This window comes from Alsobacter sp., from assembly GCF_059501845.1.
In genome coordinates this window covers 1-57,156 of record NZ_JCACDK010000011.1, presented here as the reverse complement: position 1 = coordinate 57,156, position 57,156 = coordinate 1, and the positions used below count along the sequence as shown (strand labels likewise).

Below are 57,156 nucleotides of genomic sequence, written 5' to 3'. Positions count from 1 at the left end.
TCGTTGAGCACCACGCCCTTCAACACGCCCGGGCGCATCGCACCCACGGCCATGGACACGAGGCCGCCGCGCGACGTGCCGACGAAGACGGCCTCGCCGACGCCGAGCGCGGTGAGGACCGTGAGCGTGTCTTCCGCCTCGATCCGGACGTCGTAGCGCTTCCAGTCGGCGTCCCGGCCGGAGAGGCCGCGCCCGCGATAGTCGAGCGACAGCACGCGGCGGGGCCGGTCAGGATCGGTCGCGAGCGCCTTCGCGAGCGCATCGAAGTCGACCGAGTTGCGGGTCAGGCCGGCGAGGCAGACGACGGGCAGGGCACCCCACGCCCGGTCGCCATAGTCGCGCGCGTGCAGTGTCAGCCCGTCCTGGGCCGATACGAAGACGCTGCGGAAGGGTTCTGGCATGGGCGGGCTCCGGCGGTCGCGCCCGGAGAATGCGGTCTCGGCGGCGAGCCGGCAATGCCTCAGCGGCTGACGGTGGCGTCGCGTGCCGCACCGCGCTTCAGGTCGCGGTCGATCGAGACGATGTCCTGCAGCCCGAGACGGCTGCGATAGACCTGCAGGTTCTCCAGAACACGCTGCACGTAGTTGCGTGTCTCGTTGAACGGGATCCGCTCGACCCAGTCGATGGCATCGACCTCGGGACGGCGCGGGTCGCCATAGGCCGTGATCCACTTCTTCACATTGCCGGGACCGGCATTGTAGGAGGCGATCGTCAGCACGTAGGAGCCCTTCCAGGCGTCGACCAGATCGCCGAGATGGGCGGAGCCGAGGATGGCGTTGTAGGCCGCGTCACCTGTCAGCCGGTCGAGATCGTAGGCGAGGCCGGCGCGGTCGGCCGTCGCCTTGGCCGTCGCGGGCATCAGCTGCATCAGGCCGCGCGCGCCGGCGGAGGAGACGACGCGGGGATCGAAGGCGCTCTCCTGGCGGGCGATGGCGAGAACGAGGGGGCGCTCGGCTCCGCCCGGCGCGGTCACCTCGGGAACGCCGAGCAGCGGGAAGGCATGGTTGTCCAGAGCGAAGCCGCGCTGCAGGGCGGTCTTGCCGATGGTGAGCAGCGCTCGCGCGTCACCGCGGCTGGCCGCGACCTCGGCGAGCTGGTCGAGCGCGCCGGCATCGTCGATTCTCTGGGCGAGATCGGCTGCGAGCACCTGGGCGAGCTCGGGCAGGCCGGCCTCGTACAACATGCCGACCGCGGTCACGGCAGGCGGTGGCGAGGAGGGAGCCTCGGGTGACCTGAGCACCCGGCGAACCGTGTAGCTGCGCGCGTCGATCCTCGTCTTGGCGAGCTGGCCGTAATAGGTGGTCGGGTAGGTCGCGGCCTTTTCGAAGAAGGCCGTCGCCGGCTGGCCGCTCTCCTCGGCCGCACGCCCTTGCCAGTACGTCGAACGGGCAACGGAAATCGGCGTCGTCGCCGCCTCGGCGGCGCGGGCGAAGTGACCCGAGGCGGTCTTGGCGTCTTTCATCCACCGAAGCGCGATCCAGCCGGCGTGGAACTCGGCGTCGACGGAGACGGAGCTGGAACCCAGCGGATAGTCGCGCGCCACCTCATAGGCGAGCTTCGGCTCGTTCGCGTCCAGCAGGTTGCGGACGAGGGCCCTGCGCTCGTTCCACCATGGCTCGGGATTGACCATCGCGCCGAGATCGCGCGGCAGCCCGGCCAAAGTCTTCGCCGCGTCCACGCCCTTCTTCTGCTTGCGCAGGCCCTCCGCGATGGCCAGCGCCAGCACGGGTTCCTTGCGGGCCGTCAGCGGCAGCGCATCGATGAGCTTCTTCGCGTTCGGCGCACCGCGCGCGGCCGCGACGTAGGCCTTGACGAGCGGGAGCATGTCGGCGCCGGCCCTCGGCGCATTGCGCATGGCCCCGGCCCAGTCTTCCTCCAGCAAAAACAGGACGGTGCGCCGCCGATGGTCGCTCACCCCGATCGCAGCGGGGAATGCGTCGAGGATCCGCTGCTCCATGTCGGAGCCGAACGTGTCGCTGCGCCAGCGCTCCGCCAGCAGCGCGACGGCCTCCTGCGGCTTGCCCTCGTCGGAGCGAAGCTTCGCCAGCATCAGCGTGCCGCCGGGCGTCAGCGGCGGCTGCGTGGCGAAGAAGGCGCGCACCTTCTCCGGACCTGCCTTCTCGGCGACCATCGCCTCCTCGGCCCGGCGGCGGAGCCAGCCCTGCTGCGGCCAGTCCGGGGCACCGCGCATGAAGGCGTCGATGCGGGAGAAGCCGACCTGCCGAGGCGCCATGCGGATCGCCACCCAGCCCAGCAGCTGGCGCGTCGTCTCCTCACGGGCGCGGCCCGTCTCGATGTCGCCGCCGGACAGGTCGCCGAGGGCGTACTCGGCCACCGCGGCGCGCACGACGCTGAGCTCGAAGGCGCGGGGATCCTCGGCGATGGAGGGTGGCAGCGGGAATCCCGGCAGGTCCGTGACGGCGTCGGGCAGCTTCAGCTGGGGCTCGGCCGGCGCCTGCTGCGCCTCGACGCGGGCCTGTGGCTCGATCCGGCCGGTGATGTCGGGAACGAGATCCCCGGCGATTTCATGCCCGACATCGTGGGCAACGTCACGGACATAGTCGGTCGCCTGCCGCAACGCGTCCTGTGCCGGGTCCGGCAGCGAGGAGGCAAGCTCGCGCATCGCGCCGGACGGCACGAAAATCGCCACCAGCGCCAGGCCGGTGGCCGCAGCCAATGCTGCACGAAGCTTCATCCGTTCATCTGCCCCTTGCGATACATGGCGTTCGATAGATGGCATCGTCCGCCTGGAGCGTTAGCGATCTGTTAACCTCGCCGCTCGCTCCCGAGCTTTCGCTTCTTTTCTGCCGATCACAACCCGTAACCATCGCTGCTAGCTGTATTCCGTGGCAGCAACGCGGCAGGGTTGCCAAGGTCCGCGCATCCCGGCCCCTTTTCGCGCGATCCGGGAGGGTCTATGTGTGTGCCTCCGCACGACGCGGATACCGCGCGCATGGCGGCAAGGGGACGGCACGCAGGGGACTGGCATGGGCAAGAGCCGCTTTACGGGATCGATCACGGCGCTCGTGACGCCCTTCAAGGACCATGCGCTGGACGAGGACGCCTTCCGCGCGCTCGTGAACTGGCAGATCGAGAGCGGCACCAACGGCCTCGTTCCCGTGGGCACGACGGGCGAGAGCCCGACTTTGTCGCATGAGGAGCATCGCTCCGTGGTGGAATGGTGCGTGGCCGAGGCGCGCGGCCGTGTCCCGGTGATCGCCGGAGCGGGGTCCAACAACACCGCCGAGGCCATCGATCTCGCCCGCTTCGCCGAGAAGGCCGGTGCGGATGCCGTGCTCGTGGTGACGCCCTACTACAACAAGCCGACGCAGGAAGGTCTCTACCTGCACTACAAGGCGATCAACGACGCCATCGGCATTCCGATCTTCATCTACAACATCCCCGGCCGCTCCGTGATCGACATGTCGGTCGACACGATGAAGCGCCTCTACGAGCTGAAGAATATCGTCGGCGTGAAGGACGCGACCGGAAACGTCGTGCGCGTCAGCCAGCAGCGGCAGGCCATGGGCGCCGACTTCATCCAGCTCTCCGGCGAGGATGCGAGCGCGCTCGGCTTCAACGCCCATGGCGGGGTGGGCTGCATCTCGGTGTCGTCCAATGTCGCGCCGCGCCAGTGCGCGGAGTTCCAGAAGGCCAGCCTCGCGGGCGACTACTCCGGCGCGCTGGTCTGGCAGGACCGGCTGATGCCGCTCCATACCTCGTTGTTCCTGGAGACCAACCCGGCCGGACCCAAGTGGGCCCTTTCCGCGTTGGGCAAGATGAGCGCGTCCGTTCGCCTGCCGCTGGCTCCGGCGAGCGAGCCGGTACAGAAGGCGATCCGCGCCGCCATGGTACATGCCGGCGTGCTCAACGCCTGAGCCAGAGGATACGGACACAGATCAATGGCCCAGGATAGGGACGCGGCGCGCTACAAGATCGCCGCGGAGAACCGGAAGGCGCGCTACAACTACGCCATCGGCGAGACCTTCGAGGCGGGAATCGCGCTCAGCGGCACCGAGGTGAAGTCCCTGCGGGGTGGCAAGGCGACGATTGCCGAGAGCTACGCGGGCGAGAAGAACGGCGAGATCTTCCTGGTCAACGCTTATATCCCCGAGTACCTGCAGGCCAACCAGTTCAACCACGAGACGAAGCGCCCGCGTAAGCTCCTGCTGCACAGGCGGCAGATCGACCGGCTCCTCGCCGCCATCCAGCGCGAAGGGATGACGCTGGTGCCGTTGAAGATCTACTTCAACGAGAAGGGCCGCGCGAAGGTGGAGCTGGCGCTCGCCAAGGGCAAGAAACTCCACGACAAGCGCGAGACCGAGAAGGCCCGCGACTGGGATCGCGAGAAGGGCCGCCTGCTCCGCGACAAGGGCTGAACCTGCCCGGGTTCACGGAGCGGGCTTCGGACCTGCGCCGCGCCAGCGCTCCACGATCTCGTCGGCGAGCCCTTCCAGCGGGCGGAACACGAAGCGGACCTCGTGCCGGCCGGCCGGCACCTGAACCGCCCGCATGATGCCGTTGGCCCGCCGCACGGGCTCGGCCTGGCCGTCCACGGTCGCATACCACCACGGGTGCCAGGAATCGTTCAGGACCAGCCAGCCACCCTGCGCCGAGTCGACGGCGGCGACGACCTCGGTGTTGGCGTAGCGCAGCAGCCTTGCCGATCCGGCCGGCCGTGGTCCGTTCTCGGCGGCGGGAAAGCCGTCGGCGGGGTCGAGCAGCACCGTCCGGCGGGGGTCGAAGCCCTCGGGCCATTTGCCGTCGTCCAGAAGAGTGTCGAAGTTCGCCGGCCTGGCGTCCCCCGCGAGGATCACGCGCGGCAAGGCGCGGGGGTTCTCGAACAGGCGCGCGTGCGGGGCCCGCGCGAGTTCAATGAGGTCGCCCTCGTGCAGCGCCTTGTCGACGTCCTCGGCCGGCCCTCGGGTGACGACGTAGCGAAGGCCCAGCATGTCGGCGAGAAGCGAGCTCCAGCCGGGCATCAGCGGCGAGAAGGTACGCTGTTCCGGCAGCGCCACCGTATCCTGGGCTCCCGTCGCCCTGGTGTAGATGCGCAGGCGGATCGGGTTGTAGCCGAGCGTGTTGTCGAGCCCGTGGACCATGCTGGCATTCGGCCAGTGGAAGTCGACACCGGCGAGCTCGACGCGGTCCCGGCGGTCGGGCGCGGCTTCCGCCGCGAGCCGGCGCTTCAGCTCCGCCACGATCGGGTCGGTGCTGTCCGGGCGCAGGACGTCGAAGAGCTCTGAGGGGAGGGCGGTCGACTCGTTCGGACCGTTGTTCCAGCGCAGATCGGCCGTCAGCAGCAGTGCCAGCACCAGCGACGCCAGCCACGCCGCCGGGCGTCGTGATCCCATCCAGGCGAGCACGACGGCGGAGACGGCTGCAAAGGCGAGCGCCGTGGCGATGGCCGGCGTGGCGTGCCCGAGCTGGCCTTTCCAGGCGGCCACACCCACGCAGGCCGCGAAACTGGCCACAATCAGGGCAGCGGCCAGAGCAAGCCTGGCGCGTGTCATGTCCAGCGTGCCGGCGCAGAGGCGATGCACTGCGTAGCCCGCCAGGATCGCTGCCAGCCCACCGAGCAGGAACGTCGCATCGGCCGGCCGGCGGAACAGGTCGATGCCGGGTAGGACGTGCCAGTAAAGGGTGAAGACCGGCGTGTACCACCCCAGGGCATAAAGGAGAACGAGGGTCGCCGCCGCGACGACCCAGCGGATTTCGCGGGCCCGGAACGCACCTCCGGCGATGCCGAGGCCGAGACCTGCGATCATCGGCAGGGCGCCGATATAGACGTCGCTCATGTTGCGGGCGAGGAAGAGGTCGGTCGGGCCCCAGGTGAAGCTCGGCTGCCCCCAGAACTCCGAAAGCGGTCCGTCCGTGCCGTAGAGGTTTGCGGCGAAGGCGGTCAGCAGTCCGGCCGGGTGGAGGGAGCCGCGGCCCGCGCCGATGAAGTCGATGGCTGGGCGGTTGGAGTCTCCCGCCAGCATGATCGTCATGGCGATGGGCAGGCCGGCGACCAAAATCGCTGCAAGAGCGCCCGCCACCAGCGGCAGGATCACCCCGCGCAGGGTCTCGATGCGGCGCGGACCCTGCAGAACGAACCAGAGCGTCTGGAAGACGAGCAAGAAGATCCCGAGCAGCGCGACCTGGTCACGGCCGATCACCATGCATCCACCGGCCACGCCTGCCGCAATGCCCCAGCCGATCGAGCGCCGCTCCAGCGCACGTGCGAGGAGCCAGAGCGTGATCGCCCACCAGGACAGGCTCAGCACCTGCCCGGTGTGCTGGATGCGCCAGGCGGCGGAGGCTCCGAAGGCGAAGACGAAGGCCGCGATGAGCGCTCCCTCCGGCCGCCACCCCCGGTCGCGGAAGAACGCCATGAGCGCCACGCCGCCGAAGCCCAGCATCGCGAAAGCGATGCCGTCCGACACCACGAAGGATGGCGCGGGGTCGACGAGTGCGACGAGCAGGTGTGGAAGGGAGAAGATCAGCGACTGGGGGTCGGCGACCTGCGGTGAGCCGGCGAAGACAAAGGGGTTCCAGAACGGCCATTCGCCGCGATGGATCGATCCGGCGAGGAACTGCAGCTGCGCCTGGAAATGCGCCTTGGCATCCCAGGGAACGGTGAGCCGGCCCGAAAGCCACGGCCAGCACAGGACGAGCCACGCCAGCGCAAACAGGAGAACGGCGACCCGGTACGCCCCATTGGCGGCCTGCGGGGTGATGCCCTCCGCGGCCGTGGCTCTGCCCTGCATGGCGAAACGGGTCCCGACCGGGGTGGTATGTCAGTCCTGTGCGGGAAGCCGTGCGAGACCCTCGTCGAGGTCGATGAAGTGACCCGCGCGGTCCCGCTTGGAGGACAGGTAGTGGACGTTCTCGGTCGTGGTGCGTCCAACGACGCGGCGATGCTCGACGACGTCCAGTCCGGCATCTTCGAGCGCCGCGATCTTGACCGGGTTGTTGGTCAGCAGGGCAACCTTCTGCACGCCGAGCTTCTTCAGCATCTCCGCAGCGAAGCCGAACCGGCGCTGGTCGAGGTCGAAGCCGAGGATCTCGTCGGCATCGTAGGTGTCGTAGCCGTCGGCCTGCAGGCGGTAGGCGCGCATCTTGTTGGCAATGCCGTTGCCGCGGCCTTCCTGGTCCAGGTAAAGGACGATCCCGCCGCCACCTTCGGCCATCGACTTCACCGTGCCGCGCAGCTGGTCTCCGCAGTCGCATTTGAGGCTGCCGAAGAGGTCCCCGGTCAGGCAGGCGGAATGCAGGCGGACGGGTACGACCCCGCCGAGGTCGGGCTTGCCGACAATGACGGCGACCTGGTCGCGAAGGCCCTCGCCGCCGCGGAAGACCACGAACTCGGTGTCCCTGGCGCCGTCCAGCGGAACGGGAGCCCGGCCGACGATGCGCAGGGCCCGTGCCTCGGCCTGCCGCTGCCGCCCGATGGCGTCGGCCTCGACGCTCAGCAGCGCGACGGGAAGACTGGCGGGGTCGACGGGGACCACGACGACGGCCGGGAGAACGAGCGCGAGGCGCGCCAGCTCGAGGGCGGCGAGGTCGAGGGTGCCCGCCGCGTGCACGGGTGCGTCGAGTTTCGGCGCGATCCGAAGCGCGAGCGCCTCGATGCGCTCGACGTCGATGCGGGGGAGGGCGATGAAGCCGGGCTGCATCCGCTCCAGCCCCAGCCGGCGCAGCCGTGCCGCGGGCAGCACCAGCCGGGCCGATCCCGTGGCGAGTGAATCCAGGCCTTTGGCGATGTCGGGGTCGAGCGCCTCCACGCCGATCACCAGCACGGCCTCGCCCCCGTCACGGATGGCGACGGGGCGGCCGGAGCGGGCTTCCGAAAGCGCGCGCTCGACGGTGATATGGTCCGCTGCCGCAACCGACCGTAGAAGGGAGGAGTCAGACATTCACGCCTCGAAAGCAGCGCCCACGCTGGGCACGAAGTAGGGTTGACCCGATGAGCTTCAAGGCACCGGATGAGCATGACAGCCGGCGGACCCAAGGCGCGAACACCGCTCCAGCCTCAGCCGATTCACACCTTGCAGGCGAAAAAGGCAAGAGCTTGCCACGCCAGGAGGCATTTGCACCCGTGCCCGTTCACCACCTCGTGCACGGCGGGCCGGAGTGCGACCCAGTGACGCCGGTGCGCGAAGCCGATCCTTCGCGGCCGTTCGTCGTCGCGCAGCTCGGCCAGTCGCTTGACGGACGCATCGCCACCGTCAGCGGCGAATCGCGCTGGATCAACGGCGCCGGGGCGCTCGATCACCTGCATGCCCTGCGTGCGGCCGTGGACGCCGTCGTCGTGGGTGTCGGCACGGTTCTCGCCGACGACCCGCGCCTGGACGTGAGGCGGACTGAAGGGCGCAGTCCCGCCAGGGTGATTATCGATCCCCGCAATCGGATGCCGGCGGGGTGCAGGTGCCTGCGCGATGATGGAGTGCGCCGCTTCGTCATACGCGGCGAGCCTTCGGATGCGATCGTTGGCGTGGAGGAGGTCATCGTTTCCCAACAGGACGGGTCGCTTGCGCCCGCCGCTGTCGTCGCGGCCCTGTTCGAGCGCGGGATGCGGCGCATCCTGGTGGAAGGCGGCGCCGCCACCATATCGCGCTTTATGGACGCAGGCTGCGTCGACAGGCTCCACGTGCTCGTGGCTCCGCTTATCCTCGGGTCGGGAAAGCCGGGGCTGGACATGCGTCCCGTGGAGGCGCTGGGCATGGCCAGGCGGCCAGCCACGCGGATCCACGTGCTGGGCGGCAGCGACGTGCTGTTCGATTGCGACATGCGGCAGGGGCACTAGGCCCGGTCCGGGAGGAGTTCGGTTTCGAGGAGGGAGGCCACCATGGTCGAGGGCGTTTCGCAGGCCTATCGCAATCCGTCCGGCGGCCCTGCCGCGCGGACCGAGTACTCGGCGGCGTTGAGAATCATCCACTGGCTCACGGCGCTCGCCGTGTTCATCCTCGTCCCGGTCGCCGTGGCGATGAGCAACCTCCCGGACAGCGCCTTCAAGAACGCGCTCTACGAGGTGCACAAGTCCGTCGGCATCATCGCCTTCGTCCTGGTCGTGCTGCGCATCGTCGTGCGGCTGGCGGGGGGTGCCCCGCCGCCCGATCCGTCGCTGGCGCCGTTCCAGCGTACCGCCTCGGCGACCGTGCACGGGCTCATCTATGCGCTGCTGCTCGCGATGCCGGTGCTCGGCTACTCCGCCACCAACATGTGCTGCAAGCCGGTGAACCTGTTCTGGGTGTGGCCGGTGCCGATCAATCTGGAGGGCAGCGAGGCGACGGTGAAGACCATCTTCGCCGCGCACTACTATCTCGGCTGGCTGCTCGTCGCGCTCGTCGCCATCCACATCTCGGCTGCTCTTTACCACCACTTCGCGCTGAAGGACGGCGTGCTCAGGCGCATGCTGCCGCAGCGCTAGGTCGGCATGGCCAGCAGGTCGACATGGCCGATGCGGGCCGAGGTCGCGTCACGGCGCTCCCCGGCCCAGCGCCTCGCGTCCTGCTCCGGCACGCCCGCCTCGGCCGCGGCAGAGGCGATGCCGGACGTCAGCTCAGTGATGAGCGCCGTGTCGCGCGGCGCATCGAGAAGCCACGGGCTCGGCGCCGTCCGGACGGTGTAGCCGCACGCGGCGAAACTGGCGTCCAGGGCGGCCGGCGCGTTGCGCCCCGCGGCCGGTCCGAACCCCTTGTCTATGGCCTGGTGCCGGTGGAAGGCATCGAGAACGGTGCCGTCCAACGGGTGCGCGGGCGCGAACTCGTCCTTCCCGTCATAGGTGAGAACGGTGTAGAGCGGCAGGCGCGCGGCCGCGAGGGTTTGCGCGAAGTGTTCGATCCAGGCCGCTGAAACCAGATCGAAAAGAGCGGCGGCCGTGACCAGCGTGGGCAGCTCGGCGAAGATCGTGCCGGGATCGCCCGACAGGTCCGCCTCGGTGAAGGTCACGCGGATCTCGCGACCGCCGGAATGGAGCACCAGACCACCTGCCACACGCTCGGACCGGTCAGACCAGCCGCGCAGCGCGTCGGCTGCGGCTTCCAGGAGGGCGGGGTCATGGTCGACGAGCCGCCAGGATTGCCGGTCCGGCAGCAGGGGCGCGAGCGCGCGCAGGTTCGAGCCCGTCCCGCATCCGAGATCGACGAGACGGGCCGTGCCGCTCGACGATGCCAGCCGCGCGGCTTCGACGGCCAGTCCGGCGTCGCGGGCGCGGCGGTCGGCGGGTTCACGCAGGGCGAGCCAGTCCGGGCTGAAGCCGCTCATGCCGGCGATGGCTCCCGCCGCAGCGCCACCTCCCTCAAGGCGCCAGCGATCAATTCGGCGGTGTCGGTCCAGCGCGGCAAGGCAGTGCCTGCGGCCCAGGATGCGTCCGACAGCCGGCCGCGCAGCTCCGGGTCCGAGATCATGCGGGCGAGAGCGGCCCGCAGCGACGCGACATCGCCCGGCGGGACCTTGATGGCCGCCGCGTCCGGGGCCGTGTCGGCCATGGCACCGCCGGTCGTGCACACGACGGGAAGTCCGCGCGCCATGGCCTCGGCGAGTGCCATGCCGTAGCCCTCGAAGAGCGAGGGCATCACGAAGACGTCCGCCGCGTGATAGTAGCCGGCCAGCTCGTCCTCGCTTGTCGCCCCGGCGAGATGGACGCGGTCTGCCAGACCTGCATCTGCAATGGCCGCGCGCACTGCATCGGCCTCCTCCCCGTCGCGGTCCGTCGCGCCGACGATGGTGCAGGACCATGGCCCGGGAAGGCCCGCCAGCGCCTCGACGAGAACCCGGTATCCCTTCCTCGGCAGCACCGAGCCGACGCACAGCAGCTGGACGGTGTCGCCGGCGCTTCCCGAGCCTGTGGCGCGCTCCGACGGGTCGGTGCCTGGCTCGGCGATGGTGATCTTCTCGCGGGGTACGCCATAGTCGGCGACGAGCATTATGGCGGTCGAGGGGCTGGTGACGATGACATGCGCGGCCCGCGCCAGCGCCGACGCCTCGCTCGCGTGGAAGGCCCGGCGCCGCCGTTCGGGCAGCCCGGTCTCCGCCGCCAGGGGGTGGTGGACCAGCGCCACGAAAGTCCGCTCGATGTCCTTCAGGACGAGATCGGTGAGCGCGCCGAAAGCGAGCCCGTCGACCATGATCACGGCGTCGTCCGGCGTGGTCTTGAGCAGGTATCCCGCCTCGCCGAGGTCGGGGACCGTGGCGAGCGGAAACGACCCCGGCAGCTTCAGGTAGTGGACGGGAAGTCCCAGTTCCTCCAGTTCCGCCAGCACCCGGCGGTCATAGGCGTAGCCGCCGGTCGGCGCGTCGAGGTCGCCCGGGATGGCAAAGACGAACGGGGTCACGTCAGACGGCACCTTCAAACCAGGCCCGGGCTACGTGGGATTCGTGCAGCATGACGCGAATCTTGGTGATCCCGTCAGAGCCGGGACCGAGATCGCCGTTGCGGGCGGCGGTGGCCATGCGCTCGAAGATGTGCCGCGACAGGAACTCGGTGGTGGTCTGCCGGCCCGCGAACTCCGGCACCTCGTCGAGGTTGCGGTAGTTCAGGGGCGACAGCGTCGCCTTCAGCGCATCATGGGCGCGGCCGATGTCCACGACCACTTCGTCGGAGGTCAGCGTCTCGCGGAAGAACGCGACGTCGACGACGAAGGTCGCGCCATGCAGGCGCTGGGCGGGGCCGAACAGCTCTCCCTTGAAGCTGTGGGCGATCATGATGTGGTCGCGAACCTCGACGGCGTACATGGGGGACCCTCCCTGGCCTGCTTGTCAGTATCGTATGACGGTGACGAGGCCGGGTGCCCCGGCTGCCAGAATACGCGGTATCGCCTGCGGCAGATCGCTGAAAGCGACTTCTTCGGTCAGCAGGATGTCCAACGCGGGATCGGACAGCAGCGCGAGAGCCGCCTGCAGCCGGCGCGCATGCGTCCATCGCGGCCGGCGCGAGGGCGACACTTCGCCCACCTGCGAGGAAATCAGCCGCAGGCGCCGGCTGTGGAAGGCTCCGCCCAGCGGTGCCGGGACGGCGCCCTCGCCATACCAGGAGGCCTCGACGACGGTCGCCTCCCTGCCGGCACAGTCGATGGCCGTCGCCAGCCCGGCGGCAGTCGCCGAGGCGTGGAACACGACGTCCGCATCGGCAGGAGGCCCCGATTCGCGCCACGCGATGCCGAGCGCTGCCGCGATGTCACGCCGGCCCGAATCGGGATCGACGAGCGTGACGTCGGCTCCCGGCAGGCGCGCCGACAGCCATGCGATCAGCAGGCCCACCACGCCGCCCCCGATGACGACGACCCTGTCGGCCGGTCCGGCGCCGGAGTCCCAGATCGCGTTGAGGGCGGTTTCCATGTTGGCGGCCAGAACGGCGCGCCGGGCAGGCACCGTGTCGGGGACCAGCGAAACGAATCCGGGCGGAGCGACGAACACGTCCTGATGCGGATGCAGTGCAAACACCGTGCGGCCGAGCAGCCCGGGCGGGCCTTCCTCCACCCGGCCGGTGCAGCAGTAGCCGTACTTGACGGGAAACGGGAACTCGCCTTCCTGCAGCGGGGCGCGCATCCGGGCGTGCTCGCTTTCGGGCACGCGCCCTGCGCTCACCAGCCGCTCCGTGCCCCTGCTGATGGCCGACCATTGGGTCCGAACAAGAACATGCCCGTCCTTCGCCGCTGCCATATCGAGGGCGCCCCGGCGCAGATCTGCGCGCCCGGGCGCGACGTACCAGAGGGCCGTAGCCTCTCGGACGGCTGTGGGCTTGTTCTCGGCGTCATTGCCCAACACACTGCCTCCGCTATGTGCATCCGGCGCGCCGGTACGCGCCATCGTCACCGCCATCATCCTCAGGGCATCCGATCGTGTTGACCAGCCCCGCTCCCGACGCTGCCGCCGGCCAGGGGCTGACGCCCGCCGGGCTCCAGAGCCTGCGCACGCTTCGCAACCGGCGCCTCCTGATGGCCGTCCTCAATCTCGGGACGTTCATCGCCCTGGCCGCCTTGATGGCCCATGTGGCCGGCGCGGGGGGCTGGACGGTTGTCGACGCGGCGATGATGGCCTGCTTCCTCTTCGCCGCGCCCTGGAGCGTGCTGGGGTTCTGGAACGCCCTTGCCGGCCTGTGGCTGCTGCACGGTGTCCGTGACGGCCTGCGCAGCACGGTGCCCTTCGCGGACCGCATGGAGCGCCATCCGATCGCACCCCTGCGCATTCGCACGGCCGTCCTGCTGACGCTGCGCAACGAGGATGCCGCCCGCGCGATGGCGCGGCTGCGCGTGATGAAGGACAGCGTCGACGCGACGGGGCAGGGCGCCCATTTCGACTGGTTCGTGCTCAGCGACAGTGACCGCGACGACGCAGCCGCTGCCGAGGAAGCCGAGTTTGGGGCGTGGCGTGCCCTCGATGCCAGTCCGCAGCGGCTGCACTACCGGCGGCGCGAGCACAATACCGGCTTCAAGGCCGGCAATCTCCGGGACTTCTGCGCCCGCTGGGGTGCCGATTTCGAGATCATGCTGCCGCTCGACGCCGACAGCCTGATGGACGGCCCGACCATCGTGCGCATGGCCGGGATCATGCAGGACCACCCGAAGCTGGGCATCCTGCAGAGCCTCGTGGTCGGCATGCCGTCGCAGAGTGGTTTCGGTCGCCTGTTCCAGTTCGGTATGCGCCAGGGGATGCGGCCCTACACCATGGGCAGTGCCTGGTGGGCTGGCGATTGCGGGCCGTTCTGGGGCCATAACGGCATGGTCCGGATCGCTCCCTTCGTCGCGCATTGCGACCTGCCGATCCTGCCGGGCGGCCCGCCGCTGGGCGGCCACATCATGTCGCACGACCAGGTCGAAGCCGCGCTGATGCGCCGTGGGGGCTACGAGGTGCGCGTGCTGCCGGTGGAGTGCGGCAGCTTCGAGGAGAATCCGCCGACGGTCCTCGAATTCACCCGCCGCGATCTGCGCTGGTGCCAGGGCAACATGCAGTACTGGCGCCTGCTCGGGCTGCCAGGCCTGCGGCCGATGAGCCGGTTCCAGCTGCTCTGGGCCATCCTGATGTTCCTCGGCATCCCTGCCTGGACGGCGCTGATCGGCCTCGCCGCAATCAAGCCCTTCGAGACGCAGGACCTCGCCGGAGGCTTTCCGGCGGGCGCTGCGATCGCCGTCTATGCGTCGATCCTCGTCATGTTCCTCGCCCCCAAGATCGCCGGTGTCCTCGACGTGCTCCTGACGCCGGGAGGTGCACGGCGTTACGGCGGGACGCGCCTCTTCCTGGCGGGCTTTGCCTCCGAGCTGCTCTTCTCGTTCCTGCTGGGCGCCGTGACGACGCTGCGGATGACGCTGTTCATGATCGGGCTCGCCTTCGGCAAGGCCGTCACCTGGAACGGCCAGGCGCGAGACGCGCACGCGCTGTCCTGGTCGACCGCGCTGCGCGGGTTGTGGCCGCAGACGCTGTTCGGCTGCGCGGTGATTGCCGCCATGGCGTGGAAGGCGCCGGCCGTCCTCGCCTGGGCGGCGCCGCTCGTGGCGGGGTTCCCGCTGGCCATTCCGTTTGCGGTTCTCACCGCCCATCCCGCCTTCGGCAGGGCGCTGGCGCGTCGTGGTCTTGCCGCGACACCGGAGGAGCTCGATCCTCCACCGGAGTTCCGCGCACTCGAGACCCGCCCCGCGCCGCGGGGCGAGGCAGTCGTAGAGGCGGCCTGAGATCTTCGCCAGTTGTTCCCAGCCTGCGGGACCCGGAGTTTCCGAATGGCCTTTGCCGCTCCCAAGACAATTGTCCTGATCGCGCTCGCGCTCTGGGCAGGCGCACTGGCCGGCGGCACCGCACGAGCGGACGACGACATGGCCGTTTCCGTCGAGAACAGCAGCCAGCCGGAGATCTGCGCGGAAAAGGACAACGTCGCCCTCGATTTTCGCGGCGCCGGCGTAAAAAGCTTCCGCATCCAGGCGGTGCACCCCGCCTTCATCGGCACCATCGTCGCCGACCGCTGGGCACCCGACTTCACCAAGTGCGACATGCGCCACGACACGGCCTTCGGCGCCAAGGCACGGCGGGTCACCTTCTACGAGACCCCGGATTTCTGGCTGACCGGCTACACCTATCCGTCGTTCTGGCGCCCTGGCAGCGTTCCCGTGAAGGTCGGCGATAGGGTGGAGGAAGGCCTCCACATCATCCAGGTGTGGGTCCGCTTCCAGGAACGCGCGGAGGAAGTGCTCGTCCTCTATCCGCCCGACGGCTACTGGCGCGCCCGCCCTCTGCCGCCGCCGCACATGCGCTGGTCGGCCTATGGCAGTTCGTTTCTCGTCGGCCCCGTGACCGTGAAGGAGCGGCCACTGGTCGAGCTGAAGCAGATCACCTTCGAGCCGGAGACCAAGACCTTCGTCCTCGAATTCCTCGAAGGCGGGTCGGCGCGGGTGACCCTGTCGGCGCTGGACCAGGACAGGATCGTGCTCGACACGACCTTCGACACGCCGACGACCGGCAAGGCGCCGTTCCTGGCCATGCGCTCGATGTATGTGACGGAGTACAATGCCGACGTCGCCCGCGTCGCCTGGCGCGCGCCGGGCGACAAGGGCTGGGGCGAGTCGCCCGTCATGAGCTTCCCGGGAGCCCAGGCGAGCGAACTCTGGGCCGGGCGCCTGCTGCCATCACGGCACAACACCAGCGCGCCCGACATGGTGTTCAACCGCTTCTCGGATCAGCTCCCCAGGCCGGAGAACGCGCCCCCGGTCGAGATGCTGACGCCCAAGGTGATCCAGTAGTCCTGTCTGTCCGGTCCGGCGAACCGGCGGGGTTGTCCGTTTTTGGGGACCTTTGCGGGTGCCCGGCGGTAGCCTAGCCCCCCCGGCCGATATGGGCCCGGACCGCGGCGAAGACGGCCTGGAACATCTCCGGCGTCAGCCGGCCCGTGTTCGTGTTGTAGCGGGAGCAGTGATAACTGTCGAAGAGCGCGATGCCCTTCACGTCGTGCCGCGCCGCGTGCCCAAATGGGTATTTCGACAGCGGAACGCCGAGCGCGCGCAAGGTCGATTCGTGGGCGATACGCCCGAGCGCGACGATCGCGGAAAGGCGTGGCAGCCCTTCGATGGTGGCGGAGAGAAACGGCCGGCAGGACGCAATCTCCTGCCCGACGGGTTTGTTTTCCGGGGGCACGCAACGAACGGCGTTGGTGATCAGGCAGTCGACGAGTTCAAGGCCGTCGTCGGGCCTGGCGCGGAAGTCGCCACGGGCGAAGCCGTAGGTGCCCAGCGTCTCGTAGAGCAGGTCGCCGGCATAGTCGCCCGTGAAAGGCCGGCCGGTGCGGTTGGCGCCGCGCAGGCCCGGTGCCAGGCCCACCACCAGCAGCCGCGCCGCCCGCGTTCCGAAGGAGGGAACCGGCGCGTTGTGCCAGGCCGGCTCGGCCTGTCGCGCGCGTTCGCGGAAGGCGACCAGCCGGGGGCAGAGCGGGCAATCGCGGCCAGGCTCGCGAGCCGCTTCCTGCAAAGAGAAGCCCCCGGGGCCGACGGCTCCGGAGGCTGGAGGATTGCCGTTCATCAGGCTTGCTTAGAGGTCGTCGCCCGAATCGTCCACGGGGGCCGGACTGTGCTGCGTGGCCGGACGCCGCTCGTAGTTGCGCGGCGGGCGCTCCGCCCGTTCCGCCGGATCGCGGCCGATCTTGGCGGCCAGGTGCAGGATGTCGATGAACTCGTCGGCCTGACGGCGAAGCTCGTCCGCCACCATCGGGGGCTGGGAGCTGATGGTCGAGACGACCGACACGCGGACACCGCGGCGCTGCATGGCCTCGACGAGGGACCGGAAGTCGCCGTCGCCGGAGAAGAGCACCATGTGGTTGATGTGCGGCGCGAGCTCCAGCGCATCGATGGCGAGCTCGATGTCCATGTTGCCCTTCACCTTGCGGCGGCCGGTGGAGTCGACGAACTCCTTGGTCGGCTTCGTCACCACGCGGTAGCCGTTATAGTCCAGCCAGTCGATCAGCGGACGGATGGAGGAATACTCCTGATCTTCGATCAGCGCAGTATAGTAGAAGGCGCGCACGAGATAACCGCGCTGCTGAAACTCCTTCAGGAGCCTCTTGTAGTCGATGTCAAAGCCGAGTGCCTTGGCGGTAGCGTAGAGATTAGCACCGTCTATGAAGAGCGCGGTACGTTCGACTGTCTGCATGTGTATGGTCCTGGTCGCCGGAAGCGATACTAGGGTGCCGGGGATGCGCGATGCTGGGTAGGATAGATCAGGCGTCGCGCGGGGGATAATGAACTGGAGATCGGAAAAACGTCGTGGAGCGAGCCTTGCCTAAGTTGCGTTCCTCAATTCACGAGGTAGTGCAACCTTTAGTTGCTGAATGAACCGGCGAATTGCGGCGGTGTCAAGACGAAGCCTGACTTGGTGCGGGGCCGCGCATGGCTGACATGCAACTGTCATGAATGCTTCCCGAACACGCACGTTGCATTTCGGGGCGTACGGGTGTAACGGGTCGCGCTTACGCCCGGAAACGTCAGACGAGGTCGCGCCGCATGGCTCGCGTCACAGTTGAAGACTGCATCGACAAGGTCGACAACCGGTTCGAGCTTGTGCTGCTCGCCAGCCACCGCGCCCGCATGATCTCCTCCGGCGCGCCGCTCACCATCGACCGCGACCGTGACAAGAACCCGGTCGTCGCCCTGCGCGAGATTGCCGACACGACCGTGTCGCCCGAGGATCTGAAGGAAGACCTCATCCACTCGCTGCAGAAGCACGTCGACGTGGACGAGCCCGAGCCCGAGTCCGTGCCGATGATCGGCGCTCCCCAGGCCGCGGGGTCGACGGACGACAACGCTGTCGAGTTCGACCGCATGACCGAGGAAGACCTCCTGCGCGGCCTCGAGGGGCTTGTGCCTCCGGCCGAGACGGACGACGAGGGCGAGTGACGCCTCCGGCCCGGATCCCCGGCCACCTGAATGACCAAGCCCGGCCCCTCGGCCGGGCTTTTTCGTTCCGGTTCGGCGTTCCGCGCGTGACGCCGCGCGAAGGTGCGCGCACGGGGCACTTGCGGCGCGCGCGCCGCCTCCCGATACTCCGGGCAGGATGATTTTCCCTGGCGGGATGGGCGAGAGGTCAACGCCGCCATGATGCGGCAGTACGAACTGGTCGAGCGGGTCAAGCGCTACAATCCCAATGCGGACGAGGCGCTGCTGAACCGGGCATACGTGTACGCCATGCGCGCGCACGGCTCGCAGAAGCGTTCGTCAGGCGACCCCTACATGTCGCACCCGCTCGAGGTGGCCGCGATCCTCACCGAGCTGCGGCTGGACGATGCCACCATCGTCGCCGCCGTCCTGCACGACACGATCGAGGACACCGCGGCGACGCGCGAGGAGATCGACCACCTCTTCGGCCACGAGATCGGCGCCCTCGTCGAGGGCCTCACCAAGATCAAGAAGCTCGACCTCGTCTCCAAGAAGGCGGCGCAGGCGGAGAATCTCCGCAAGCTGCTGCTGGCGATCGCCGATGATGTCCGCGTGCTGCTGGTGAAGCTCGCCGACCGCCTGCACAACATGCGCACCCTGCATTACGTGCCGCCGGAGAAGCGCACCCGCATTGCCGAGGAGACGCTCGACATCTACGCGCCGCTCGCCGGGCGCATGGGCATGCAGGAGCTGCGCGAGGAGCTGGAGGATCTCGCCTTCCGGCATTTCTCCCCCGACGCGCACGCCATGGTGCAGGCGCGGCTCGACGAGATCGGCGCGCGCAGCGGGCCCGTGATCGACGAGATCGAGCGTGAGCTGCATGCCAAGCTCGTCGCGGCCGGCATCAAGGCGGTGGTGAAGGGGCGACGCAAGCGGGCCTACTCCATCTGGAAGAAAATGGAGAGGAAGTCGGTCTCCTTCGAACAGCTCTCCGACATCTTCGGCTTCCGCATCATGGTCGACGACGTGGCGGGCTGCTACGCCGTGCTGGGCGTCGTGCATACGACGTGGCCGAGCGTTCCCGGCCGGTTCAAGGACTACATCTCGACGCCAAAGCAGAACGACTACCGTTCGCTGCACACCACGGTGGTCGGGCCCGGCCGCCAGCGCGCCGAACTGCAGATCCGGACCGAGCAGATGGACCGGATCGCTGAATACGGCATTGCGGCGCATGCGCTCTACAAGGACGGGCGCGCAACCGACAAGGATGCGCTGGCGCTGGAAAGCCGGGCCTATGAATGGCTGCGCCGCACGATCCAGACGCTGGCGGAGGGCGACAGCCCAGAGGAGTTCCTGGAGCACACCAAGCTCGAGCTCTTCCACGACCAGGTCTTCTGCTTCACGCCCAAGGGCCGCCTGATCGCCTTGCCGAGAGGCGCGACACCCATCGACTTTGCCTATGCCGTGCACACCGATGTCGGCAACACGGCCGTGGGCTGCAAGGTCAACGGCCGGATCGTCCCGCTGATCTCCGAGCTGCACAATGGCGACGAGGTCGAGGTCATGCGGGCCCAGGGCCAGGTGCCGCCGGCGGCCTGGGAATCGATCGTCGTGACGGGCAAGGCCCGCGCGGCGATCCGCCGGGCCACCCGCGCCGCCGTCCGCCGGCAGTATGCCGGCCTCGGCCGCCAGATCGTCGAACGGGCCTTCGAGCGCGGCAAGAAAGCGTATTCCGAGGAGAAGGTGAAGGCGGCGTTGCCGCGCCTCGCGCGTTCCTCGCTGGAGGACGTGATGGCCGCAGTCGGGCGCGGCGAGATCTTCTCTGGCGACGTCGTGAAGGCCGTCTATCCCGACTACAAGGAGGAGCGCGTCACCGGGCCGGAAGCCGACAAGAGCGAGGGTGGCTGGTTCGGCCTGAAAAAGGCTGGCGGGCTCGTCTTCAAGGTGCCGGGCAAGCAGGAGGAGGCGGACCAGCTGCGCTCAATCCCGATCCGCGGGCTCAATGGCGACCTGCCCGTGCAATTCGCCCCGGACGGCGGCGCGGTGCCGGGCGATCGCATCGTCGGCATCCTCACCCCGGGGGAGGGGATCACCATCTACCCGATCCAGTCGCCGGCCCTTACAGCCTTCGACGACCAGCCCGACCGGTGGCTCGACGTCCGCTGGGACATCGACGACAGCGCGCCCCAGCGCTTCCCCGCGCAGATCGAGATCACGGCACTCAACGAGCCGGGAACGCTGGCCCAGGTCGCCCAGATCATCGGCGACAACGATGGCAACATCGACAGCATCGCCGTCAACGGCCGGGCTTCGGCCGACTTCCGCGAGATCCTCATCGACCTCGAGGTCTACAACCTCAAGCACCTCACCTCTATCATCAACCAGCTCAAGGCGCGCTCGGTGGTGAGTTCGGTGCGGCGAATGAACGGGTAGAAGGCTGTCATCCCCGGCCGGAGCCGCGCAGCGGCGGAGGGAGGGGCTCCGGGACCGTCGGCAAATAGCCCTGGATCCCCTTCCCGCGCCTCTGGCGCGCCGGGGATGACAACGGGAGAGTCTTGTGAGCGAGGCGGAAGCCTGAAGCCTCGCGGTCCGGAGCGCGGGCCTCCAGGCCCGCTCTTTCTGCGCTGAACCGTATCGCAGCTGCCCCGGCCAGCCTCACCCCAGCTGCTTGCCCAACCGGCCGGCGAGATCCTGGATGAACTGCCAGGCCGTCCGTCCGGAGCGGGAACCCCGCGTGGTGGACCATTCCAGCGCGTCGTGGTGCATGGCTTCGCGTTCCTCGACTGGCAAGCCGAAATGCGTCGCGTAGCCGTCGACCATGGCCAGGAACTCGTCCTGGCTGCACTTGTGGAAGCCGAGCCAGAGGCCGAAGCGGTCGGAGAGCGACACCTTCTCCTCTACGGCTTCGCCGGGGTTGATGGCGGTGGAGCGCTCGTTTTCCATCATGTCGCGCGGCAGCAGGTGCCGCCGGTTGGACGTGGCGTAGAACAGGATGTTCTCGGGCCGCCCCTCGATGCCGCCCTCCAGCACCGCCTTCAGCGACTTGTAGGACGTGTCGTCCCCGTCGAAGGAAAGGTCGTCGCAGAAGACCACGAAACGGAACGGAGCGGCCCGCACGAGTGCCATCAGCAGCGGTAGGCTCTCGATGTCCTCGCGGTGGATCTCCACCAGCTTCAGCGCAGGCCGCCCCGACGAGGCGCCGCGGACATTCACCTCCGCATGGGCAGCCTTGACCAGCGAAGACTTGCCCATCCCCCGTGCGCCCCACAGCAGGGCGTTGTTGGCCGGCAGGCCCTGCGCGAAGCGCTCGGTGTTCTCCATCAGCGTGTCGCGGGCGCGGTCGATGCCCCTGAGCAGCGGCAGGTCGACCCGGTTCACCCGCGGCACGGGTACGAGGCGCGGCGGATCGGGGTGCCAGACGAACGCGTCCGCCTCGTCGAAGCGCGGCACCTCCGCCCGTGGAGGCGCGATGCGCTCCAGCGCGTCGGCGATGCGGGCGAGAAGGACGGGGAGGGCGGGATCGTCGGTGGGCATGCGAGGTCCGGGTGCGAGGAGCCGGGTGGTGCTCTCCCACATCGGCGGAACGCTGTCATCCCCGGCGGGCCGGGGATGACGAGCTGCTCCCGGCGGTTCAGCTTGCGGCCAGCGCCTCGTCGAGGTCGCCGATCAAATCGTCGGGGTCCTCGAGACCGATGGAGAGGCGGACGACCTCCGGCCCCGCGCCGGCCTGCGTCTGCTGGTCGGCGGTGAGCTGGCGGTGCGTCGTTGAGGCGGGGTGGATGACCAGCGAGCGCGTGTCGCCGATATTGGCGAGATGCGAGAAGAGCTTGAGGTTGGACACGAGCTTCACGCCCGCGTCGTAGCCGCCCTTCAGGCCGAAGGTAAAGACGGCGCCGGATCCCTTCGGCGTGTAGCGCTTGGCGAGCGCGTAGTACTTGTCGCCTTCCAGGCCGGGATAGCTGACCCACGACACGGCAGGGTGTGAGGCGAGATGGCGTGCCACGGTCAGCGTGGTGTCGGACTGGCGCTGCATGCGCAGCGGCAGCGTCTCGATGCCGGTCAGGATCATGAAGGCGTTGAAGGGTGAGAGCGCCGGGCCGAGGTCGCGCAGGCCGAGCACGCGGCAGGCGATGGCGAAGCCGAAATTGCCGAACGTCTCGCCCAGCACCATGCCGCCATATTCCGGTCGCGGCTGCGAGAGCATCGGGTAGCGGCCCGAGCGCATGAAGTCGAACGAGCCGCCGTCGACGATCAGACCGCCGATGGAGTTGCCGTGGCCGCCGAGAAACTTCGTCGCGGAGTGCACGATGATGTCGGCGCCGTGCTCGAACGGCCTGATGAGGTAAGGCGTCGCCATCGTGTTGTCGACGATGAGCGGCACGCCCGCCTTTTTGGCGATCGCGGCGATCGCGGCGATGTCGGTGATGACGCCGCCGGGGTTGGCGATAGACTCGATGAAGATCGCCTTGGTCTTGTCGGAGAGGGCCGCCTCGAAGGTCGAGAGGTCGTCGGGATCGGCCCACTTCACCCGCCAGTCGAAGTTCTTGTAGCTGTGGTTGAACTGGTTGATCGAGCCGCCATAGAGCTTCTTGGAGGCGATGAACTCGTCGCCCGGCTGCAGCAGCGTGTGGAAGACGAGGAACTCAGCCGCGTGGCCCGAAGCCACGGCGAGCGCGGCCGTGCCGCCCTCCAGCGCCGCGACGCGCTCCTCCAGCACCGCGCAGGTGGGGTTGCCGATGCGGGTGTAGATGTTGCCGAAGGCCTGCAGCCCGAACAGGGAGGCGGCATGGTCGACGTCGTCGAACACGAAGGACGTCGTCTGGTAGATCGGGGTCGCCCGCGCACCGGTCGCCGGGTCGGGCTGCGCGCCCGCATGGACGGAGAGGGTGGCAAAGCCGGGGGCCTTGGTTTCGGACATCACGCGTCTCCCTGCTGCTCGATCGTTCGTCTTTCCGAACGTTTGTTCCAGATTAAGAACGGAGTGCGGCTCGCGTCAATGTCTGGTCACCGCCGCGTCCCGAAAGGATTCACCCCCGGCGTGATCCCCAAAGTGCGCTTTTGCACGCCCTTGTCGGACATGACCGGCTTTTTCGACGACAGGACGCGCGAGTTGATGCCCTGCCAACCGATCTCGCCGGACAGCCGGCCGAACTCGATCTTGGGGCAGCGGTTCATGATCACCGTCACGCCCCTGGCTTCCGCCCGTGCGGCCGCCTCGTCATTGCGGACCGAGAGCTGCATCCAGATCACCTTCGGCAGGGGATCGAGCGCCAGGGCCTCGTCGGTGATCGGGCCGGCCGCCTCGGAATTGCGGAAGATCTCGACCATGTCGATGGGGCCGGGAATGTCGGCAAGCCGCGCATAGACCTTGCAGCCGACGATCTCCTTGCCGGCAAGGCCGGGGTTGACGGGGTACATGGTGAAGCCCCGTTCCGAGAGGTACTTGGTGACGATCCAGCTCGGCCTTGCCGGGTTCGCGGATGCACCGACGAGCGCGATCGTCTTCACGCCGGTCAGGATGGAGCGGATGAGCGTGTCGGGATAGCTGTCGTGGTCCATGGCGGGTCCGGTCGGAGGGGAGCACAGCAGGTAGACCCGCGGCCCGCCCGGCGCAATGGCCGGCAAAACGAAAGGGCCCCGCCTCGCGGCGGAGCCCCTCCATCAGCGCGGGCGCCCGCGTCAGTCGTTGGCGTAGATGTCGCGGTCCTTCGTCTCCGGCACGAAGATCAGGCCGATGACGAAGGTCGCGAGGGCTATGATGATGGGGTACCAGAGCCCGTAATAGATGTCGCCGGTCTGTGCCACCATGGCGAAGGCCGTTGCGGGCAGCAGACCGCCGAACCAGCCATTGCCGATGTGATAGGGCAGCGACATGGAGGTGTAGCGGATGCGCGTCGGGAAGAGCTCGACCAGCGCCGCCGCGATAGGCCCGTAGACCATGGTCACGTAGATGACCAGGATCAGCAGGATGCCGACGACCTTGAGGTTGTTGCCCGTGAGGTCGAACGGGTGGGCCATCTTGACGATGCCGGGGTCGCCGGCCTTCGGATAGCCCGCTGCCGCCACGGCTGCCGCGAGGTTCTTGGCGAAGTCGGGGCTGGTCTTGCCGTCGGCGAAGACCGGCACCTCCGTGCCGTTGACGACGATCTTGGCAGGCTCGCCGGCGGTTCCGGGCACGGTGGTGTAGCGGACCGCTCCCTTGGCCAGCGCGTCACGCGCGACGTCGCAGGACGTCGTGAATTTGCGCGTGCCGACGGGGTTGAAGAGGTTGCCGCAGTCGGCGGGATCCGCCACCACCTCCACCTTCGCCGTCTCGATGGCCTTCTCCAGGGCCGGGTTCGCGGCCGCGGTGAGCATGTTGAACAGCGGGAAGTAGGTGAGCGCCGCCAGGAGGCAGCCCGCCAGGATGATCGGCTTGCGGCCGATCTTGTCGGACAGCCAGCCGAAGATCAGGAATCCCACGGTGCCGATGAGCAGCGACCACGCGATCAGCAGGTTGGCGGTGTAGCCGTCGACCTTCAGGATCGATTGCAGGAAGAACAGCGCGTAGAACTGGCCCGTGTACCACACGACGCCCTGGCCGGCGACGAGGCCGAAAAGGGCGATGATCACGAACTTCAGATTGCCCCACTGCCCGAAAGCCTCGGAGATCGGCGCCTTGGAGTGGGTGCCTTCCTCCTTCATGCGCTGGAACGCCGGAGATTCGTTGAGCTGAAGCCGGATCCAGACCGAGATGCCCAGCAGCACGACGGAGAGCAGGAAGGGCACGCGCCAGCCCCAGGCCGCGAAAGCCTCCTCGCCCAGGATCGTCCTTGTGGCCAGGATGATCAGCAGCGACAGGAACAGGCCCATCGTCGCCGTCGTCTGGATCCACGAGGTGTAGAAGCCGCGGCGGCCGTGCGGGGCGTGCTCGGCGACGTAGGTCGCCGCACCGCCATACTCGCCGCCGAGCGCCAGGCCCTGCAGCAGGCGCAGGCCGATCAGGATCACCGGGGCGAGGATGCCGATCTGGGCCGAGCCCGGGAGCAGGCCGACGATGAACGTCGACAGGCCCATGATCAGAATGGTGACCAGGAAGGTGTATTTGCGGCCCACGAGGTCGCCGACACGCCCGAACACCAGCGCGCCGAACGGGCGCACGATGAAGCCGGCCGCGAAGGCGAGGAGGGCGAAGATGCCCTGCGTCGCGGGATCGTACTGGCTGAAGAACTGCTTGCCGATGATGACGGCCAGCGAGCCGTACAGATAGAAATCATACCATTCGAAGACTGTGCCGAGCGAGGACGCGAAAATGACGCGCTTCTCGTCGGCCGTCATCGGACGGGGTTCCGCATGCAGCGGTTGCGTCGATGCCATGGCCATTGCCGGTCTCCTCGGCGGCAGGGGGAGACCCGGGTCCCGGCAGGGCCCGGACCGATACCGCCAGCGTTTCCCCGGCCCGCCGGGACTGACGGGCCGCCCTTGTCCCTGTCCAGCGCTCAGGCGCCTTCGTCCTTCAGGCCCCGATCTTGTCGTCGAGAGCCATCCAGCCTCGGCAGACGTACAGGATTCGGCGAATTGGACGTATTGGACCTTGGTCGGAGGCAGCAGAGGTGCAGCTCTCACGGGTCAGGCCTGGAGCGCGGGTCTCCAGACCCGCTGTCGGCCTGCAAAAAGCGCGTCTGAAGAGGCGCGGTCCGGGGAGGTCCGCTGTGCGGAGCGCGGGTCTCCAGACCCGTTGTCGTTCGGCAAAAAGCGCGTCTGAAGACGCGCGGTCCGGGGAGGTCCGCGGTTCGGAGCGCGGGTCTCCAGACCCGCTCTTTCCCAAGGACAATGCTCATCCGAAGACGGGGTCCTAGAACGTCGGCCCGTACGTCGCCTGGCCGATGGGCGGACGCCTGATGCGGATCCCGCGCTGCTTCATGTCGACGAGGCGCAGATAGGCCATCGCGGTCATCAGGGCGTCGTTGAGGGCGTCGTGCTGCTCGAGCATGGGCACGCCGAGGTCGGCCAGCATGGCCCGGAAGGTGAGGTCGATGACCGTGCCGGGAGGCGCGTCGCCATATTTGCGCTCGTGATACAGGCGCGAGACCTCGATGCGCCTGTTTGGAAGTTCGATGCCGATGAAGCGGAGAACCGACTTGTCGAGCATGGCCACGTCGAAGTCGAGGTAGTAGCCGAGAAGCGGCCGTCCGCCGATGAACCGCAGCAGCGACGGCAGCACTTTTATGATCCGGCTGCCGCCCTCGACGTCGGCCTCGCGCAGCCTGTGCACCTTGATCGCCTCGCCGCGCATGCGCGCCTCCGGCCGGACCACGACCTCGAAGCGCTCGCTGGTGAGGATGCGGTTGCCGCGGACAATGACGGCGGCGATGGCGATCACGTCGTCCTTCGCAACGTCCAGTCCCGTCGTCTCGCAGTCGATCGAGACGACTTCTCCCGGTGGCCCCGGCCGGAACATGAAGCGGTAGGACTGGTCTCCGATCGAGGCCTGGTGGAACAGCCGCTTCGCCGCGCGCCACATCGCGATGCCTCAGAACAGGCCGAGATTGAAGTGCCGCCGCACGATCTCGCGGAACTGCTTCACCAGGACGAAGGCGTCGCGCAGGAGGTCCCGCTCCATCGACGTCAGGGCCGAGGGCTTCAGCAATGCGCCCGAATCGCCGCCGGTGCGGGCGAGCTGCGCGTCGAGGCGCAACTGCAGCAGAAAGCGGAACGCCTGGGCCAGCTCGCGAGCGAAGTCCACGCGCAGCACGTTGGCCTCGCCGAGCCGCAGGATGCGCTGCACCGTGGAGGTCTCCTCCAGCCCCTTTTCCAAAGCGAAGGCGCGAGCGCCGTGCACGACCGGGAAGATGCCGCCCTTCTTCAGGTCCAGCATGTCGCCCTCTCCAGTGACGAGCGTGTTGAACAGGCCGATGGGCGTCGCAAACGCGTCGATGGCGCGGGCGAAATGGGCGAGGTAGGCCTTGTCGCCCCGCACCCGCTCCACCAGCTCCCGCTTGACGCTGGCGAGCAGCGAGGGGTCTCCGGCCACCGCCTCGGCATCGATGACGATGGCGACGTTCATGTGCGCCGTCTCGTCCGGCAGTGTCACCCAGCGGGCGATGTCGGCCGTCCAGGCCTCGAGCGGCTTCGACCAGGCGGGATTGCGAACCATCACTCCGCCGGGACAGGGCGGGAAGCCGAAGCTCTCCAGCCTGTCGCAATAGGCGGTGCGGAAGGCGGCCAGCTCCTCTTCATCGGCTGGCCCGGGCAGGATCAGGCCGTTGTCCTGGTCCGTGCGCCAGGTCTGCTCGCCGCGCCCCTCGCTGCCCATGACGACAAGGCAGGCGGACCGCCGCCACGCGGAAGGTGCCAGCATGTCGTAGAGGCGTGCCTGCAGGCGCCGGCTGAGGTCCGAGGCGATCTCGGCGACGACCTCCACCTTGACACCCTGGCGGCGGAGCAGGCGGATCTGGTCGTCGATCCCGGCTGCGGCGGCACCGAGCTCGTCCGTGCTGGTTGCCCGCTCGATGCGCCCGGCGACGAGTTGCGCATTTCCCGCGACAAAGCCGAGGAGATCGAGATCCTCGACGAGGCCGATATACGTCTCGCCCTCGCGCACCGCGATGCGGCGCTTGTTGTGCTTGCTCATGAGCAGCAGCGCCTGGAACACGAAGGCGTCCGGCGCCAGCGAGACCACGTCGTAATGGGCGAGGTCGCGGACCGGCGTCTCCAGCGGCATGCGCTTCAGGATCAGCGCCTTGGCGAGGTTCATGCCAGTGATGAGCCCCATGCGCTCGCCGTCGCGGACGAAGACAGCGTTGACGTTGGCCTGCTCCATGGCCCGGCCCGCGGTCTCGATGCTGTCCTCGGCGTCGATGAACGCCGCGCGGTGGACGAAAACGTCGGACAGGCGCGCCCGCATGAGCGCGCCCACCCGCTGGTCCTCGTCCTCGGCGGCGAGCGCGTCCAGCTTCCTTGAGATCTCGAGGTAGAAGAACGATGCGAAGCGGTCGTTGCGCCGGACGAGATTCAGCACCACGGCCCTGGGGACGAGATAGGCCAGCACCTCGTCACGCGCCGTGAAATGACGGCGGGCGACGCCCTGCACCACGGCCGGCCCGTCGAAGGAGTCCCTTGCACCCAGGAGGGAGAGCAGATCGCCGCCCTCGGTTTCTTCCACCGTGCCCTTGATGATGACGAACAGGTGGTCCGGCGCGCTGCCGGCGGCGACCAGCGTCTCGCCGGGGCGGTAGTAGCCGATGTCGACCGCGTCCTGGATCAGCGCCACCTCGGCGGCGTCGAGCCGGTCGAAGGGGGCGTAGGTGGCGTCGAAGGGTGTGCTCATGGCTGGCCCTCGCCGGATCCGGGCGCAAGGACCCGGGCATGAACGGACGGCCTCCGCGCCAGGCGCGGGGCCGTCCGGTGTCGGACAGGCGAGGGGAGGTTTCGCCTGCCCGGGACCCCTTGGTCAGTGTGCCGCCGCGCCGGATGCTCCGATGCCGGTCTGCGAACGCACATACTGGGCATCGAACGCCTTGCGGTCGATCTTGCCGCGCTGGCTGGCGTCGAGCTTGGACACGAGCCAGATGCCGATGAAGGCGATCGGGATCGAGAAGATCGCGGGGTTGTCGTAGGGGAACGGTGCAGACCCCTTCGGATTGCCCAGCGTGACTTCCCACACGGCCGGTCCCAGGAACACCAGCACCACCGCGGTCACGAGGCCGGCGAAGCCGCCGACGACGGCGCCGCGGGTCGTGAGCCCTCTCCAGAAGATCGACATCACCAGGACAGGGAAGTTGCACGAGGCCGCGATGGCGAAGGCGAGGCCCACCATGAAGGCGACGTTCTGCTTCTCGAACAGGATGCCGAGCACGATGGCCAGGATACCGAGCACGATGGTGGCGTATCTCGACACCTTGATCTCGTCCTGCTCGTTGGCGCGGCCCTTCTTGACGACGGTGGCGTAGAGGTCGTGGCTGATTGCCGAGGCTCCCGCCAGCGTCAGACCGGACACCACCGCGAGGATCGTGGCGAAGGCCACGGCCGAGATGAAGCCGAGGAAGATGTTGCCACCGACGGCGTTGGCGAGGTGGATCGCCGCCATGTTCGACCCGCCCTTGAGCGCCGCGATCGGGCCTTTCTCGGCCAGGATGGCGGGGTTCAGGAACTCCGGATTGGTCGAGACCAGCACGATCGCGCCGAAGCCGATGATGAAGGTGAGGATGTAGAAGTAGCCGATGAAACCCGTGGCGTAGAACACCGACTTCCGCGCCGCCTTGGCGTCGGCGACCGTGAAGAACCGCATCAGAATGTGCGGCAGGCCGGCCGTGCCGAACATCAGCGCGAGACCGAGCGAGATCGCCGAGATCGGGTTCGACACCAGCGTGCCCGGCTCCATGATGGCGAGGTGCTTGGGATGGACCTCGACCGCCTTGGCGAAGAGCGCCTCGGGGCTGAAGTTGAACTGCCACAGCACCATGAACGCCATGAAGGTGGCGCCGCAGAGCAGCAGGCAGGCCTTGATGATCTGCACCCAGGTGGTCGCCACCATGCCGCCGAAGCTGACATAGAGGATCATCAGGATGCCGACGAGGCCGACAGCGTAGGCATAGGGCAGCTGCGGCAGCAGCAGCTTGATGAGCGAGCCGGCGCCGACCATCTGCGCGATCAGGTAGAAGGCGACCGTCACCAGCGTGCCGGACGCCGCGAGGATGCGCACCGGCGTCTGCGACAAGCGGAACGAGGCGACGTCGGCGAAGGTGAACTTGCCGAGGTTGCGCAGCGGCTCCGCGATCAGGAAGGTCACGATCGGCCAACCGACCAGCCAGCCCACCGAGTAGATCAGCCCGTCATAGCCGGACGTGTAGACGAGGCCGGAAATGCCGAGGAACGAAGCCGCCGACATGTAGTCGCCGGCGATGGCGAGGCCGTTCTGGCCTGCGGTGATGCCGCCACCGGCGGAATAGAACTGCGCGGCCGACTTGGTCTGCTTCGCCGCCCAGTAGGTGATGCCCAGCGTCATCAGCACGAAGACGCAGAACATGGCCAGGGCAGGCACGTTGATGTGGTCGCTCGCGGCCTGGATGCTGACCGTGTCGGCATAAGCGGCAGTGGCGAGGATCGTGGCGCCCGCGGCGCCGGCGAGAGTAAGGAGCCTGCGCGACATCACTTCGCCTCCTCGACGATGCGGCGCACGAGGCCGTCGTACTCGGAATTGGCCTTGCGGACGTAAAGCCCGGTCAGGACGAAGGCGCTGACGATGACGAACAGGCCGATCGGGATGCCGATCGTCATGACGCCGGAGCCGATCGGCGTGCCGAGGAACTTCGGCGCGAAGGCGACGAGCAGGATGAAGCCGAAATACAGGACGAAGACCAGGACCGAGAGGGTCCAGCCGAAGGACGTGCGGCGCGTGACCAGCTCCTGGAAGGCCGGACTGCGCTCGATGGATTCGTAGCTGGCTGTCGCCATTGTGTGCTCCCCTAGACTTTGGGCCGGCGCGGGGGAACGCCGGCGGCCAGTGGATCCCGTTCACGCAGGCGGAGCCTGCGCGTGGACGTTTCCGGATCGGTCGATGACATGGAGTCCGCCTTGGCCTGGACTCTTAGGGGAAAGGGCGGCCTTCCATCAGCCCGGCTTTGGTCGTGCGACTTAGGGCGGTGCCGTTCACCATGTTTAGAAACAATATTGGCTTTAAGGTTCACCGATTATAAACTTAAAGGGGATGGGGCGAGAGTTTGTTGCCGGGAGTACAGGATGAAGCCGCACGCCGCCCTCTTTGCAGGGCTTGCCGCAGGCATCGCCGCCACGTTGGCAGCCACGGTTACCGCTGACGCAGGCGGCCGCACGGGTCCGGCCGGGATCTCCATGGGCGGGCGTGCGCCCGGCATTGTGCCTCTGCGGCCCGGTATGCGGGTCGGCCAGCTGCCCCGTAACGGCCGCGGGCTCGCCTGGGCCGGCCGCGGTGGCGGCGCCTACGGTGGTGGCGCACTGTGCTGCGGCTATTCGGTGCCGGCGGTGTCCGGCACACTGTTTCCCGGCTGGACGGCCTTCCAGGCGCCGAGCGCCTTCGGCCCATGGGGTGGCCAGCGCAGTGGCCCGTCGACGGTCGTCAATGTCAATGTTGGCCAGCCCGTCTACACGACGGCGACCCTCCCCACGGCCGCCGACCTTCCCGCGGTCGGTGCCCTTCGCCAGCCTGTCGGTGCGCCCGTGCTCTACGTCCTCAACGGGAGCGGCGGGCAGCGCCAGGGCGGCGCGAGGGTGATCCATATCGGCGAGCCAAAGGAAGCCGGTGCGACATCCGGATCGGGCTTCAGCACCGATTCCCCGACAAACCCCAAGATCGTCGAGCTGACCACCGAGTGAGGCGCCTCACTCGGGGGCGGCCACGGCTCTGCTGACGGCATAGAGGGCCACGGCCGCAGCGTTGGAGACGTTGAGGCTGCGCAGGGCGCCCGGCACGTCGAGCCGGGCGAGCACGTCGCAGCGCTCGCGCGTCAACCGCCGCAGGCCCTTGCCTTCCGCTCCCAGCACGAGCACCAGCGGGCGGGCGATGACGCTCTCCTCGAGCGAGCCGTCCCCGTCCGAATCGAGGCCCACGCGCCAGAAGCCGCGCTTGCCCAGCAGGGCCAGGGCCTGGGCGAGATTGGGCACCGTCACGACGGGAACATGCTCCAGCGCCCCGGAGGCCGCCTTGGCCAGCACGCCCGTGTCGTGCGGGCTGTGCCGGTCCGTGGTCAGCAGTGCCGCGACGCCGAAGGCCGCCGCGCTGCGCAGGATCGCGCCGACATTGTGCGGGTCCGTGACCTGGTCGAGCGCCACCACCACGCCGGCATCGGGAATGTCGTCGAGGTCGAGGCCGGGGAGGGGCTCCACGTCCGCAACGACCCCCTGGTGCACGGCCCCCGGTGCAACCAGCCGCGACAGTTCCTCGGGCCGCATGACCGTTGCCGTCGGCCCGGCCCCCGCAGCCATTTCCTGGAGCCTTGGCAGCGCGTTTTCGCCGACGTAGAGCGCCGCGACCTTGCGACGTGGGTTCCTGAGGGCCTCGACGACGCTGTGGAAACCGTAGAGGCGCATGCGCCCATGAGGAGGGACCTCGGCCGAGCCCGGCTTTCTCTCGGAATCCCGGCGAGGACGTCCGTTTTCCGGTGCGCCGCCGCGCTGATGTGTTCTCCTGTCGTCTCGGCCCCTGTTCATGGTTCACCTTCCGGAGCGGCTGTACGTACCCAAAACGGGCAGAACATGCCTAAAAAGCAAGCTGCGCATATTGCTAAATTGATTTTTGCTATACATCATTTCATCGATTAAAAAATCTCAATGAGACGCCATGGCGATCCATCTTCCTCCTGGCCTTCGGGTCGTCGCAAGCACGCTCGTGCCGTCGCTCTGTCTGGGAGTCCTGGACGAGTGGGGATCCTACGCCCCAGCCGCTCGCGTCGATATCGAGACCAGCCTCGCCATCTGCTCCCTCCTGGTGAGTCGCTACGAGCGGGGCGCGATTCGGCTCGGCAAGCTCTCCGATCATTGCGGAATCCCCCGAGCCACCATGAGCCGCAAGATGGACCGGGCCATCGCTTCCGGCATCGCTGTCGAATGCGAAGGAGAGTACGCGCTCGCCACGGCATTCAGGGAAAGCGACGTTTTCGAGATCATGAAACGGACCCTCGTCCTTTCGGTGAGTGGGGCGGCAGGGAAGGACGAACCAGACTTCGTCAACGAAGCCAATGCGGCCTCATGCGCCGAACTCATCCTGGATCTCGCCGACCTCCTGAGAAGCAGAGGCTGCGAGGAAAAGACGTCCGTGGAATGCTGGGCCCTGCTCTGGGTCTTGATAGATTGCGAGTTCGAAGGCGTCGAGGCACGTCCGGCGCTGTTGGCCCGGCGTACCGGCCTTTCGCGACCAACCCTGTATCGCTGGTTGCAGGAACTCCAGAGTTGCGAGTTCCTTATGCCGGGTGATCTCCTGCCCCCCCGGCTCGTCGCTCCGCCCTTCCACGCGCCGCACGCGCTCGCGGTGGTCGAGCAGGCCATCGGAAAGATCCACCGGACAGTTCACAGTCTGTCCAAAATGGGCGCCAAGCAGCTACCCTCCCCGTTGTCATCCGTATCCTTTCGTACAAATTAGATGTCGAAACAAAAGTGTCGTACAGGCACGAACAAGGCAAAAGATGGGAACGAAAAGGAGTTGAAGATCATATCAAAAGTCAATTTCTAGTCTGTCAAAAGACCTGATTTGAAGTGCGGTAATGCCAAACTATACTGTGACACAAGAAGAGCATTGATGCGAGGACGCTGAATAGTCCCGCAGCTCCGGGTCACGGTCTTCATTATCATCAACCATGCTGAACAAGCCTTCGTTCAGGCGACGGCCCGTGCGTGACATCGCCCGGGCACGCAAGGCGGAAGCATGCCTGCAAAATCCGAAGTGAGGGGGAAATGCCTGTGAATGCGGCAATAACTGGAGCGCCGGTCTTCCGGTCCGTTCAGGCCAGGACGGCCTTCGACCGGAATTATAGACGCGACGATGCGCCGACATGGCCGGACCTGGTCCGGATGGTCGTGGAGGCCAATTGCGGGCAGGGCATGTCGCCCGGCGACCGCGCCCAGCTCGCCTGCGATATCGGGGCCATGAAGTTCCTGCCCTCGCCGGCCCTGCTGCGCAGCGCTGGCCGGCCCGGCGCCTCCGCGGCGGATTGCGTCGGCTGCGCGCCGGTGCCGTGGAGGGAGAAGACTGGACGGGAGCGGCAGCGCGGGCGACGGCCGCGCTCGCCGCCGGGTCCATGGTCGGCGTCGACTGGACGGGCTGCGCCGGCGATCCCCTCGCCGGCATGGCGGTGGTCGACGCCGCCGCCCGCGCCACGGGATTTCCGCGAGGGACAGAGCCTGTCCTGGCGAGCCTGTCGCATCGCCATCCCGCCATCCAGCGTTTCCTCGCCGCAAAGGACTGGGAGGCCCTTCCGGCCGGCCGCGAGGGCAAGACCATGGCTGACCTCGCTCGCGAGGCCCCGGGCGTTGCGGCCCCCTTCGAGCGGACGCATACCGTGGTCGCCTTCGACACGCCATGGCTCATCGGAAGCATGGGATCGGGGACGGCCGGTGACGTGTTCCGCGCCGCCTTGGAGCGGGGAATGCGCACCGGACGGGTCGGCCTGTCCATCAATGCCTTTGAGGGCGAAAATGAACCCGTGCGCGGGCCGCAGGGCGGCCTCGTCGGCGGGATCGATTCGGAGACGCTGCTGAGCGGGGCGATCAACCTGTCGCGCATCGACAACCTCGGCGAGCTCGCCGATGTCGTGCAGCTGGCCACCCGCTTCCTCCTGTGTGCGGCGAAGTCGACCGGCGGCGAGCAAGGGACAGTGCGACTCGGCCTCGGCCTCGCCGGTGTGCACGAATGGCTTCTGGCCCGCCGCGAATCGTACGCCGTGACCGACGCCCTCGAGGACTGGCTCCACGTATGGCGCGGCGTGTCGGACGAGACGGCGGGATGGTTCTCCGCCGTCCTCGGAATGCCGAGGCCACGCGGCGTGCGCTGCGTTACACCATCTGTGGAACTCGCCAGGCTTGCCGGGACCACCGCAGGCGCCGAACCGCTCTTCGCGGTGGCCTGCCGGCGCGTGGAGGGGCAGGGCGCGCATGACGAGCCGCGGCTCGATCCGCTGGCAGCCAGCCTCGCGTCGTTGCACGGCCTTGCCCTCGACAGCATGGAATGCTCGCTCACCCTGCGCGACGATCCCGGCCGCACCCTGTCGGTCCAGGCCTCGCTGCAAGCCTATGTCGACCAAGGGTGCTCCGTCCTGCTGCGCCGGCCGGCCTGGGGGACGCAAGGCAACGGCCCTGGCGATGTTGATTCTGTCGCGGCGCTCGTCGCCCGGCAGGCGCGCGACTTGCGCTACCTTCGCATCGCGCCGGACGGCCGCGGCGGCTCGGCACGCCATGTGGCCGCCGATCCCGCGGACGTCGCGGACGAAGCGGTCTGCGCGCCGCGGGCGGCATGATGGCCGGGACGGACGGGGTTGAGTGCAGCCACTCGCTCCGTCCGGCCCTGGCCGTTGCGGGCAGTCCCCGGGATGTGCGGATGAAAGCGTGATGGTGGGGGAAGTAGGACTCGAACCTACGAAGGCTTAGCCAGCGGATTTACAGTCCGCCCCCTTTGCCGCTCGGGACATTCCCCCATCACGTCAACGGCTTGTGGCCGCCTGTGCAAGTGACGCGTCGCGTCTCTGGCACGTCCCGCCGGCAGCGTCAACCGGGAGCGCTGGGCAACCGGCAACCGTGGCGGGAGCCGCATCCGCACGGGTGCGGGGAGCGACGGGCGCAATCACCCGATCCCCGCGGCTTTGTCAACCCCGCGCCGGACGGCACCGATGTTTCTCGCCCTTGCCAAGCGGGGAGCGTGTTGGCATATCTGCGGCGCGGGCGGGTATAGCTCAATGGTAGAGCAGCAGCCTTCCAAGCTGAATACGAGGGTTCGATTCCCTCTACCCGCTCCAGACCATCCTCACATCGCCAGGCCGATTCCCTCACGCAATGCTTGCGGTTGCGTGAGAAACCGCCTATCTCCGCGCCCGTTTGAACCCCCCGCCGGCCCGCGCCGGCTGTGAGCACCGGGAAACGGCGATGGCCAAGGAAAAATTCTCGCGGACGAAGCCGCACTGCAACATCGGGACGATCGGGCACGTCGACCATGGGAAGACGTCGCTGACGGCGGCGATCACGAAGGTCCTGGCCGAGACGGGCGGGGCGACGTTCACGGCGTACGACCAGATCGACAAGGCTCCGGAGGAGAAGGCGCGCGGCATCACGATCTCGACGGCGCATGTCGAGTACGAGACGAAGAACCGCCACTACGCGCATGTCGACTGCCCCGGGCACGCCGACTATGTGAAGAACATGATCACGGGCGCGGCGCAGATGGACGGCGCCATCCTGGTGGTGTCGGCGGCCGACGGCCCGATGCCGCAGACGCGCGAGCACATCCTTCTGGCGCGCCAGGTCGGCGTTCCCGCGCTGGTGGTGTTCATGAACAAGGTCGACATGGTCGACGACCCCGAGCTTCTCGACCTGGTCGAGCTCGAGGTGCGCGAGCTCCTGTCGAAGTACGACTTCCCCGGCGACGACATTCCGATCGTCAAGGGTTCGGCGCTGTGCGCGCTGGAGGGCAAGCAGCCCGAGCTCGGCCATGACGCGATCCTGAAGCTGATGCAGGCGGTGGACAGCTACATCCCGCAGCCTGACCGTCCGAAGGACCAGCCCTTCCTGATGCCGGTGGAGGACGTGTTCTCGATCTCGGGCCGCGGCACGGTGGTGACGGGGCGCATCGAGCGCGGCGTGGTGAAGGTGGGCGAGGAGATCGAGATCATCGGTCTGCGCCCGACCATCAAGACGACGGTGACGGGCGTCGAGATGTTCCGCAAGCTGCTCGACCAGGGCGAGGCGGGCGACAATGTCGGCTGCCTGCTGCGCGGCACGAAGCGCGAGGAAGTCGAGCGCGGCCAGGTCCTGGCCAAGCCCGGCTCGGTGAAGCCGCACACGAAGTTCAAGGCCGAGGCCTACATCCTGACGAAGGAGGAGGGCGGCCGCCACACGCCGTTCTTCACCAACTACCGGCCGCAGTTCTATTTCCGCACGACCGACGTGACGGGCATGGTGAAGCTGCCGGAAGGCACGGAAATGGTGATGCCGGGCGACAACGTGACGATGGAGGTCGAGCTGATCGCCCCCATCGCCATGGAAGAGAAGCTGCGCTTCGCCATCCGCGAGGGCGGCCGCACGGTTGGAGCTGGAGTGGTCGCGTCCATCATCGCCTGACGGACGCGAGCCGGGCGTTAGGGTCCGGTTCACCAAGCTTTGGAAGGGCCGGCGGGACAGGCGTTCCGCCGGCCTTGTTTGCGTAGCACCGGTTGAAACGCGGCCGATCGCAGCTTCCGGTGCGTGGCGCCGGCCGCTTTCAAGCAGGACAGAATCGCCATGCTTCCGTCTTGGAGGGTGGCGGCCTTGCGATTGTCTCGCGTGCTTGTCGTGCTGGGTGTCATCGCTGCAGCGCTCGCGCGTCCCGCGCCGGCCTCGGCAACGGACGCCTCCGTACTCGACGAGGCCGCTCAGTCCGGACAGCTGAGCCCCGTCTGGGAAAAGTGGTTCCAGGTCGATCGTGCCGTCAGGCTGGATTGGGCACGCCGGTTCCTGGCCGGGGGCGGCACCTTCACCGCCGTGGCACCGCTGGTGCTCGATCTCTGGCAGGGTGGCAGATCCGGGCGGCCGGAAGCGGACGCCGAGAGGCGCGAAGCCGTGACAATGTTCTTCTACGGCTATCTGCGGTTGCGCATCGATGGGCAGTACTGCCGCGACGTCTCCAGCCCGGCCGATCTGCTGTACTTTTATTTCATGGATCTCCGGGAGGTCATCCAGTTCGCGGCCGCTCTGCCGCCGGACACGGTGCGGGTGATCGCAGCGGAGGCCGCAGCGCTGGAATACAGGAGCGCGGCGACCCGCGGAACCGACCGGTATGTCTGCGCGCGGGGGCGGCTCACCATCGGGTCGGATGTGTTCCTGGCGGGCGATGTCGCCCAGCGGCTCGCATTGGCGACCCGCGAAAGGGCGCTGCAGGAAATCTGGAAAATCGGCGAGCAGGCCCCAGGACAGCGCTGAACCCCACGGTAACACCCAGCCTCTAGGGTGCGATCGCCGGGGAGGGCGTGATCATGCTTGTGGCCACCACCAACGATCTTCAGGGCTACCGCATCGTCGAGCACCTCGGCGTCGTGCGCGGCATCACGGTGCGTTCGCGCAGTGTGGTCGGCAACATCGGCGGCGCCATCCAGGCCTTCTTCGGCGGCAACATCACGATCTATACGAGCCTCGCCGAGCGGGCCCGCCGGGAGGCGTTCGACCTGATGGTCGCGCACGCCGCGGAGACCGGCGCCAACGCCGTCGTCGCGATGCGCTACGACGCCAACGATATCATGGCCGGCATTACGGAAGTTCTCGCCTACGGCACGGCCGTCCGCGTCGAGCGGCTCTGACAGCGCAGGGCGCGGCATCGGTCGGTGTTGACACAATAAGAAAATTATCCTATATAGCGGATCGGGTTGGCTGGCCATGCGCAGGGCCCGTGCCGCCCGTCGCGCCTTCGTCCGCTCCTCTCGCCAGGGCCGGACGCGGGACGGCCCCACCCGCCGCGCTCTCGCGGCCTCAGCGGACCTCGCGTCCGCCTCCCGCGGGTCATCGACCCGCTGTCTGGCGGCAGACGGTGTGCCGCCACCGGGCCGTCCCGCGTCCCGCCCCGGTGCCGCTGCCGCGGTTCCGGCCCTTCGGCATGCCTGAGAGCCTGTCCGTATCGGAAAAAGCTGTGCCGTCCCCTTGCATCCTGCCGCGCGATACGGCATCACACCGGCGCTGCGCGCAGCATTGCGGGCGGTGAAGGAGTGTAGCTCAACTGGTTAGAGCACCGGTCTCCAAAACCGGGGGTTGGGGGTTCGAGTCCCTCCACTCCTGCCAGCCCTGGGGTGGCAGGACGGTCTGAATCGACATGGCGGCCGCGGGCCGCCTTTTTCATACGCGATGGCCCGTGCACGCCGATATGCCCGCTCCTTGACCGGCACGGGGATTCGGCCTATTTCGACGCCTTCTCCCATGAGCAGCGTCGTCCTGAGCCGTTTCTCCGGCCGACGGCCTCTGGGCGGCGGAACGGCGCGCGGCGCCCCGGGCCTGGCCCGGCGACAACGGTGGTCCAATGGCCAAGACGAGCCCCTTCGAGTTCATCCAGCAGGTCCGGTCCGAGGCCCAGAAGGTCACCTGGCCGACCCGCAAGGAGACCCTGATCACCACCGGACTGGTCTTCGTGATGGTGGTTGCAGCGAGCATCTTCTTCCTGGCCGCCGATTTCATCATTCATTGGGTCGTCGGGCTCGTGCTCGGCCTCGGGCGCTGAGGGGAGGACGATCCATGTCCATGCGCTGGTACATCGTCCACGCCTATTCGAACTTCGAGAACAAGGTCGCCCAGTCGATCAAGGACCAGGCGTCCCAGCGCGGGCTCGAACACAAGTTCGAAGAGGTCCTGGTGCCGACCGAGAAGGTCGTCGAGGTCCGCCGGGGCCGCAAGATCGACACGGAACGGAAGTTCTTCCCCGGCTACGTGCTGGTGAAGTGCGACCTCACCGACGAGGTCTACCACCTCATCAAGAACACGCCGAAGGTGACGGGCTTCCTCGGCACCGACAAGAAGCCGATGCCGATCCCCGACCGTGAGGCGGAGCGCATCAAGGGCCAGGTCGCCGACGGCGTCGAGCGTCCGAAGCCCTCCATGTCCTTCGAGATCGGCGAGCAGGTGCGCGTGGCCGACGGCCCGTTCGCCTCGTTCAACGGAGTGGTGGAGGAGGTCGACGAGGCCCGCGCCCGGCTGAAGGTCGCCGTCTCGATCTTCGGCCGCGCCACGCCCGTCGAACTCGAATACGGCCAGGTCGAAAAGGTCTGAGACCGGAGCGCGGGTCTCCAGACCCGCTCTTCGTGCCGAACTCGCGAGATTGCGCGTCTGAAGGCCCGCGGTCCGAACAGACGGAGCGCGGGTCTTCAGACCCGCTCTTCCTCGGACTGAAGACAAGCGCGTCTGAAGACGCGCGGTCCGGGCGACGCTCCGCTCCAATCCCCGCTTGACCCCGGTCTCGTGCGCCCCGAGGCTCCCGTCCAACGACAAGGACGGGAGGACGTCATGGATCTCGGGCTCAAGGGCAAGGTTGCACTCATCACGGGCGGCAGCGTCGGCATCGGGCTGGCGGTTGCCGAGGGCCTCGCGGCCGAGGGCGCGCATGTCGCGCTGGCCGCCCGCGACGGCGGACGGGCGGGTGCCGCAGCGGAGCGCATAGCCTCGAAATTCGGTGTCACCGCCATCGGCATTGCCGCCGACGTCGCCACCCCGGCCGGCTGCGATGCCGCGGTGAAGGCCGTCGAGGAAACCTTCTCCGGCTGCGACATCCTGCTGAACAATGCCGGCACCGGGTCGAACGAGACCATCATGGAGGCGCCGGACGACAAGTGGCAGTACTACTGGGACCTGCACGTCATGGCGGCGGTCCGCCTGGCTCGGGGCGTCGTACCCCAGATGCGCCGGCGCGGGGGAGGGGTCATCCTCCACAACGCGTCGATCTGCGCGGTGCAGCCGCTGTGGTACGAACCCATCTACAACGTCACCAAGGCGGCGCTGGTGATGTTCTCGAAGACGCTGTCGACCGAGGTCGTCGGCGAAAACATCCGCGTCAACGCCATCAATCCCGGCCTCACGCTGACGCCGGACTGGATCAAGACGGCCAAGCAACTCACCGCGGACAAGGGCGGCGACTGGGAAGGCTACATCGCCAGCGTCGCCAAGGAGCACGCTCCCATCAACCGCTTCGCCACCCCCGCCGAGATGGCCGACTTCTTCGTCTTCCTCTGCTCGGCGAGGGCAAGCTACTCTGTCGGCGCCGCCTATGTCGTCGACGGCGGCATGATCAAGACGATCTGATCCGGCCGTCCTTGCGAGGAGCGCAGCGACGAAGCCATCCAGGCGACGCTGCCGGACAGGCGAACTGACCGGGGTCGCTTCGCTTCGCTCGCAAAGACGCGTGGCCCCCGTGTCCGGTGATCCGTCCGGATGCCGTCGCCCCTTGAACCCGCACGCCATGTAGCGTATGGCATCGCGCGCCGGAGCGATCCGGCCAGGCCCCGCCCAGGCGGGGCTTTTTCGATGCGGGAGGCATGCCGGTCGCCAGCCGGAGCTCATGCCGCACCGCAAACTGCAAGCCAAGGCGCGGCGGGATCTCGTCCTTCCGTGCCGGCCGGCGTTCCGGAAGGGCGCCGGTTATCCAAGGAGCAGCCAACATGGCAAAGAAGATCACGGGCTACGTGAAGCTTCAGGTGCCGGCCGGCGCGGCGAACCCGTCGCCCCCGATCGGTCCCGCGCTCGGCCAGCGCGGTCTGAACATCATGGAATTCTGCAAGGCCTTCAACGCGCGCACCGCGCAGATGGACAAGGGCACCCCGATTCCGGTGATCATCACTGCGTATCAGGACCGCTCCTTCACCTTCGAGATGAAGCAGCCTCCGGTCACCTTCTTCCTCAAGAAGGCGGCCAACCTGAAAATCGGCAAGAAGCCCGCTTCGGGCCACAAGACGCCGGGCCGTGGCTTCATCGGCAAGGTGACGAAGGACCAGATCCGCGAGATCGCCCAGGCGAAAATGCCCGATCTCAATTGTGACTCCGTCGAGTCGGCCATGGCCATGATCGAGGGCTCCGCCCGTTCGATGGGCCTCGAGGTGGTGGGGTAATCCGATGCCGAAGATCGCCAAGCGCGTCCGCGCCGCCCGCGAGGGCATCGAGCGCACCAAGCTCTACCCGCTGACCGACGCTCTCGCTCTCATCAAGCAGCGCGCCACGGCCAAGTTCGACGAGACGGTCGAGATCGCCATGAACCTCGGCGTCGACCCCCGCCACGCCGACCAGATGGTCCGCGGCGTCTGCAACCTGCCGAACGGCTCGGGCCGCGACGTTCGCGTCGCCGTCTTCGCCCGTGGCGGGAAGGCCGACGAGGCGAAGGCTGCCGGTGCCGACATCGTCGGCGCTGAGGATCTCGTCGAGCGCATCAACGCCGGCCAGATCGACTTCGACCGCTGCATCGCGACACCCGACATGATGCCGCTCGTCGGCCGCCTCGGTAAGGTTCTCGGCCCGCGCGGCCTGATGCCGAACCCGAAGGTCGGAACGGTGACCCCCGACGTCGCCGGCGCGGTGAAGGCCGCCAAGGGCGGCGCCGTGGAGTTCCGCGTCGAGAAGGCCGGCATCGTGCATGCAGGCGTGGGCAAGATCTCGTTCGACGAGACCAAGCTCGCCGAGAACATCCGCGCATTCGCCGACGCGGTTGCGCGGGCCAAGCCGGCTGGCGCGAAGGGCACCTACATCCAGCGCGTCGCGATCTCCTCGACGATGGGTCCTGGCGTGAAGATCGATCCGTCGACCGTCACGAGCGGCAGCCAGCAGGGCTGATCGCCTCTGAGGCAAGCGAGACCAGGGGAGCCCCGCCGGCCCGTCCGGCGGGGCTCCTTCGCTTCCGACGGCGACCATCCGGGATCGTCCGGATCTAACGAGGGGCTTGTCAGCAGCGGCGAGGCGTCGCACCCTCGGAACCTCCGGACCGGTGCCCCGCGGGTTGCGGTTCTTGTTGCAGCCCCCATATCGCGCTCCGGACCCCAAGCGTTCCAGCCTCCGCTCAGGTCGGGGGTTCACGAAATTTTTGTCTTCCGGACTTGGCAAGTGGTCCGGGAGCGTTTATGGACACGCGATGAGTTCCATACATCGTGCACGAGTCGTCCCCGTGAGGGGCTTTTCGTGCGCTACGTGTTCCGGCCGGGAAACCGGTCGGGAGTAAGGCCGGCGGGGCGGAGGGATGCCTTCGACCCGTTCCGGCCATGTCCTGTCCGAGACTGCAGGTGCCCGCCATCCGGCTGGCCTAATTCGCAAGAGCCTGCACAGACGGGGAAGACCGGGTTTCGGGATCCGCAAGGATCTCGCCGACGCGCCGGAATGCGCGACCGCCGTTGGCTGAGAGGCCGGCGGCGAGTGTTCGGTTCGAACCATCACACCGGGTCGTGTGCGCCGCAAGGTGCAGGCATCCGGGGACAGGTACGTCGGAGCGTCGGTCTCGGGTCCGCCCGGGGCCGGCAAGCGCAACCGGCGGGACTTCTGTCCCCGCCAACCGGAGAGAGCCCGTGGACAAAGCGGCTAAGCGTGAGCTCGTCGGCACGCTCAATACGGTCTTCAGCGAGACCAGCGTCGTCGTCGTCGCTCACTATGCCGGCCTCACGGTCGCCGACATGCAGAAGCTGCGTTCGCAGATGAAGCAGGCCGGCGCCACCGTAAAGGTCGCCAAGAACCGCCTCGCCAAGATTGCTCTCGAAGGCACGGACGTCGCCTCGGTCGGTACTCTTCTCAAGGGTCCGACGCTGCTGGCCTACAGCAGTGATCCCGTGGCTGCGCCCAAGGTCGCCGTCGATTTCGCCAAGGTCAACGACAAGCTCGTGATCCTCGGCGGGGCGATGGGTTCGACCGCTCTGGACGCGAATGGTGTCAAGGCCCTGGCCACGATGCCTTCGCTGGACGAACTGCGCGCCAGGCTCGTGGGGCTCATCCAGGCTCCCGCGACCAAGATCGCCCAGCTGTCCACCGCGCCGGCCGCCAAGCTGGCCCGCGTGTTCGGAGCCTATGCCGAGAGAGACGCGGCCTGAGGCCGTTCCGTCACACACCCTGGTTCGACACCACACACTCACAGGAACAAGAACATGGCTGATCTTTCCAAGCTGGTCGACGAGCTTTCGTCGCTGACCGTCCTCGAGGCCGCCGAGCTCGCGAAGCTCCTCGAGGAGAAGTGGGGCGTCTCGGCCGCTGCGGCCGTTGCCGTTGCCGCGCCTGCCGCTGGCGGCGGTGCCGCCGCTCCGGCCGCCGAGGAGCAGACCGAGTTCTCGGTCATCCTCGCCGCGGCTGGCGACAAGAAGATCGAGGTCATCAAGGAGGTCCGCGCGATCACCGGTCTCGGCCTCAAGGAGGCCAAGGACCTGGTCGAGGCGGCTCCCAAGGCGGTCAAGGAAGGCGTCTCCAAGGAGGACGCCGCCAAGATCAAGGAGCAGCTCGAGAAGGCTGGCGCCAAGGTCGAGCTCAAGTGATCCGTCGCGCCGCTTTGCGGCGCGGAGGGACATGCGCGGCCTGAATGCCGCGCCGATGGTCCCGGGGCTTCCCGCCCCGGGACCTTGTTGCCGTCAAGGGGAATGAGAGTTCCCCGGGCGTGCTGGACGGGCCGGAAGGCAATGAGACGGACGCCGGAAACCCCACGCGGGAGCTCCCTGACGGGAGCAGCGCGGAGGCAGGGCCCGGGCGGACCGCAGGAGTGAGGACGAGATGGCTCAGACGTTCATCGGCCGCAAGCGAGTTCGCAAGTTCTTCGGTCACATCCGCGAAGTCGCGGAGATGCCGAACCTGATCGAGGTTCAGAAGGCGTCATACGACCAGTTTCTCCAGATCGAAGAGCCCGCCGGTGGCCGCCCAGACGAGGGCCTGCAGTCCGTCTTCAAGTCCGTTTTCCCGATCTCCGATTTCTCCGGCAGCTCGCTGCTCGAGTTTGTCAAGTTCACCTTCGAGCCGCCCAAGTATGACGTGGACGAGTGCCGCCAGCGCGGCATGACGTTTGCCGCGCCGCTGAAGGTCACGCTGCGCCTGATCGTGTTCGATGTCGATGCCGACACCGGCGCGAAGTCCGTGAAGGACATCAAGGAGCAGGACGTCTACATGGGCGACATGCCGCTCATGACGTCGAACGGCACCTTCATCGTCAATGGCACCGAGCGCGTCATCGTCTCCCAGATGCACCGTTCGCCCGGCGTGTTCTTCGACCACGACAAGGGCAAGACGCACTCGTCCGGCAAGCTGCTGTTCGCCGCCCGCATCATCCCCTATCGCGGCTCCTGGCTCGACATCGAGTTCGACGCCAAGGACATCGTCTACGCCCGCATCGACCGCAAGCGTAAGATCCCGGTCACCTCGCTGCTGTTCGCCCTCGGCATGGACGGCGAGGAGATCCTGTCGCGCTTCTACAACCGCGTCGATTATGTCCGCGACAAGGACGGCTGGCGCGTGCCCTACGACGCCGAGCGCATGAAGGGCTTCAAGGCGACCGTCGACATGATCGACGCCGACACCGGCGAGGTCGTGATCGAGGCCGGCAAGAAGCTGGTCGCGCGCACCGCCCGCCAGCTCGCCGAGAAGGGCCTCAAGTTCCTGCGCGCCACGGACGAGGACCTCTACGGCCAGTACATCGCCGAGGACCTGGTCAATCCGCAGACCGGCGAGGTCTTCGCCGAGGCCGGTGACGAGATCGACGAGAAGAGCCTGAAGGCGCTGCTCGACGCCGGCTTCGACGAGCTGCCGGTGCTCGACATCGACCACATCACGATCGGCCCCTACATCCGCAACACGCTCAAGGTCGACAAGAACTCGCGCCGCGAAGAGGCGCTGTTCGACATCTACCGCGTCATGCGCCCGGGCGAGCCGCCGACGCTCGAGACCGCCGAGAACATGTTCCAGTCGCTGTTCTTCGACGCGGAGCGCTACGACCTCTCGGCCGTCGGCCGCGTCAAGATGAACATGCGTCTCGACCTCGACGCCGCCGATACCGTGCGCATCCTGCGCAAGGAGGACATCTTCGCGGTCGTCAAGGCGCTGGTCGACCTGCGCGACGGCAAGGGCGAGATCGACGACATCGACCATCTCGGCAACCGGCGCGTGCGCTCGGTCGGCGAGCTGATGGAGAACCAGTATCGCCTGGGCCTCCTGCGCATGGAGCGCGCCATCAAGGAGCGCATGTCGTCGGTCGATATCGACACCGTGATGCCGCAGGACCTGATCAACGCGAAGCCCGCGGCCGCCGCGGTGCGCGAGTTCTTCGGCTCGTCGCAGCTCTCGCAGTTCATGGACCAGACCAACCCGCTCTCGGAAGTCACCCACAAGCGCCGTCTCTCGGCGCTTGGCCCGGGCGGCCTGACCCGCGAGCGCGCCGGCTTCGAGGTGCGCGACGTCCACACCACGCATTACGGCCGCATCTGCCCGATCGAGACGCCGGAAGGCCCGAACATCGGCCTGATCAACTCGCTCGCCACCTTCGCGCGCGTCAACAAGTACGGCTTCATCGAGAGCCCGTACCGGCGCATCCGCGACGGCAAGCAGACCGACGAGATCATCTATCTCTCGGCCATGGAGGAGGCGAAGTACAATGTCGCCCAGGCCAACGCGGTCGTCGACAAGGAAGGCCGTCTGACCGATGACCTGATCGTCTGCCGCCGCGCCGGTGAGGTCATCGTCGTGCCGGTCGACAAGGTCGACTTCATGGACGTCTCGCCCAAGCAGGTCGTCTCGGTCGCCGCGGCGCTGATCCCGTTCCTCGAGAACGACGACGCCAACCGCGCGCTGATGGGCTCGAACATGCAGCGCCAGGCGGTGCCGCTGGTTCGCGCCGACGCGCCGTTCGTGGGCACGGGCATGGAGGCCATCGTCGCGCGTGACTCCGGTGCCGCCATCGCGGCGCGCCGGGCTGGCGTGATCGACCAGGTCGACGCGACCCGTATCGTCATCCGCGCCACCGACGACCTCGACCCCTCCAAGTCGGGCGTCGACATCTACCGGCTGATGAAGTTCCAGCGTTCCAACCAGAACACCTGCATCAACCAGAAGCCTCTGGTGGCGGTGGGCGACGTGGTGCGCAAGGGCGACATCATCGCCGACGGTCCGTCGACGGAGCTCGGCGAGCTGGCGCTCGGCCGGAACGTGCTCGTCGCGTTCATGCCGTGGAACGGCTACAACTTCGAGGACTCCATCCTGCTGTCCGAGCGGATCGCCAAGGAGGACGTCTTCACCTCGATCCACATCGAGGAATTCGAGGTGATGGCCCGCGACACCAAGCTCGGGCCGGAAGAGATCACCCGTGACATCCCGAACGTCTCCGAAGAGGCTCTGAAGAACCTCGACGAGGCCGGCATCGTCTATATCGGCGCCGAGGTGAACGCGGGCGACATCCTGGTCGGCAAGATCACGCCGAAGGGCGAGAGCCCGATGACGCCGGAGGAGAAGCTCCTCCGCGCCATCTTCGGCGAGAAGGCCTCCGATGTTCGCGACACGTCGCTGCGCGTCCCCCCGGGCGTCCAGGGCACGGTCGTCGAGGTGCGCGTGTTCAACCGCCACGGTGTAGACAAGGACGAGCGCGCCCAGGCCATCGAGCGCGAGGAGATCGAGCGGCTCGCCAAGGACCGCGACGACGAGCTCGCGATCCTGGACCGCAACGTCTATGCGCGCTTGGCCGAGGTTCTGTCCGGCAAGGTCGGCATCGCCGGTCCGAAGGGCTTCAAGAAGGACAGCGAGATCACCCGCGAGGTGCTCGACAGCTCGCCGCGCTCGCAGTGGTGGACGTTCGGCGTGACCGACGACGCGGTGATGGCCGACGTCGAGGCCATGCGCAAGCAGTACGACGAGGCCAAGAAGGGGCTGGAACAGCGCTTCCTGGACAAGGTCGAGAAGCTGCAGCGCGGCGACGAGCTGCCCCCCGGCGTGATGAAGATGGTCAAGGTCTTCGTCGCGGTGAAGCGCAAGATCCAGCCCGGCGACAAGATGGCCGGCCGCCACGGCAACAAGGGCGTGGTGTCGCGCATCGTTCCGATCGAGGACATGCCGTTCCTCGAGGACGGCACGCATGTCGACATCGTGCTCAACCCGCTGGGCGTGCCGTCGCGCATGAATGTCGGGCAGATTCTCGAGACGCATCTCGGCTGGGCCTGTGCGGGCCTCGGCAAGAAGATCGGCGACGCGGTCGACGCCTACAGGCGCGCCCACGATTCAGGTCTCCTCAAGGAGACGCTCTCGGACATCTACGGCAACGACGAGACGGTGGCCTCCCTCGACGAGCAGGGCCTCGTCACGCTCGGCGAGAACCTGCGCCGCGGCGTGCCGATCGCAACTCCGGTCTTCGACGGAGCCAAGGAGCACGACATCGAGGAGATGCTGGAGAAGGCCGGTCTCGACCGGTCCGGCCAGGTCACCCTCTATGACGGGCGCACCGGCGAGTCGTTCGACCGGCGGGTGACGGTGGGCTACATCTACATGCTCAAGCTCCATCACCTCGTGGACGACAAGATCCACGCGCGTTCGATCGGTCCGTACTCGCTCGTCACCCAGCAGCCGCTGGGCGGAAAGGCGCAGTTCGGCGGCCAGCGCTTCGGCGAGATGGAGGTGTGGGCACTCGAGGCCTACGGCGCCGCCTACACGCTGCAGGAGATGCTGACCGTGAAGTCGGACGACGTGGCGGGCCGCACCAAGGTCTACGAGGCCATCGTGCGCGGCGACGACACGTTCGAGGCCGGCATTCCGGAGAGCTTCAACGTGCTCGTCAAGGAGATGCGCTCGCTGGGACTCAACGTCGAGCTCACCTCGACCAAGAAGCCCCTCAACGAGTTGCCTCCCTCGGAGGCCGCCGAGTGATCGGCCAGCGAGTGCGTTCCACGCCAGGAAGCCTCTGATCCGAAGCCGGGCCCCCGGGGCCCGGCGCACCAGTTCGTTTTTCCGGAGAGGCTCCGCCCAGCGGCGGCGCCGGGCCTCCCGAGATGCAGGAGACGGCCATGAATCAAGAGGTCATGAATCTCTTCAACCCCGTGGCTCAGCCCCAGACTTTCGACCAGATCAAGATCTCGATCGCGAGCCCGGAAAAGATCCTTTCGTGGTCCTTCGGCGAGATCAAGAAGCCGGAGACGATCAACTACCGCACGTTCAAGCCCGAGCGTGACGGCCTGTTCTGCGCGCGAATCTTCGGCCCGATCAAGGACTACGAGTGCTTGTGCGGCAAGTACAAGCGCATGAAGTACAAGGGCGTCATCTGCGAGAAGTGCGGCGTCGAGGTCACGCTTTCGCGCGTTCGGCGCGAGCGCATGGGCCACATCGAGCTCGCCGCTCCCGTCGCGCACATCTGGTTCCTGAAGTCGCTGCCCTCGCGCATCGGCCTGCTGCTGGACATGGCGTTGAAGGATCTCGAGCGGATCCTGTACTTCGAGAACTACGTCGTCCTCGAGCCCGGCCTCACCCCCCTGAAGGAGCGTCAGCTCCTGTCTGAGGACGAGTACCTGCGTGCGCAGGACGAGTACGGCGAGGACAGCTTCACCGCGTCCATCGGCGCCGAGGCGATCCGCGAGATCCTGCGCAGCCTTGACCTCGAGAGGACAGCGGCCGACCTGCGCGTCGAGATCGCGGCGTCCAAGACCGAGCTGAAGCCCAAGAAGCTCGCCAAGCGGCTGAAGATCATCGAGGCCTTCATCCAGTCCGGCAACAAGCCGGAGTGGATGGTGCTGACCGTAGTCCCGGTGATCCCGCCGGACCTGCGACCGCTCGTCCCGCTGGACGGCGGCCGCTTCGCCACGTCCGACCTGAACGACCTCTACCGTCGCGTCATCAACCGCAACAACCGCCTGAAGCGGCTGATCGAGCTGCGCGCGCCCGACATCATCATCCGCAACGAGAAGCGGATGCTGCAGGAGGCCGTCGACGCGCTGTTCGACAACGGCCGCCGCGGCCGCGTCATCACGGGTGCCAACAAGCGCCCGCTGAAGTCGCTCGCCGACATGCTGAAGGGCAAGCAGGGCCGCTTCCGCCAGAACCTGCTCGGCAAGCGCGTCGACTATTCCGGCCGCTCGGTCATCGTGGTGGGCCCGGAACTCAAGCTGCACCAGTGCGGCCTGCCCAAGAAGATGGCGCTGGAGCTCTTCAAGCCCTTCATCTATTCGCGCCTCGACGCGAAGGGCCTCTCGGCCACGGTGAAGCAGGCCAAGAAGCTCGTCGAGAAGGAGAAGCCGGAAGTCTGGGACATCCTGGACGAGGTCATCCGCGAGCATCCCGTGATGCTGAACCGGGCGCCGACGCTGCATCGCCTCGGCATCCAGGCGTTCGAGCCCGTGCTGATCGAGGGCAAGGCGATCCAGCTGCACCCGCTCGTCTGCGCGGCGTTCAACGCCGACTTCGACGGCGACCAGATGGCCGTGCACGTCCCGCTGTCGCTCGAGGCGCAGCTGGAAGCGCGCGTGCTGATGATGTCGACCAACAACATCCTGCACCCGGCGAACGGCATGCCGATCATCGTGCCGTCGCAGGACATCGTGCTCGGGCTCTACTACCTCTCGATCATCTCGGATGGCGAGCCGGGCCAGGGCAAGGTCTTCGGCGACTTCGGCGAGCTCGAATACGCGCTGCACGAGAAGGTCGTCACGCTGCATTCGAAGATCAAGTATCGCTGGACCGGCGTCGGCCGTGACGGCCAGCCCTACACGAAGATCTACGACACCACGCCGGGCCGCGTGATCCTCTCGACCGCGCTGCCCGAGCATCCGGCCATGACCTTCGACGTCGTCAACAAGCTGATGACGAAGAAGGAGATCTCCAACATGATCGATGCCGTCTATCGCGGCTGCGGTCAGAAGGAGTCGGTGATCTTCTGCGATCGCGTCATGGGCCTCGGCTTCAAGCACGCGTTCAAGGCCGGCATCTCGTTCGGCAAGGACGACATGGTGATCCCCGAGAACAAGTGGGAGATCGTCGATGCGACGCGCGTGCTCGCCAAGGATTACGAGCAGCAGTACCAGGACGGCCTGATCACCCAGGGCGAGAAGTACAACAAGGTCGTCGACGCCTGGGCGAAGTGCTCCGACAAGCTCGCCCAGGAGATGATGGCCCGCATCTCGACCGTGAAGAAGGACGATGCCGGTCGCGACAAGCCGATCAACTCGATCTACATGATGAGCCACTCGGGCGCCCGTGGTTCGCCGGCGCAGATGCGCCAGCTCGCCGCCATGCGCGGCCTGATGGCCAAGCCGTCGGGCGAGATCATCGAGTCGCCGATTATCTCGAACTTCAAGGAAGGCCTCGACGTTCTCGAGTACTTCAACTCGACCCACGGCGCCCGCAAGGGCCTGGCCGACACGGCGCTCAAGACGGCGAACTCGGGTTACCTGACCCGCCGTCTCGTCGACGTGGCGCAGGATGCGATCATCTCCGAGGTGGATTGCGGCTCGGATAACGGCATCAAGATGCGCGCCATCGTCGATGCCGGCCAGGTCGTGGCTTCGCTCGGCATGCGCATCCTCGGCCGTTCTGCGGCCGTGGAGGTCACCGACATCGACGGCAACGTCCTGGTCGCCAAGGGTGCGGTGATCGAGGAGAGCCACATCGCCAAGATCAACGCCGCCGGCGTCCAGGAGGTGAAGATCCGTTCGGTCTTGACCTGCGAGACCAAGAACGGCGTCTGCGCGACCTGCTATGGGCGCGATCTTGCCCGCGGCACGCCCGTCAACATGGGCGAGGCCGTCGGCGTCATCGCGGCGCAGTCCATCGGCGAGCCGGGCACCCAGCTCACGATGCGCACCTTCCACATCGGCGGTGCGGCGCAGATCGCCGACCAGTCGTTCATCGAGTCGAACTTCGACGGCACCGTGCGCCTGCGCCACCGCAGCGTCGCCCGGAACTCCGACGGCGACCTCATCGCCACCAGCCGCAACATGGCTGTGGTGATCGTGGGCTCCGACGGGGCCGAGCGCGCCGTGCACCGCATCCAGTACGGCGCACGCCTGAAGGTCGACGAAGGTGACGTCGTGAAGCGCGGCCAGCGCATCTCCGAGTGGGATCCCTACTCGCGTCCCATCGTCACCGAGGTGGACGGCGTGGTCGGCTTCGAGGACCTCGTCGAAGGCGCTTCCGTGGTCGAGACGGCCGACGAGTCGACCGGCATCACCAAGCGCGTCGTCACCGACTGGCGGACGAACATGCGTTCGGCCGACCTGCGGCCGGCGCTCACGGTGTCGGACGGCAAGGGCAAGGTGCTCAAGCTCGCCCGCGGCGGCGATGCGCGCTACCTGCTTCCCGTCGATGCCATCATCGCCGTGGAGCCGGGCTCCACGGTGAAGGCGGGCGACGTGATGGCCCGTATCTCGCTGGAGAGCGCCAAGACCCGCGACATCACGGGCGGCCTGCCGCGCGTGGCGGAGCTGTTCGAGGCGCGGCGTCCGAAGGAGGCGGCGATCATCGCGGAGAAGGCTGGCACGATCCAGTTCGGCCGCGACTACAAGAACAAGCGTCGCATCACGCTGACCCCCGCCGACGGCACGGACGCGGTGGAGTACCTCGTTCCCAAGGGCAAGCACATCTACCTGCAGGACGGGGACATCGTCGAGAAGGGCGACTACATCGTCGATGGCAACCCGGCGCCGCACGACATCCTGGCGATCAAGGGCGTGGAGGAACTCGCGGCCTACCTCGTCAACGAGATCCAGGAGGTCTACCGGCTCCAGGGCGTGAACATCAACGACAAGCACATCGAGGTCATCGTCCGGCAGATGCTCCAGAAGGTCGAGATCGACGATCCCGGCGACAGCGAGTTCCTGCAGGGCGAGCAGGTCGACAAGGTGGAGATGGACGAGGGCAATGTCCGCCTCGTGGAGGAGGGCAAGAAGCCGGCCTCCGGCAGCCCCGTGCTGCTCGGCATCACCAAGGCGAGCCTGCAGACCCGGTCGTTCATCTCGGCTGCGTCGTTCCAGGAGACCACCCGCGTCCTCACCGAGGCGGCGGTCAACGGGAAGTCGGACGACCTCGGCGGTCTCAAGGAGAACGTCATCGTCGGCCGCCTCATCCCGGCCGGTACCGGCGCCATGATGTCACGCCTGCGCGAAGTGGCAGTCCGCCGCGACGAGATGATCGTCGCTCAGAAGGCCACCGAGGCTCAGCCCGCCGGCATGCCGCAGCCCTTCATCGAGGGCCCGGCCGCCGCCGAGTAATCTTTGCGCGCAAAGAACAGCGCACAGTAGACAGGGCAGGGGGGCCGCCTTCGGGTGGCCCCTTTGCTTTGAGCCCCGGCCTGCAGAAGCGCAGCCTTTCGGAGCGTTCCGGCGTGCATAGGCGGGCTTGATGGTCTGCGAAGCCTCGACGCGTGTCTGCCCCGCTGGAAAGGTTCCATAAAGGGGTTGACGCGATCCGAGTCGCGAAGTAGAAGCACCGGACTTTCCGGCAGACAGTCGGTCCAAACGATCCGGTGCGACGCGCGCCAGACCAAGAGACCGAGACGCTGCCCGACCATCACCGACTGCAAAGTCGTCCGATTGGGTCATGACCCCGGCGTAAGCCGTGGTCCTCTGCTGCATTCGCGCCCCCGGCCGGCAGGCCGAAGGCGCGGTTTCGTTTTGCGCGCTTCTGTGCGCGGCACGGGACAACGTGAAACCGAGCGCAAGCTCAAGTGCCTGGGATTGGAACGAGCACGATGCCGACGATCAGCCAGCTCATCCGCAAGCCGCGGGTCGCACAGCGGATCCGGAACAAGGTTCCGGCGCTGGAGGCGTCCCCGCAGAAGCGCGGCGTGTGCACGCGCGTCTATACGACGACGCCGAAGAAGCCGAACTCCGCGCTCCGCAAGGTCGCCAAGGTCCGCCTCACCAATGGCTTCGAGGTGATCGGCTACATTCCGGGCGAAGGCCACAACCTGCAGGAACACTCCGTCGTCGCCATCCGTGGCGGCCGCGTGAAGGACCTTCCGGGCGTGCGCTACCACATCATCCGCGGCGTCCTCGATGCGCAGGGCGTCAAGAACCGCAAGCAGCGCCGTTCGAAGTACGGCGCGAAGCGGCCGAAGTAATCGAAGACCGCCGGAGACCGAGACATGTCGCGTCGCCACCGCGCCGAAAAGCGAGAGATCATCCCGGACCCCAAGTTCGGTGATGAGGTCGTCACGAAGTTCATGAATTCAATCATGTACGACGGCAAGAAGTCCGTCGCCGAGACGATCGTCTACGGCGCGCTCGACATCGTCGAGCAGAAGCTGAAGACCGATCCGTTGCAGGTGTTCAAGAGCGCCCTCGAGAACGTGGCCCCGGCCATCGAGGTCCGTTCCCGCCGCGTCGGCGGCGCCACCTACCAGGTGCCCGTCGAGGTTCGCCTTGAGCGGCGCCAGGCGCTCGCGATCCGCTGGTTGATCCAGGCGGCGCGCGCTCGCAACGACAAGACCATGGTGGACCGGCTCTCGTCCGAGCTCATCGATGCGTCGAACAACAGGGGAAATGCCGTCAAGAAGCGCGAGGACACGCACCGGATGGCTGAAGCCAACCGCGCCTTCTCGCACTACCGCTGGTAACAGCGCCCTCTATCGGCAGACAGGACCGCTCCCATGCCCCGCAGCCATAATATCGAGGATTATCGTAATTTCGGCATCATGGCCCACATTGATGCCGGGAAGACGACGACCACCGAGCGCATCCTCTATTACAGCGGCAAATCCCACAAGATCGGCGAGGTGCATGAAGGCGCCGCGACGATGGACTGGATGGAGCAGGAGCAGGAGCGCGGCATCACCATCACGTCGGCGGCAACGACGACGTTCTGGGACGGCAAGCGCCTGAACATCATCGACACCCCCGGGCACGTCGACTTCACCATCGAGGTGGAGCGTTCGCTGCGCGTGCTCGACGGCGCCGTATGCGTCCTCGACGGCAACCAGGGCGTCGAGCCGCAGACCGAGACGGTGTGGCGTCAGGCCGACAAGTACAACGTGCCGCGCGTCGTGTTCGTCAACAAGATGGATAAGATCGGCGCCGACTTCTACAACTGTGTCGACGAGATCGTGACGCGTGTGGCCGGCAAGCCGGTCTGCATCCAGCTTCCGATCGGCTCCGAGTCGAACTTCAAGGGCATCATCGACCTCGTTCGCATGGTTGCGGTCGTATGGGAGGATGAAGGCCTCGGCGCGAAGTACCATGACGAGGAGATCCCGGCCGATCTCGCCGACAAGGCGAGGGAGTACCGGCTGAAGCTCGTCGAGGCGGCCGTCGAGCTCGACGACGACGCCATGTCCGCCTACCTCGACGGCCAGGAGCCGGATGTCGCCACGCTGAAGCGTCTCATCCGCAAGGCCGTCGTGAACCGCGTGTTCAACCCGGTGCTGTGCGGATCCGCCTTCAAGAACAAGGGCGTGCAGCCGCTGCTCGACGCGGTGGTCGACTACCTGCCGTCGCCGCTCGACCGCGACGCCATCAAGGGCATCGACGTCAAGACCGAGGAGGAGACGGTTCGTCTTCCTTCCGACGACGAGCCTTTCTCGCTGCTCGCCTTCAAGATCATGGACGACCCGTTCGTCGGCACGATCACCTTCTGCCGCGTCTATTCCGGCACGATCGAGTCCGGCACGACCGTCGTGAACTCGACCAAGGAGAAGAAGGAGCGCATCGGCCGCATGCTGCTGATGCACGCCAACAACCGCGAGGACATCAAGGAAGCCTTCGCCGGCGACATCGTCGCGCTGGCTGGCCTCAAGGACACCCGCACCGGCGACACGCTCTGCGATCCGCAGAAGCCCGTGATCCTGGAGCGCATGGAGTTCCCGGCGCCGGTCATCGAGATGGCGATCGAGCCGAAGTCCAAGGCCGACCAGGAGAAGCTGGGCGTCGCGCTTGCCAAGCTGGTGGCCGAGGATCCGTCCTTCCGCGTGTCCACCGACTTTGAGTCCGGCCAGACCATCCTGAAGGGGATGGGCGAGCTGCACCTCGACATCAAGGTCGACATCCTGCGCCGGACTTACAAGGTCGACGCCAATGTCGGCGCGCCGCAGGTCGCCTACCGTGAGACGCTGTCGCGCCAGACGGAAATCGACTACACGCACAAGAAGCAGACGGGCGGCACCGGGCAGTTCGCTCGCGTGAAGTTCGTCGTGCAGCCCAACGAGGCCGGCAAGGGCTTCGAGTTCGCCTCGAAGATCGTCGGTGGCGCGGTGCCGAAGGAGTACATCCCCGGCGTCGAGAAGGGCCTCGAGAGCGTCATGAACTCGGGTCCGCTCGCGGGCTTCCCGGTCGTCGACGTGAAGGTGGAGCTGATCGACGGCGCCTTCCACGACGTCGACTCGTCTGCCCTGGCGTTCGAGATCGCGTCCCGCGCGGCTTTCCGCGAGGCTCTGCAGAAGGGCGGTCCCGTCCTCCTCGAGCCGATCATGAAGGTCGAGGTGGTGACGCCCGAGGACTACACGGGATCCGTCATCGGCGACCTCACCGGCCGCCGCGGGCAGATCCAGGGCCAGGACATGCGCGGCAACGCGGTGGTCATCAACGCGATGGTGCCGCTCGCCAACATGTTCCAGTACGTCAACACGCTGCGTTCCATGAGCCAGGGGCGCGCGGCCTACACCATGCAGTTCGACCACTACGAGCAGGTTCCGTCCGCGATCGCGGCGGAAGTTCAGGCGAAGTACGCCTGACCCGCACCGGTTGACTGAACCCAGCAAGCATTCCTGAGATCCACGGAGCATCCCCATGGCCAAGGAAAAATTCTCGCGGACGAAGCCGCACTGCAACATCGGGACGATCGGGCACGTCGACCATGGGAAGACGTCGCTGACGGCGGCGATCACGAAGGTCCTGGCCGAGACGGGCGGGGCGACGTTCACGGCGTACGACCAGATCGACAAGGCTCCGGAGGAGAAGGCGCGCGGCATCACGATCTCGACGGCGCATGTCGAGTACGAGACGAAGAACCGCCACTACGCGCATGTCGACTGCCCCGGGCACGCCGACTATGTGAAGAACATGATCACGGGCGCGGCGCAGATGGACGGCGCCATCCTGGTGGTGTCGGCGGCCGACGGCCCGATGCCGCAGACGCGCGAGCACATCCTTCTGGCGCGCCAGGTCGGCGTTCCCGCGCTGGTGGTGTTCATGAACAAGGTCGACATGGTCGACGACCCCGAGCTTCTCGACCTGGTCGAGCTCGAGGTGCGCGAGCTCCTGTCGAAGTACGACTTCCCCGGCGACGACATTCCGATCGTCAAGGGTTCGGCGCTGTGCGCGCTGGAGGGCAAGCAGCCCGAGCTCGGCCATGACGCGATCCTGAAGCTGATGCAGGCGGTGGACAGCTACATCCCGCAGCCTGACCGTCCGAAGGACCAGCCCTTCCTGATGCCGGTGGAGGACGTGTTCTCGATCTCGGGCCGCGGCACGGTGGTGACGGGGCGCATCGAGCGCGGCGTGGTGAAGGTGGGCGAGGAGATCGAGATCATCGGTCTGCGCCCGACCATCAAGACGACGGTGACGGGCGTCGAGATGTTCCGCAAGCTGCTCGACCAGGGCGAGGCGGGCGACAATGTCGGCTGCCTGCTGCGCGGCACGAAGCGCGAGGAAGTCGAGCGCGGCCAGGTCCTGGCCAAGCCCGGCTCGGTGAAGCCGCACACGAAGTTCAAGGCCGAGGCCTACATCCTGACGAAGGAGGAGGGCGGCCGCCACACGCCGTTCTTCACCAACTACCGGCCGCAGTTCTATTTCCGCACGACCGACGTGACGGGCATGGTGAAGCTGCCGGAAGGCACGGAAATGGTGATGCCGGGCGACAACGTGACGATGGAGGTCGAGCTGATCGCCCCCATCGCCATGGAAGAGAAGCTGCGCTTCGCCATCCGCGAGGGCGGCCGCACCGTCGGCGCCGGCGTCGTCGCCTCCATCATCGCGTAAGCAGCAGGGACACGGCGCGCGCCGGCGGGGACGACCCCCGGCGCGCGCCGGTTCCGAACGGGAACACCCCGAGGGCACTCACATGAACGGCCAGAACATCCGCATCCGCCTCAAGGCGTTCGACCATCGGATTCTCGATTCGTCGACGCGCGAGATCGTCTCCACGGCGAAGCGGACGGGTGCGCAGGTTCGGGGTCCCATCCCCCTGCCCACGCACATCGAGAAATTCACGGTGAACCGCTCGCCGCACATCGACAAGAAGTCGCGCGAGCAGTTCGAGA

Annotated in this window: 47 protein-coding genes and 3 tRNA genes (1 of these 50 only partly in view); 30 read left to right on the top strand and 20 right to left on the bottom strand. The window is 67.4% G+C overall.

The window, feature by feature from the left end; genetic code table 11:
• Positions 1-401: the beginning of an alpha/beta fold hydrolase gene (locus AC5JCN_RS07690; protein ID WP_495754450.1), read on the bottom strand. 517 nt of this gene lie to the left of the window's left edge; 401 of the gene's 918 nt are visible here — the first part of the coding sequence; the start codon lies at positions 399-401; its stop codon lies beyond the left edge, outside the window.
• Between the two features lie 59 nt (positions 402-460).
• The gene (locus AC5JCN_RS07685; RefSeq protein WP_495754449.1) at positions 461-2,695 is read right to left on the bottom strand and encodes a lytic transglycosylase domain-containing protein; all 2,235 of its coding nucleotides are present in this window, start codon (positions 2,693-2,695) and stop codon (positions 461-463) included.
• Between the two features lie 292 nt (positions 2,696-2,987).
• Between AC5JCN_RS07685 and dapA the strand changes: the two genes are divergently transcribed.
• Positions 2,988-3,878 (top strand): 4-hydroxy-tetrahydrodipicolinate synthase, encoded by an 891-nt coding sequence (dapA, locus tag AC5JCN_RS07680; protein ID WP_495754448.1) that lies wholly within the window; start codon positions 2,988-2,990, stop codon positions 3,876-3,878.
• A gap of 24 nt (positions 3,879-3,902) precedes the next feature.
• Positions 3,903-4,379: an SsrA-binding protein SmpB gene (gene smpB / locus AC5JCN_RS07675; protein WP_495754447.1), complete on the top strand. Its 477-nt coding sequence runs from the start codon at positions 3,903-3,905 to the stop codon at positions 4,377-4,379.
• A 12-nt stretch (positions 4,380-4,391) separates the two neighbouring features.
• On the opposite strand, the gene AC5JCN_RS07670 is transcribed toward smpB, so the two are convergent.
• Entirely contained in the window at positions 4,392-6,752 is a 2,361-nt protein-coding gene (locus AC5JCN_RS07670; protein ID WP_495754446.1) for a glycosyltransferase family 39 protein, read from the bottom strand.
• 30 nt (positions 6,753-6,782) lie between these two features.
• A complete protein-coding gene (gene ribA / locus AC5JCN_RS07665) occupies positions 6,783-7,901 on the bottom strand; it encodes a GTP cyclohydrolase II RibA (RefSeq protein ID WP_495754445.1) in 1,119 nt (372 codons plus the stop codon).
• A 182-nt stretch (positions 7,902-8,083) separates the two neighbouring features.
• On the opposite strand from ribA, the gene AC5JCN_RS07660 reads away from it, so the two are divergent.
• Both AC5JCN_RS07660 and AC5JCN_RS07655 read left to right on the top strand, forming a co-directional pair.
• Positions 8,084-8,791 carry a RibD family protein gene (locus AC5JCN_RS07660; protein WP_495754444.1) on the top strand — a complete coding sequence of 236 codons (708 nt, stop codon included), beginning with the start codon at positions 8,084-8,086 and terminating at the stop codon, positions 8,789-8,791.
• Between the two features lie 42 nt (positions 8,792-8,833).
• Positions 8,834-9,415 (top strand): cytochrome b, encoded by a 582-nt coding sequence (locus AC5JCN_RS07655; protein WP_495754443.1) that lies wholly within the window; start codon positions 8,834-8,836, stop codon positions 9,413-9,415.
• Here AC5JCN_RS07655 and AC5JCN_RS07650 read toward each other — a convergent pair.
• Genes AC5JCN_RS07650 through AC5JCN_RS07635 form a run of 4 tightly spaced genes read right to left on the bottom strand, consistent with a single transcriptional unit; the run spans position 9,412 to position 12,648 of the window.
• Positions 9,412-10,251 (bottom strand): SAM-dependent methyltransferase, encoded by an 840-nt coding sequence (locus tag AC5JCN_RS07650; RefSeq protein ID WP_495754442.1) that lies wholly within the window; start codon positions 10,249-10,251, stop codon positions 9,412-9,414. The genes AC5JCN_RS07655 and AC5JCN_RS07650 overlap by 4 nt on opposite strands.
• Positions 10,248-11,321, bottom strand: coding sequence for a glycosyltransferase family 4 protein (locus AC5JCN_RS07645; protein ID WP_495754441.1), 1,074 nt, complete (start codon positions 11,319-11,321; stop codon positions 10,248-10,250). The genes AC5JCN_RS07650 and AC5JCN_RS07645 overlap by 4 nt, the downstream gene beginning before the upstream one ends.
• A 1-nt stretch (position 11,322) precedes the next feature.
• On the bottom strand, positions 11,323-11,721 hold the full coding sequence (locus AC5JCN_RS07640; protein WP_495754440.1) for a 6-pyruvoyl trahydropterin synthase family protein: 399 nt from the start codon (positions 11,719-11,721) through the stop codon (positions 11,323-11,325).
• A gap of 24 nt (positions 11,722-11,745) precedes the next feature.
• Positions 11,746-12,648 carry a zinc-dependent alcohol dehydrogenase gene (locus tag AC5JCN_RS07635; protein ID WP_495754942.1) on the bottom strand — a complete coding sequence of 301 codons (903 nt, stop codon included), beginning with the start codon at positions 12,646-12,648 and terminating at the stop codon, positions 11,746-11,748.
• A gap of 179 nt (positions 12,649-12,827) precedes the next feature.
• Between AC5JCN_RS07635 and mdoH the strand changes: the two genes are divergently transcribed.
• Positions 12,828-14,654, top strand: a complete 1,827-nt coding sequence (gene mdoH / locus AC5JCN_RS07630; RefSeq protein WP_495754439.1) for a glucans biosynthesis glucosyltransferase MdoH — start codon at positions 12,828-12,830, stop codon at positions 14,652-14,654.
• A 45-nt stretch (positions 14,655-14,699) separates the two neighbouring features.
• A complete protein-coding gene (locus tag AC5JCN_RS07625) occupies positions 14,700-15,713 on the top strand; it encodes a hypothetical protein (RefSeq protein ID WP_495754438.1) in 1,014 nt (337 codons plus the stop codon).
• A gap of 73 nt (positions 15,714-15,786) precedes the next feature.
• Here the strand turns inward: AC5JCN_RS07625 and AC5JCN_RS07620 are convergent, their stop codons facing one another.
• Together AC5JCN_RS07620 and AC5JCN_RS07615 are read right to left on the bottom strand one after the other, a co-directional pair.
• Positions 15,787-16,485 carry a uracil-DNA glycosylase gene (locus AC5JCN_RS07620; RefSeq protein WP_495754437.1) on the bottom strand — a complete coding sequence of 233 codons (699 nt, stop codon included), beginning with the start codon at positions 16,483-16,485 and terminating at the stop codon, positions 15,787-15,789.
• Positions 16,486-16,494: 9 nt separating this feature from the next.
• A complete protein-coding gene (locus AC5JCN_RS07615; RefSeq protein ID WP_495754436.1) occupies positions 16,495-17,112 on the bottom strand; it encodes a LabA-like NYN domain-containing protein in 618 nt (205 codons plus the stop codon).
• 350 nt (positions 17,113-17,462) lie between these two features.
• Between AC5JCN_RS07615 and rpoZ the strand changes: the two genes are divergently transcribed.
• Together rpoZ and AC5JCN_RS07605 are read left to right on the top strand one after the other, a co-directional pair.
• On the top strand, positions 17,463-17,855 hold the full coding sequence (rpoZ, locus tag AC5JCN_RS07610) for a DNA-directed RNA polymerase subunit omega (protein WP_495754435.1): 393 nt from the start codon (positions 17,463-17,465) through the stop codon (positions 17,853-17,855).
• A 198-nt stretch (positions 17,856-18,053) separates the two neighbouring features.
• On the top strand, positions 18,054-20,267 hold the full coding sequence (locus AC5JCN_RS07605) for a RelA/SpoT family protein (protein WP_495754434.1): 2,214 nt from the start codon (positions 18,054-18,056) through the stop codon (positions 20,265-20,267).
• Positions 20,268-20,489: 222 nt separating this feature from the next.
• Here the strand turns inward: AC5JCN_RS07605 and AC5JCN_RS07600 are convergent, their stop codons facing one another.
• The 8 genes from AC5JCN_RS07600 to AC5JCN_RS07565 all read right to left on the bottom strand — a co-directional run bounded on the left by AC5JCN_RS07600 (position 20,490) and on the right by AC5JCN_RS07565 (position 30,269).
• A complete protein-coding gene (locus AC5JCN_RS07600; protein ID WP_495754433.1) occupies positions 20,490-21,368 on the bottom strand; it encodes an ATP-binding protein in 879 nt (292 codons plus the stop codon).
• 97 nt (positions 21,369-21,465) lie between these two features.
• Positions 21,466-22,752 (bottom strand): O-acetylhomoserine aminocarboxypropyltransferase, encoded by a 1,287-nt coding sequence (locus tag AC5JCN_RS07595; protein ID WP_495754432.1) that lies wholly within the window; start codon positions 22,750-22,752, stop codon positions 21,466-21,468.
• Positions 22,753-22,838: 86 nt separating this feature from the next.
• Entirely contained in the window at positions 22,839-23,393 is a 555-nt protein-coding gene (locus tag AC5JCN_RS07590; RefSeq protein WP_495754431.1) for a CoA-binding protein, read from the bottom strand.
• 120 nt (positions 23,394-23,513) lie between these two features.
• Entirely contained in the window at positions 23,514-25,196 is a 1,683-nt protein-coding gene (locus AC5JCN_RS07585) for an MFS transporter (protein WP_495754430.1), read from the bottom strand.
• Positions 25,197-25,668: 472 nt separating this feature from the next.
• On the bottom strand, positions 25,669-26,337 hold the full coding sequence (locus tag AC5JCN_RS07580; protein WP_495754429.1) for a 3'-5' exonuclease: 669 nt from the start codon (positions 26,335-26,337) through the stop codon (positions 25,669-25,671).
• 9 nt (positions 26,338-26,346) lie between these two features.
• Positions 26,347-28,143: a putative nucleotidyltransferase substrate binding domain-containing protein gene (locus AC5JCN_RS07575; protein WP_495754428.1), complete on the bottom strand. Its 1,797-nt coding sequence runs from the start codon at positions 28,141-28,143 to the stop codon at positions 26,347-26,349.
• 123 nt (positions 28,144-28,266) lie between these two features.
• Positions 28,267-29,964 (bottom strand): cation acetate symporter, encoded by a 1,698-nt coding sequence (locus AC5JCN_RS07570; RefSeq protein WP_495754427.1) that lies wholly within the window; start codon positions 29,962-29,964, stop codon positions 28,267-28,269.
• Positions 29,964-30,269, bottom strand: coding sequence for a DUF485 domain-containing protein (locus tag AC5JCN_RS07565; protein ID WP_495754426.1), 306 nt, complete (start codon positions 30,267-30,269; stop codon positions 29,964-29,966). The genes AC5JCN_RS07570 and AC5JCN_RS07565 overlap by 1 nt, the downstream gene beginning before the upstream one ends.
• A 285-nt stretch (positions 30,270-30,554) precedes the next feature.
• Here AC5JCN_RS07565 and AC5JCN_RS07560 point away from each other — a divergent pair, with 285 nt between their 5' ends.
• On the top strand, positions 30,555-31,166 hold the full coding sequence (locus tag AC5JCN_RS07560) for a hypothetical protein (RefSeq protein ID WP_495754425.1): 612 nt from the start codon (positions 30,555-30,557) through the stop codon (positions 31,164-31,166).
• 6 nt (positions 31,167-31,172) lie between these two features.
• On the opposite strand, the gene rlmB is transcribed toward AC5JCN_RS07560, so the two are convergent.
• Positions 31,173-31,880 (bottom strand): 23S rRNA (guanosine(2251)-2'-O)-methyltransferase RlmB, encoded by a 708-nt coding sequence (rlmB, locus tag AC5JCN_RS07555; protein ID WP_495754424.1) that lies wholly within the window; start codon positions 31,878-31,880, stop codon positions 31,173-31,175.
• A 250-nt stretch (positions 31,881-32,130) separates the two neighbouring features.
• Here rlmB and AC5JCN_RS07550 point away from each other — a divergent pair, with 250 nt between their 5' ends.
• The gene (locus AC5JCN_RS07550; protein WP_495754423.1) at positions 32,131-32,928 is read left to right on the top strand and encodes a hypothetical protein; all 798 of its coding nucleotides are present in this window, start codon (positions 32,131-32,133) and stop codon (positions 32,926-32,928) included.
• Between the two features lie 592 nt (positions 32,929-33,520).
• On the top strand, positions 33,521-34,798 hold the full coding sequence (locus AC5JCN_RS07545) for a glycyl radical enzyme family protein (RefSeq protein WP_495754422.1): 1,278 nt from the start codon (positions 33,521-33,523) through the stop codon (positions 34,796-34,798).
• Positions 34,799-34,890: 92 nt separating this feature from the next.
• Here the strand turns inward: AC5JCN_RS07545 and AC5JCN_RS07540 are convergent.
• Positions 34,891-34,975 (bottom strand) — tRNA-Tyr (locus tag AC5JCN_RS07540).
• Between the two features lie 244 nt (positions 34,976-35,219).
• Between AC5JCN_RS07540 and AC5JCN_RS07535 the strand changes: the two genes are divergently transcribed.
• From AC5JCN_RS07535 to rpsJ, 19 genes are all read left to right on the top strand, one after another.
• Positions 35,220-35,293 (top strand) — tRNA-Gly (locus AC5JCN_RS07535).
• Between the two features lie 127 nt (positions 35,294-35,420).
• A complete protein-coding gene (gene tuf, locus AC5JCN_RS07530; protein WP_495754407.1) occupies positions 35,421-36,611 on the top strand; it encodes an elongation factor Tu in 1,191 nt (396 codons plus the stop codon).
• Between the two features lie 159 nt (positions 36,612-36,770).
• Positions 36,771-37,448, top strand: coding sequence for a hypothetical protein (locus AC5JCN_RS07525; protein ID WP_495754421.1), 678 nt, complete (start codon positions 36,771-36,773; stop codon positions 37,446-37,448).
• 53 nt (positions 37,449-37,501) lie between these two features.
• Entirely contained in the window at positions 37,502-37,822 is a 321-nt protein-coding gene (locus AC5JCN_RS07520) for a YbjQ family protein (protein WP_495754420.1), read from the top strand.
• Between the two features lie 398 nt (positions 37,823-38,220).
• A tRNA-Trp gene (locus AC5JCN_RS07515) sits at positions 38,221-38,297 on the top strand.
• Positions 38,298-38,532: 235 nt separating this feature from the next.
• Positions 38,533-38,730, top strand: coding sequence for a preprotein translocase subunit SecE (gene secE, locus AC5JCN_RS07510; protein ID WP_495754419.1), 198 nt, complete (start codon positions 38,533-38,535; stop codon positions 38,728-38,730).
• Positions 38,731-38,744: 14 nt separating this feature from the next.
• On the top strand, positions 38,745-39,275 hold the full coding sequence (nusG, locus tag AC5JCN_RS07505; RefSeq protein ID WP_495754418.1) for a transcription termination/antitermination protein NusG: 531 nt from the start codon (positions 38,745-38,747) through the stop codon (positions 39,273-39,275).
• A 234-nt stretch (positions 39,276-39,509) separates the two neighbouring features.
• A complete protein-coding gene (locus tag AC5JCN_RS07500) occupies positions 39,510-40,301 on the top strand; it encodes an SDR family NAD(P)-dependent oxidoreductase (protein ID WP_495754417.1) in 792 nt (263 codons plus the stop codon).
• Positions 40,302-40,657: 356 nt separating this feature from the next.
• On the top strand, positions 40,658-41,104 hold the full coding sequence (rplK, locus tag AC5JCN_RS07495) for a 50S ribosomal protein L11 (RefSeq protein ID WP_495754416.1): 447 nt from the start codon (positions 40,658-40,660) through the stop codon (positions 41,102-41,104).
• Between the two features lie 4 nt (positions 41,105-41,108).
• Positions 41,109-41,819, top strand: a complete 711-nt coding sequence (gene rplA / locus AC5JCN_RS07490) for a 50S ribosomal protein L1 (RefSeq protein WP_495754415.1) — start codon at positions 41,109-41,111, stop codon at positions 41,817-41,819.
• A gap of 722 nt (positions 41,820-42,541) precedes the next feature.
• Complete coding sequence (rplJ, locus tag AC5JCN_RS07485; protein WP_495754414.1) at positions 42,542-43,057, top strand: 50S ribosomal protein L10; 516 nt, start codon at positions 42,542-42,544, stop codon at positions 43,055-43,057.
• 54 nt (positions 43,058-43,111) lie between these two features.
• Entirely contained in the window at positions 43,112-43,492 is a 381-nt protein-coding gene (rplL, locus tag AC5JCN_RS07480; protein ID WP_495754413.1) for a 50S ribosomal protein L7/L12, read from the top strand.
• A gap of 232 nt (positions 43,493-43,724) precedes the next feature.
• On the top strand, positions 43,725-47,846 hold the full coding sequence (gene rpoB / locus AC5JCN_RS07475) for a DNA-directed RNA polymerase subunit beta (protein WP_495754412.1): 4,122 nt from the start codon (positions 43,725-43,727) through the stop codon (positions 47,844-47,846).
• Between the two features lie 137 nt (positions 47,847-47,983).
• A complete protein-coding gene (gene rpoC / locus AC5JCN_RS07470) occupies positions 47,984-52,174 on the top strand; it encodes a DNA-directed RNA polymerase subunit beta' (protein ID WP_495754411.1) in 4,191 nt (1,396 codons plus the stop codon).
• A 479-nt stretch (positions 52,175-52,653) separates the two neighbouring features.
• The gene (rpsL, locus tag AC5JCN_RS07465) at positions 52,654-53,025 is read left to right on the top strand and encodes a 30S ribosomal protein S12 (protein WP_495754410.1); all 372 of its coding nucleotides are present in this window, start codon (positions 52,654-52,656) and stop codon (positions 53,023-53,025) included.
• Positions 53,026-53,049: 24 nt separating this feature from the next.
• Complete coding sequence (gene rpsG, locus AC5JCN_RS07460) at positions 53,050-53,520, top strand: 30S ribosomal protein S7 (protein WP_495754409.1); 471 nt, start codon at positions 53,050-53,052, stop codon at positions 53,518-53,520.
• Positions 53,521-53,553: 33 nt separating this feature from the next.
• Positions 53,554-55,629, top strand: a complete 2,076-nt coding sequence (fusA, locus tag AC5JCN_RS07455; protein ID WP_495754408.1) for an elongation factor G — start codon at positions 53,554-53,556, stop codon at positions 55,627-55,629.
• Between the two features lie 55 nt (positions 55,630-55,684).
• A complete protein-coding gene (gene tuf, locus AC5JCN_RS07450; protein WP_495754407.1) occupies positions 55,685-56,875 on the top strand; it encodes an elongation factor Tu in 1,191 nt (396 codons plus the stop codon).
• A gap of 82 nt (positions 56,876-56,957) precedes the next feature.
• A partial coding sequence (gene rpsJ / locus AC5JCN_RS07445) for a 30S ribosomal protein S10 (protein ID WP_495754406.1) occupies positions 56,958-57,156 on the top strand: 199 nt, incomplete at its 3' end.

Excerpts from the sequence above, each read along its gene's own strand:
- AC5JCN_RS07685 (WP_495754449.1), bottom strand. The coding sequence starts at position 2,695 with ATGAAGCTTCGTGCAGCATTGGCTGCGGCCACCGGCCTGGCGCTGGTG.
- dapA (WP_495754448.1), top strand. The coding sequence starts at position 2,988 with ATGGGCAAGAGCCGCTTTACGGGATCGATCACGGCGCTCGTGACGCCC.
- smpB (WP_495754447.1), top strand. The coding sequence starts at position 3,903 with ATGGCCCAGGATAGGGACGCGGCGCGCTACAAGATCGCCGCGGAGAAC.
- AC5JCN_RS07670 (WP_495754446.1), bottom strand. The coding sequence starts at position 6,752 with ATGCAGGGCAGAGCCACGGCCGCGGAGGGCATCACCCCGCAGGCCGCC.
- ribA (WP_495754445.1), bottom strand. The coding sequence starts at position 7,901 with ATGTCTGACTCCTCCCTTCTACGGTCGGTTGCGGCAGCGGACCATATC.
- AC5JCN_RS07655 (WP_495754443.1), top strand. The coding sequence starts at position 8,834 with ATGGTCGAGGGCGTTTCGCAGGCCTATCGCAATCCGTCCGGCGGCCCT.
- AC5JCN_RS07650 (WP_495754442.1), bottom strand. The coding sequence starts at position 10,251 with ATGAGCGGCTTCAGCCCGGACTGGCTCGCCCTGCGTGAACCCGCCGAC.
- AC5JCN_RS07640 (WP_495754440.1), bottom strand. The coding sequence starts at position 11,721 with ATGTACGCCGTCGAGGTTCGCGACCACATCATGATCGCCCACAGCTTC.
- AC5JCN_RS07635 (WP_495754942.1), bottom strand. The coding sequence starts at position 12,648 with ATGGCAGCGGCGAAGGACGGGCATGTTCTTGTTCGGACCCAATGGTCG.
- AC5JCN_RS07625 (WP_495754438.1), top strand. The coding sequence starts at position 14,700 with ATGGCCTTTGCCGCTCCCAAGACAATTGTCCTGATCGCGCTCGCGCTC.
- AC5JCN_RS07620 (WP_495754437.1), bottom strand. The coding sequence starts at position 16,485 with ATGAACGGCAATCCTCCAGCCTCCGGAGCCGTCGGCCCCGGGGGCTTC.
- AC5JCN_RS07615 (WP_495754436.1), bottom strand. The coding sequence starts at position 17,112 with ATGCAGACAGTCGAACGTACCGCGCTCTTCATAGACGGTGCTAATCTC.
- rpoZ (WP_495754435.1), top strand. The coding sequence starts at position 17,463 with ATGGCTCGCGTCACAGTTGAAGACTGCATCGACAAGGTCGACAACCGG.
- AC5JCN_RS07605 (WP_495754434.1), top strand. The coding sequence starts at position 18,054 with ATGATGCGGCAGTACGAACTGGTCGAGCGGGTCAAGCGCTACAATCCC.
- AC5JCN_RS07600 (WP_495754433.1), bottom strand. The coding sequence starts at position 21,368 with ATGCCCACCGACGATCCCGCCCTCCCCGTCCTTCTCGCCCGCATCGCC.
- AC5JCN_RS07595 (WP_495754432.1), bottom strand. The coding sequence starts at position 22,752 with ATGTCCGAAACCAAGGCCCCCGGCTTTGCCACCCTCTCCGTCCATGCG.
- AC5JCN_RS07590 (WP_495754431.1), bottom strand. The coding sequence starts at position 23,393 with ATGGACCACGACAGCTATCCCGACACGCTCATCCGCTCCATCCTGACC.
- AC5JCN_RS07585 (WP_495754430.1), bottom strand. The coding sequence starts at position 25,196 with ATGGCCATGGCATCGACGCAACCGCTGCATGCGGAACCCCGTCCGATG.
- AC5JCN_RS07580 (WP_495754429.1), bottom strand. The coding sequence starts at position 26,337 with ATGTGGCGCGCGGCGAAGCGGCTGTTCCACCAGGCCTCGATCGGAGAC.
- AC5JCN_RS07575 (WP_495754428.1), bottom strand. The coding sequence starts at position 28,143 with ATGAGCACACCCTTCGACGCCACCTACGCCCCCTTCGACCGGCTCGAC.
- AC5JCN_RS07570 (WP_495754427.1), bottom strand. The coding sequence starts at position 29,964 with ATGTCGCGCAGGCTCCTTACTCTCGCCGGCGCCGCGGGCGCCACGATC.
- AC5JCN_RS07565 (WP_495754426.1), bottom strand. The coding sequence starts at position 30,269 with ATGGCGACAGCCAGCTACGAATCCATCGAGCGCAGTCCGGCCTTCCAG.
- AC5JCN_RS07560 (WP_495754425.1), top strand. The coding sequence starts at position 30,555 with ATGAAGCCGCACGCCGCCCTCTTTGCAGGGCTTGCCGCAGGCATCGCC.
- rlmB (WP_495754424.1), bottom strand. The coding sequence starts at position 31,880 with ATGCGCCTCTACGGTTTCCACAGCGTCGTCGAGGCCCTCAGGAACCCA.
- AC5JCN_RS07550 (WP_495754423.1), top strand. The coding sequence starts at position 32,131 with ATGGCGATCCATCTTCCTCCTGGCCTTCGGGTCGTCGCAAGCACGCTC.
- tuf (WP_495754407.1), top strand. The coding sequence starts at position 35,421 with ATGGCCAAGGAAAAATTCTCGCGGACGAAGCCGCACTGCAACATCGGG.
- AC5JCN_RS07525 (WP_495754421.1), top strand. The coding sequence starts at position 36,771 with ATGCTTCCGTCTTGGAGGGTGGCGGCCTTGCGATTGTCTCGCGTGCTT.
- AC5JCN_RS07520 (WP_495754420.1), top strand. The coding sequence starts at position 37,502 with ATGCTTGTGGCCACCACCAACGATCTTCAGGGCTACCGCATCGTCGAG.
- secE (WP_495754419.1), top strand. The coding sequence starts at position 38,533 with ATGGCCAAGACGAGCCCCTTCGAGTTCATCCAGCAGGTCCGGTCCGAG.
- nusG (WP_495754418.1), top strand. The coding sequence starts at position 38,745 with ATGTCCATGCGCTGGTACATCGTCCACGCCTATTCGAACTTCGAGAAC.
- AC5JCN_RS07500 (WP_495754417.1), top strand. The coding sequence starts at position 39,510 with ATGGATCTCGGGCTCAAGGGCAAGGTTGCACTCATCACGGGCGGCAGC.
- rplK (WP_495754416.1), top strand. The coding sequence starts at position 40,658 with ATGGCAAAGAAGATCACGGGCTACGTGAAGCTTCAGGTGCCGGCCGGC.
- rplA (WP_495754415.1), top strand. The coding sequence starts at position 41,109 with ATGCCGAAGATCGCCAAGCGCGTCCGCGCCGCCCGCGAGGGCATCGAG.
- rplL (WP_495754413.1), top strand. The coding sequence starts at position 43,112 with ATGGCTGATCTTTCCAAGCTGGTCGACGAGCTTTCGTCGCTGACCGTC.
- rpoB (WP_495754412.1), top strand. The coding sequence starts at position 43,725 with ATGGCTCAGACGTTCATCGGCCGCAAGCGAGTTCGCAAGTTCTTCGGT.
- rpoC (WP_495754411.1), top strand. The coding sequence starts at position 47,984 with ATGAATCAAGAGGTCATGAATCTCTTCAACCCCGTGGCTCAGCCCCAG.
- rpsL (WP_495754410.1), top strand. The coding sequence starts at position 52,654 with ATGCCGACGATCAGCCAGCTCATCCGCAAGCCGCGGGTCGCACAGCGG.
- rpsG (WP_495754409.1), top strand. The coding sequence starts at position 53,050 with ATGTCGCGTCGCCACCGCGCCGAAAAGCGAGAGATCATCCCGGACCCC.
- fusA (WP_495754408.1), top strand. The coding sequence starts at position 53,554 with ATGCCCCGCAGCCATAATATCGAGGATTATCGTAATTTCGGCATCATG.
- tuf (WP_495754407.1), top strand. The coding sequence starts at position 55,685 with ATGGCCAAGGAAAAATTCTCGCGGACGAAGCCGCACTGCAACATCGGG.